The organism is Pseudomonas sp. CFBP 13602 (assembly GCF_014842725.1).
GTDB lineage: Bacteria > Pseudomonadota > Gammaproteobacteria > Pseudomonadales > Pseudomonadaceae > Aquipseudomonas > Aquipseudomonas baltica.
On the sequence record NZ_JACYVT010000002.1, the window covers coordinates 400,753 to 457,709 of the forward strand.

The 56,957-nt window shown below is 63.5% G+C and carries 51 protein-coding genes, 3 tRNA genes and 1 riboswitch (1 of these 55 running past the window's edge); of the genes, 22 read left to right on the top strand and 32 right to left on the bottom strand.

The genetic code is table 11. The annotated features are described in order from the left end of the window. From IFU31_RS04975 to IFU31_RS05015, 9 genes are all read right to left on the bottom strand, one after another. Positions 1–46, bottom strand: partial view of a transglutaminase family protein gene (locus IFU31_RS04975; RefSeq protein ID WP_122476294.1) — the beginning only. 788 nt of this gene lie to the left of the window's left edge; 46 of the gene's 834 nt are visible here — the first part of the coding sequence; the start codon lies at positions 44–46; its stop codon lies off the left edge, out of view. Continuing rightward, positions 43–993, bottom strand: coding sequence for an alpha-E domain-containing protein (locus tag IFU31_RS04980; RefSeq protein WP_122476296.1), 951 nt, complete (start codon positions 991–993; stop codon positions 43–45). Before IFU31_RS04980 ends, IFU31_RS04975 begins: the two co-directional genes overlap by 4 nt. A 12-nt stretch (positions 994–1,005) precedes the next feature. Then, positions 1,006–2,415 (bottom strand): circularly permuted type 2 ATP-grasp protein, encoded by a 1,410-nt coding sequence (locus IFU31_RS04985; RefSeq protein ID WP_122476298.1) that lies wholly within the window; start codon positions 2,413–2,415, stop codon positions 1,006–1,008. Positions 2,416–2,791: 376 nt separating this feature from the next. Beyond that, positions 2,792–3,133 carry a ribonuclease E inhibitor RraB gene (locus IFU31_RS04990; protein ID WP_122476300.1) on the bottom strand — a complete coding sequence of 114 codons (342 nt, stop codon included), beginning with the start codon at positions 3,131–3,133 and terminating at the stop codon, positions 2,792–2,794. Between the two features lie 220 nt (positions 3,134–3,353). After that, entirely contained in the window at positions 3,354–3,590 is a 237-nt protein-coding gene (locus IFU31_RS04995; RefSeq protein WP_122476302.1) for a hypothetical protein, read from the bottom strand. Positions 3,591–3,765: 175 nt separating this feature from the next. Further along, positions 3,766–5,853, bottom strand: coding sequence for an LTA synthase family protein (locus IFU31_RS05000; RefSeq protein WP_192102438.1), 2,088 nt, complete (start codon positions 5,851–5,853; stop codon positions 3,766–3,768). A gap of 200 nt (positions 5,854–6,053) precedes the next feature. After that, a complete protein-coding gene (locus IFU31_RS05005) occupies positions 6,054–6,245 on the bottom strand; it encodes a PLDc N-terminal domain-containing protein (RefSeq protein ID WP_043185491.1) in 192 nt (63 codons plus the stop codon). A 90-nt stretch (positions 6,246–6,335) separates the two neighbouring features. Then, positions 6,336–6,866, bottom strand: coding sequence for a hypothetical protein (locus IFU31_RS05010; protein WP_122476306.1), 531 nt, complete (start codon positions 6,864–6,866; stop codon positions 6,336–6,338). 63 nt (positions 6,867–6,929) lie between these two features. Beyond that, complete coding sequence (locus IFU31_RS05015) at positions 6,930–7,451, bottom strand: ankyrin repeat domain-containing protein (RefSeq protein WP_122476308.1); 522 nt, start codon at positions 7,449–7,451, stop codon at positions 6,930–6,932. 359 nt (positions 7,452–7,810) lie between these two features. Between IFU31_RS05015 and IFU31_RS05020 the strand changes: the two genes are divergently transcribed. Then, positions 7,811–8,089, top strand: coding sequence for a DUF3509 domain-containing protein (locus IFU31_RS05020; RefSeq protein ID WP_043185483.1), 279 nt, complete (start codon positions 7,811–7,813; stop codon positions 8,087–8,089). 184 nt (positions 8,090–8,273) lie between these two features. On the opposite strand, the gene IFU31_RS05025 is transcribed toward IFU31_RS05020, so the two are convergent. Genes IFU31_RS05025 through aroC form a run of 3 tightly spaced genes read right to left on the bottom strand, consistent with a single transcriptional unit; the run spans position 8,274 to position 11,114 of the window. After that, positions 8,274–8,819, bottom strand: coding sequence for an acireductone dioxygenase (locus IFU31_RS05025; protein ID WP_192102439.1), 546 nt, complete (start codon positions 8,817–8,819; stop codon positions 8,274–8,276). A 19-nt stretch (positions 8,820–8,838) separates the two neighbouring features. After that, positions 8,839–10,017 (bottom strand): MFS transporter, encoded by a 1,179-nt coding sequence (locus IFU31_RS05030; protein WP_192053417.1) that lies wholly within the window; start codon positions 10,015–10,017, stop codon positions 8,839–8,841. Positions 10,018–10,022: 5 nt separating this feature from the next. Further along, complete coding sequence (gene aroC / locus IFU31_RS05035) at positions 10,023–11,114, bottom strand: chorismate synthase (RefSeq protein ID WP_192052965.1); 1,092 nt, start codon at positions 11,112–11,114, stop codon at positions 10,023–10,025. A gap of 139 nt (positions 11,115–11,253) precedes the next feature. Here aroC and IFU31_RS05040 point away from each other — a divergent pair, with 139 nt between their 5' ends. After that, positions 11,254–12,207 (top strand): alpha/beta hydrolase, encoded by a 954-nt coding sequence (locus IFU31_RS05040; RefSeq protein ID WP_244647019.1) that lies wholly within the window; start codon positions 11,254–11,256, stop codon positions 12,205–12,207. A gap of 81 nt (positions 12,208–12,288) precedes the next feature. Further along, positions 12,289–13,071, top strand: a complete 783-nt coding sequence (locus tag IFU31_RS05045) for a hypothetical protein (RefSeq protein ID WP_192057910.1) — start codon at positions 12,289–12,291, stop codon at positions 13,069–13,071. A gap of 119 nt (positions 13,072–13,190) precedes the next feature. On the opposite strand, the gene prmB is transcribed toward IFU31_RS05045, so the two are convergent. Beyond that, positions 13,191–14,099, bottom strand: a complete 909-nt coding sequence (prmB, locus tag IFU31_RS05050; protein ID WP_192102440.1) for a 50S ribosomal protein L3 N(5)-glutamine methyltransferase — start codon at positions 14,097–14,099, stop codon at positions 13,191–13,193. 137 nt (positions 14,100–14,236) lie between these two features. Between prmB and IFU31_RS05055 the strand changes: the two genes are divergently transcribed. From IFU31_RS05055 to IFU31_RS05080, 6 genes are all read left to right on the top strand, one after another. Further along, positions 14,237–14,827: a cysteine hydrolase family protein gene (locus IFU31_RS05055; RefSeq protein WP_122476322.1), complete on the top strand. Its 591-nt coding sequence runs from the start codon at positions 14,237–14,239 to the stop codon at positions 14,825–14,827. A gap of 33 nt (positions 14,828–14,860) precedes the next feature. Continuing rightward, positions 14,861–15,181: a hypothetical protein gene (locus tag IFU31_RS05060; RefSeq protein WP_122476324.1), complete on the top strand. Its 321-nt coding sequence runs from the start codon at positions 14,861–14,863 to the stop codon at positions 15,179–15,181. 36 nt (positions 15,182–15,217) lie between these two features. Next, positions 15,218–15,775, top strand: coding sequence for a Smr/MutS family protein (locus IFU31_RS05065; RefSeq protein WP_122476326.1), 558 nt, complete (start codon positions 15,218–15,220; stop codon positions 15,773–15,775). 72 nt (positions 15,776–15,847) lie between these two features. Continuing rightward, positions 15,848–16,393, top strand: coding sequence for a GTP cyclohydrolase I FolE (gene folE / locus IFU31_RS05070; protein ID WP_122476328.1), 546 nt, complete (start codon positions 15,848–15,850; stop codon positions 16,391–16,393). Between the two features lie 28 nt (positions 16,394–16,421). Further along, entirely contained in the window at positions 16,422–16,793 is a 372-nt protein-coding gene (locus IFU31_RS05075; protein WP_192102441.1) for a glutaredoxin family protein, read from the top strand. A gap of 109 nt (positions 16,794–16,902) precedes the next feature. After that, positions 16,903–18,102, top strand: coding sequence for a benzoate/H(+) symporter BenE family transporter (locus IFU31_RS05080; protein ID WP_192102442.1), 1,200 nt, complete (start codon positions 16,903–16,905; stop codon positions 18,100–18,102). On the opposite strand, the gene pyrF is transcribed toward IFU31_RS05080, so the two are convergent. Further along, positions 18,077–18,793, bottom strand: coding sequence for an orotidine-5'-phosphate decarboxylase (pyrF, locus tag IFU31_RS05085; RefSeq protein ID WP_192102443.1), 717 nt, complete (start codon positions 18,791–18,793; stop codon positions 18,077–18,079). The two genes, IFU31_RS05080 and pyrF, sit on opposite strands and share 26 nt — an antisense overlap. Positions 18,794–18,998: 205 nt before the next feature. Here pyrF and IFU31_RS05090 point away from each other — a divergent pair, with 205 nt between their 5' ends. Continuing rightward, positions 18,999–19,166 carry a DUF2897 family protein gene (locus tag IFU31_RS05090; protein ID WP_084139696.1) on the top strand — a complete coding sequence of 56 codons (168 nt, stop codon included), beginning with the start codon at positions 18,999–19,001 and terminating at the stop codon, positions 19,164–19,166. Between the two features lie 269 nt (positions 19,167–19,435). On the opposite strand, the gene IFU31_RS05095 is transcribed toward IFU31_RS05090, so the two are convergent. Next, positions 19,436–20,347, bottom strand: coding sequence for a LysR substrate-binding domain-containing protein (locus IFU31_RS05095; RefSeq protein WP_122476336.1), 912 nt, complete (start codon positions 20,345–20,347; stop codon positions 19,436–19,438). Between the two features lie 137 nt (positions 20,348–20,484). Here IFU31_RS05095 and IFU31_RS05100 point away from each other — a divergent pair, with 137 nt between their 5' ends. The 8 genes from IFU31_RS05100 to IFU31_RS05135 all read left to right on the top strand — a co-directional run bounded on the left by IFU31_RS05100 (position 20,485) and on the right by IFU31_RS05135 (position 29,924). Further along, complete coding sequence (locus tag IFU31_RS05100) at positions 20,485–21,789, top strand: MFS transporter (RefSeq protein WP_122476774.1); 1,305 nt, start codon at positions 20,485–20,487, stop codon at positions 21,787–21,789. Between the two features lie 47 nt (positions 21,790–21,836). Continuing rightward, positions 21,837–23,111 (top strand): glucarate dehydratase, encoded by a 1,275-nt coding sequence (locus tag IFU31_RS05105; RefSeq protein ID WP_192102444.1) that lies wholly within the window; start codon positions 21,837–21,839, stop codon positions 23,109–23,111. 402 nt (positions 23,112–23,513) lie between these two features. Further along, a complete protein-coding gene (locus IFU31_RS05110; protein WP_122476338.1) occupies positions 23,514–24,428 on the top strand; it encodes a glutamate/aspartate ABC transporter substrate-binding protein in 915 nt (304 codons plus the stop codon). 84 nt (positions 24,429–24,512) lie between these two features. Then, on the top strand, positions 24,513–25,259 hold the full coding sequence (locus IFU31_RS05115; RefSeq protein WP_122476340.1) for an amino acid ABC transporter permease: 747 nt from the start codon (positions 24,513–24,515) through the stop codon (positions 25,257–25,259). After that, positions 25,256–25,924, top strand: coding sequence for an amino acid ABC transporter permease (locus IFU31_RS05120; RefSeq protein ID WP_163007425.1), 669 nt, complete (start codon positions 25,256–25,258; stop codon positions 25,922–25,924). The genes IFU31_RS05115 and IFU31_RS05120 overlap by 4 nt, the downstream gene beginning before the upstream one ends. Next, positions 25,921–26,655 carry an amino acid ABC transporter ATP-binding protein gene (locus tag IFU31_RS05125; RefSeq protein WP_122476344.1) on the top strand — a complete coding sequence of 245 codons (735 nt, stop codon included), beginning with the start codon at positions 25,921–25,923 and terminating at the stop codon, positions 26,653–26,655. The genes IFU31_RS05120 and IFU31_RS05125 overlap by 4 nt, the downstream gene beginning before the upstream one ends. Before the next feature lie 63 nt (positions 26,656–26,718). Continuing rightward, on the top strand, positions 26,719–28,608 hold the full coding sequence (locus tag IFU31_RS05130; RefSeq protein WP_185794338.1) for a sensor histidine kinase: 1,890 nt from the start codon (positions 26,719–26,721) through the stop codon (positions 28,606–28,608). Beyond that, positions 28,605–29,924 carry a sigma-54-dependent transcriptional regulator gene (locus IFU31_RS05135; RefSeq protein ID WP_122476348.1) on the top strand — a complete coding sequence of 440 codons (1,320 nt, stop codon included), beginning with the start codon at positions 28,605–28,607 and terminating at the stop codon, positions 29,922–29,924. The genes IFU31_RS05130 and IFU31_RS05135 overlap by 4 nt, the downstream gene beginning before the upstream one ends. A gap of 124 nt (positions 29,925–30,048) precedes the next feature. On the opposite strand, the gene IFU31_RS05140 is transcribed toward IFU31_RS05135, so the two are convergent. Then, positions 30,049–31,041, bottom strand: a complete 993-nt coding sequence (locus IFU31_RS05140) for an alpha/beta fold hydrolase (RefSeq protein ID WP_122476350.1) — start codon at positions 31,039–31,041, stop codon at positions 30,049–30,051. Between the two features lie 118 nt (positions 31,042–31,159). Continuing rightward, on the bottom strand, positions 31,160–33,469 hold the full coding sequence (gene metE, locus IFU31_RS05145) for a 5-methyltetrahydropteroyltriglutamate--homocysteine S-methyltransferase (protein WP_192102445.1): 2,310 nt from the start codon (positions 33,467–33,469) through the stop codon (positions 31,160–31,162). A gap of 106 nt (positions 33,470–33,575) precedes the next feature. Between metE and metR the strand changes: the two genes are divergently transcribed. Next, on the top strand, positions 33,576–34,493 hold the full coding sequence (gene metR / locus IFU31_RS05150; RefSeq protein WP_043193202.1) for a transcriptional regulator MetR: 918 nt from the start codon (positions 33,576–33,578) through the stop codon (positions 34,491–34,493). A gap of 157 nt (positions 34,494–34,650) precedes the next feature. Then, the gene (locus IFU31_RS05155) at positions 34,651–39,963 is read left to right on the top strand and encodes a dermonecrotic toxin domain-containing protein (protein WP_192102446.1); all 5,313 of its coding nucleotides are present in this window, start codon (positions 34,651–34,653) and stop codon (positions 39,961–39,963) included. A gap of 78 nt (positions 39,964–40,041) precedes the next feature. Here the strand turns inward: IFU31_RS05155 and mgtE are convergent, their stop codons facing one another. Then, positions 40,042–41,490 (bottom strand): magnesium transporter, encoded by a 1,449-nt coding sequence (mgtE, locus tag IFU31_RS05160; protein ID WP_122476355.1) that lies wholly within the window; start codon positions 41,488–41,490, stop codon positions 40,042–40,044. A gap of 296 nt (positions 41,491–41,786) precedes the next feature. On the opposite strand from mgtE, the gene IFU31_RS05165 reads away from it, so the two are divergent. Then, the gene (locus IFU31_RS05165; RefSeq protein ID WP_192102447.1) at positions 41,787–42,206 is read left to right on the top strand and encodes a hypothetical protein; all 420 of its coding nucleotides are present in this window, start codon (positions 41,787–41,789) and stop codon (positions 42,204–42,206) included. Between the two features lie 20 nt (positions 42,207–42,226). Here the strand turns inward: IFU31_RS05165 and IFU31_RS05170 are convergent. The 7 genes from IFU31_RS05170 to ltaE all read right to left on the bottom strand — a co-directional run bounded on the left by IFU31_RS05170 (position 42,227) and on the right by ltaE (position 48,133). Beyond that, positions 42,227–42,303, bottom strand: a tRNA-Arg gene (locus tag IFU31_RS05170). Between the two features lie 76 nt (positions 42,304–42,379). Continuing rightward, positions 42,380–42,456 (bottom strand) — tRNA-Arg (locus IFU31_RS05175). 106 nt (positions 42,457–42,562) lie between these two features. After that, positions 42,563–42,653, bottom strand: a tRNA-Ser gene (locus IFU31_RS05180). Between the two features lie 62 nt (positions 42,654–42,715). Further along, entirely contained in the window at positions 42,716–42,904 is a 189-nt protein-coding gene (gene csrA, locus IFU31_RS05185; RefSeq protein WP_122476357.1) for a carbon storage regulator CsrA, read from the bottom strand. 135 nt (positions 42,905–43,039) lie between these two features. Beyond that, positions 43,040–44,272, bottom strand: coding sequence for an aspartate kinase (locus IFU31_RS05190; RefSeq protein ID WP_122476359.1), 1,233 nt, complete (start codon positions 44,270–44,272; stop codon positions 43,040–43,042). An 86-nt stretch (positions 44,273–44,358) separates the two neighbouring features. After that, a complete protein-coding gene (alaS, locus tag IFU31_RS05195; RefSeq protein ID WP_192102448.1) occupies positions 44,359–46,983 on the bottom strand; it encodes an alanine--tRNA ligase in 2,625 nt (874 codons plus the stop codon). A gap of 145 nt (positions 46,984–47,128) precedes the next feature. Next, positions 47,129–48,133 (bottom strand): low-specificity L-threonine aldolase, encoded by a 1,005-nt coding sequence (ltaE, locus tag IFU31_RS05200; RefSeq protein ID WP_192052941.1) that lies wholly within the window; start codon positions 48,131–48,133, stop codon positions 47,129–47,131. A 138-nt stretch (positions 48,134–48,271) separates the two neighbouring features. Beyond that, a riboswitch (FMN riboswitch) is annotated at positions 48,272–48,429 on the top strand. A gap of 105 nt (positions 48,430–48,534) precedes the next feature. Between ltaE and IFU31_RS05205 the strand changes: the two genes are divergently transcribed. After that, entirely contained in the window at positions 48,535–49,038 is a 504-nt protein-coding gene (locus IFU31_RS05205) for a 6,7-dimethyl-8-ribityllumazine synthase (protein WP_122476365.1), read from the top strand. A gap of 3 nt (positions 49,039–49,041) precedes the next feature. Here the strand turns inward: IFU31_RS05205 and astE are convergent, their stop codons facing one another. From astE to IFU31_RS05240, 7 genes are all read right to left on the bottom strand, one after another. Next, positions 49,042–50,040, bottom strand: coding sequence for a succinylglutamate desuccinylase (astE, locus tag IFU31_RS05210; RefSeq protein WP_192052939.1), 999 nt, complete (start codon positions 50,038–50,040; stop codon positions 49,042–49,044). Between the two features lie 27 nt (positions 50,041–50,067). After that, complete coding sequence (locus tag IFU31_RS05215) at positions 50,068–50,358, bottom strand: topoisomerase II (RefSeq protein ID WP_122476369.1); 291 nt, start codon at positions 50,356–50,358, stop codon at positions 50,068–50,070. Between the two features lie 50 nt (positions 50,359–50,408). Continuing rightward, positions 50,409–51,752 (bottom strand): N-succinylarginine dihydrolase, encoded by a 1,344-nt coding sequence (gene astB, locus IFU31_RS05220; protein ID WP_122476371.1) that lies wholly within the window; start codon positions 51,750–51,752, stop codon positions 50,409–50,411. A 49-nt stretch (positions 51,753–51,801) separates the two neighbouring features. Further along, positions 51,802–53,268, bottom strand: coding sequence for a succinylglutamate-semialdehyde dehydrogenase (astD, locus tag IFU31_RS05225; protein ID WP_192052938.1), 1,467 nt, complete (start codon positions 53,266–53,268; stop codon positions 51,802–51,804). Beyond that, complete coding sequence (gene astA / locus IFU31_RS05230) at positions 53,265–54,293, bottom strand: arginine N-succinyltransferase (protein WP_122476375.1); 1,029 nt, start codon at positions 54,291–54,293, stop codon at positions 53,265–53,267. The genes astD and astA overlap by 4 nt, the downstream gene beginning before the upstream one ends. 60 nt (positions 54,294–54,353) lie before the next feature. Continuing rightward, on the bottom strand, positions 54,354–55,382 hold the full coding sequence (gene aruF / locus IFU31_RS05235; protein WP_122476377.1) for an arginine/ornithine succinyltransferase subunit alpha: 1,029 nt from the start codon (positions 55,380–55,382) through the stop codon (positions 54,354–54,356). A 78-nt stretch (positions 55,383–55,460) separates the two neighbouring features. Continuing rightward, positions 55,461–56,681 (bottom strand): aspartate aminotransferase family protein, encoded by a 1,221-nt coding sequence (locus IFU31_RS05240; protein ID WP_122476379.1) that lies wholly within the window; start codon positions 56,679–56,681, stop codon positions 55,461–55,463. Positions 56,682–56,957: the final 276 nt, after the last annotated feature.

A 56,957-nucleotide genomic window follows, 5' to 3' on the forward strand; every position in this document is an offset into this window, starting at 1 on the left:
CGTCATCGTAGTGATAGGCGGTTTCGTGACTGATGTTAAGCCTCATACAGCCTCCAGATAGGCACTGTGGATCGCATTGCCCAACTGGCGCACCAGCGGGATCTGTTCGTTCAACCACTCGTGCAGGCCTTCGTCGAGGATCTCATCGATACCGGTGTAGCGCAGGCGTGCATCCAGTTCGGCGGCCAGGCGCTGCGCCGGGCGACCATTGGCGCCGGGCAGGTCGGCGAGAATCTGGTTGATCTCCTCGGTACACGCGCGCAGCGAACGGGGCACGTCGGCGCGCAGCAGCAACAGTTCGGCCACCGGCTTGGCGGCCGGTGCATCGCGATAGATTTCGGTGTAGGCCTCGAAGCTCGACAGCGCGCGCAGCAGCGCACTCCACTGGTAGTAACCACGGGCCGAGCTGTCGTCGACCGAATAGGCATCGTCGCCGAGCATCTCGTAACGCGCATCGAGCAAGCGCAGGGTGTTGTCGGCGCGCTCGATGAAGGTGCCCAGGCGAATGAAGCGGAACGCATCGTTGCGCATCAGCGTGCCATAGGTCGCTCCACGAAACAGGTGGGCGCGCTCCTTGACCCAGTCACAGAACCGACTCATGCCATAGCGACCCACGCCCTGCTCGGCAATCCCGCGGATCTCCAGCCAGGTGGAGTTGATGTTCTCCCACATGTCGGCGGTGATCCGCCCGCGCACCGCATGGGCGCTGGCCCGTGCCGCACCCAGGCAGCTGTAGATGCTGGCCGGATTGGCCGGATCCAGGGCGAAGAAATGCAGTAGGCGCTCGGCATGCAGCTGGCCGTGGCGTTCCAGGTAGTCTTCCAGGGTGCCAGTGATCAACAGCGGCATGGCAATTTCGTCGAGGCCGTCACCGCGGCCATCCTGCGGCATCAACGACAGTGAATAGCTGACATCGAGCATGCGCGCCAGGTTTTCGACGCGCTCCAGATAGCGCGACATCCAATACAGATCAGAGGCAGTTCTACTTAGCATTGGCAGGCATCCTTAATCCTCGACCACCCAGGTGTCTTTGGTCCCGCCGCCCTGCGACGAATTCACCACCAGCGAGCCTTCACGCAACGCCACGCGGGTCAGGCCGCCTGGCACCACGCGGGTTTCACGGCCGGCCAGAACGAAGGGGCGAAGGTCGATGTGGCGCGGTGCGATGCCGTTCTCGACGAACGTCGGGCAGGTTGACAGCGACAACGTGGGTTGGGCGATGTAGGCATGGGGTCGGGCCTTGAGGCGCGCCCGGAAGTTTTCGATTTCGGCGGCACTCGCGCAAGGGCCTACCAGCATGCCGTAGCCACCCGAACCCTGGGTTTCCTTGACCACCAGATCGGGCAGGTTGGCCAGCACATGGGACAGCTCCGAAGGCTTGCGGCACTGCCAGGTCGGCACGTTCTTGAGGATGGGTTCTTCATCCAGGTAAAAGCGGATCATGTCGGTGACGAAGGGGTAGACCGACTTGTCGTCGGCCACGCCGGTGCCGATGGCATTGGCCAATACCACATTTCCGGAGCGATACGCGGCCAGCAGGCCGGGAACGCCAAGCATGGAGTCGGGGTTGAAGGCCAATGGGTCGAGGAAGGCGTCGTCCAGGCGTCGATAGATCACGTCCACCGGCTTGGGTCCGTCGGTGGTGCGCATGAACACCTTGTCGTCACGCACGAACAGGTCAGCACCTTCCACCAGCTCTACGCCCATTTCGCGCGCCAGGAAGGCGTGCTCGAAGAACGCACTGTTGAACCGGCCCGGGGTCAGCACCACCACGCTGGGATTGTCGATCGCGCTGGAGCTTTTCAGGGTATCGAGCAGCAGATTGGGGTAGTGATCCACCGGAGCGATGCGCTGCGCGGCGAACAGCTCGGGAAACAGCCGCATCATCATCTTGCGGTCTTCGAGCATGTAGCTCACGCCACTGGGCGTGCGCAGGTTGTCTTCCAGGACGTAGTAGGAACCGTCACCGTCGCGCACCAGGTCGACCCCGGAAATGTGCGAATAGATATCGCGGTGCAAGTCCAGTCCTTGCATCGCCAGCTGATACTGCTCGTTGGCCAGCACCTGCTCGGCAGGGATGATCCCGGCCTTGATGATGCGCTGGTCGTGATACAGGTCGGCGAGGAACATGTTCAGCGCCTTGACGCGCTGGATACAGCCACGCTCCACGATGCGCCATTCGCTGGCAGGAATACTGCGTGGAATGGTGTCGAAGGGAATCAGCCGTTCGGTACCCTGCTCGTCCCCATACAAGGTAAAGGTGATGCCGGCTCGATGAAACAACAAATCGGCCTCGCGTCGACGCTGGGCAAGCAGTTCCTGCGGCGTATCGGCCAACCAACGGGCGAACTCCCGGTAATGCGGGCGAACTTGGCCATCGGCATCGTACATCTCATCATAATAGGTGCGGCTCATGCCGTACTCCTTGTCACCCGGACCCAAGAGCCTTCGCAAGGCCCGTGCCATCGGCATATGTGCCATTAAATCAAGCGCTTGGAATTCCCAGTCGGGAACCGTGCACCGTTATTGTGCGGCAACGTCCGAACGCCGCTGACATACGCTTCATTGCGAAGCGGATATTTCAAGCGGCTTGAGGCTATGACCAGCATAGATAGAGTTGAATTCAATAGCTTGCAGCGTTAGTGCATATTTAATTCATCGGCACCGGCAAAAGCTTGGCGCCCCATTGCGAGTCACCGAATTCCCTTTCGCCGCCACCTTGTGAGCGGCTTTTTTTTGCCTGCAATTCGCTGAGCAGGTGAACCACGGCGCTGCCGTGGTCCACCTGGTTTCAGGCCTGCGGGCGTTGGACCTCGTGCTTCACGCCCCACCCCTCGATTTCGCCTCCCAGAGGCTCGACCACGGCTTCGAAATCCTGCTCGAATTCACCGATGCCGCCGTAGGTCGCGTACATCAGCTTGCTCAACTCCAGGTGCCAGGCACCGTCGTCGCGCTCGCTTATCTGGGCATTGAGCGACTCGCCGCGAAACTTGCCGGCAGCCGTCCGCGCCCGGTCTTCATCGGGAAAGACCGCATAGAACTCGATAGGATGAATGCGTGCGAAATCGAAACCGCCCTCTTTCATGCGGCGCAATACATTGCTGCTGATGTCTTCTTGATAGGTTGTGCTCATGAATCGTCTCCCTCAGCAATAACGACGGATAGACTTTCAGTACTTCCAGAACCTCCTCGGAACAAGGAATGGGTGCGGTGCAGCGTCGAGGACGCGGCGCCTGGAATCGAGCCTGTTGCAAGAAGCATGGTACGAAAACGAGCAGCAGAATCCGTGGGGACCCTGCCCGCAGAGTAGCGCGAAGGCCGGGCCCGTGCCAATGGCCCGGATCAGATGAAATTCAAGCGACTTCGGTGATGGCCGTGATTTCCACGCTGTGCTGCGACTTGAGGGTCTTGGCGACCGGCGAGGCAACGTTGTCGGGAAGATTGACTTCATCCAGTCCGGCTGCGACGGGGTACAGCTTGGAGCGAACGAGCGTTGCCGCCTCTTCGATCGACGGGCAGGTGTCAGCACGGATGGCCATGCTGTCCAGCACGCCATCCTTGTTGACGAAGCTGATTTTCCACTCTTTCATCGGTGTACATCTCCTCGACGGAATTCAGGCAGGAATCTGCTTGATACGCTCACACAACGTTGACTCGCAGCGGCGGGGATTCGTTCCGGCCAGCGGATTGCCGGAGGCGTGCCACGCAGCGCCGACACGGCCATGAAAAAAGGCCCCGAAGGGCCTTTTACAGTACACCAGGTACTTACTCCTGCTTGCTCTCCACCGCACCTGCGGTGTTGTCCAGCAGGCTCTTGGTCGCGGTCTGGATGAACGAGTCCAGCTTGGCCCGCAATTGCGGCACATCGTCGGCATCGGGGATCAGCTGGGCGTCGAATTCACGGCCCAGCTGATAGCGATACAGCCGCGTGTCCATGTCACGGGGCTCGACCAGAATGCGGTCGCCCTTGATGATCGCCACGGTCTGCTCGCTGCCCGAAGGCTTGATCACGGCGAAGCCGGGGTCGCCGGCAGGCAGGTTGAGCAGGTCGCGTCCCCAGCACTGGTGCTGGCCGGCGCCGCCCAGGCGGCCCATGATGGTCGGTACCACATCGGGCTGCGAGCCGACGGTGTGGTTGACCTTGCCGAATTTCTCCTGGATGCCCGGCCCGACCAGCAGCAGCGGTACGTTGAAGCGGCCCAGATCCATCTCGGTGATCTGCTTCTGGTTACCGAAGCCATGGTCGCCCAGTACGATGAACAGGGTTTCCTTGAAGTACGGCTCCTTGCGCGCCTTCTCGAAGAACTGGCCCAGGGCCCAGTCCGAGTAGCGCATGGCGGTCAGGTGCAGGTCCAGGCTGCCGCGCCCGGTGACCTTGTCTACTGGCAGATTCGCCGGCAGAGCGTAGGGCACGTGGTTGGACAGGGTCTGCAGCAGTGCGTAGAACGGCTTGCCGGCGGCGCCGCGCTTGGCCAGTTCTTCGTTGCCGCGGTCGAACATGTCCTGGTCGGACACGCCCCAGGTCGGATCGGAGAACACTGGATTGACGAAGTCGTTGCGGCCGATGAACGTGGTCATGCCCTGGTTGCTGAAGAACCCGGACTGGTTGTCCCAGGCGAAGTCGCCGTTATAGACATACACGTCGTCGTAACCTCGCGCGGCGCTGAGCATCTCCGGCAGGCCGGAGAGCTTGTGGCTGCCCTCGGGAGTCTGCATCAGGTATTCGAAGCCCGGCAGGTTGGGGAAACAGCCCATGGTAGCGAACATGCCCTGATGGGTATGGGTACCGCTGGAGAAGAAGCGATCGAACAGCAGGCCTTCCTGGGCCAGCTTGTCGAAGTACGGCGTGATGCCGCCCTCGGCGCCCAACGCGCCCACCGAATGGCCGGCAAAGCTCTCCATCAGGATCACCACCACGTTCTTGATCGGCAGGGTGTTGGCCTGAGGCGGCTGGAAGTTGCGGCGCACGGCGGCGGTGTCGCTGTCCACCAGGGTGTCGTGGGGCGTCAGCAGCATTTCACGGACGGCGTTCTGCGCTTCGTCCTGCGGCAGGGTCGCCTTCCAGATATTGTCGCGGTCTTCGGACATGCGGCTTTTCGCGGCGGCGATCAATGTCAGCGAGCCGTTGAGGCCCAGCTGGTTGGCGAAGTTCGAATCGGTGGTGTAGGCGTCGCCCCAGCGCAACGGCGGACCTTGGCGCAAGGTGCCGCGCGCGGCCACCACGGCAATCAGCAGGATGACCACGAACACACCGACGCGTGCATACCACGGCGCCACCGGCTTGCCGACGCTGGCCGCCGTGGCGAAGCGCGGACGGGTCAGGCGGTCGAAGCCCTTGAACACCAGGCTCAGCAGCCAGGTCACGAAGACCCAGGCCAGCAGATAGCGCACCACGGGATAGCCATACCAGATCATGCTCAGCACGGTCTTGGGGTCTTCCTTCACGTACTGGAACACCAGGCCGTTGAGGCGCTGGTGAAACTCGCGGTAGAAGTCCATCTCCATCAGGCCGCACAGCAGCACCACGCTGGACACTACCGTCAGCCAGGCGCGGAACAGCCCGCGCCAGCGCATGGCGCGAGCGCTGAGTACCGCCAGCAGCAGTGGAATCAGCAGGTACACCACCAGGCGCAGGTCGAAGCGCAAGCCATTGAGGAAAGCTTCGACGAAGGTGCTGGCAGGCGTATCACCGATCATCTCGCGGTTGTACATCAGCAAGGCCAGGCGCAATCCGCTGAGCATCAGCATGATTGCCAGGCCGCTGAGCAGGGTATAAGCCAGGTGCGATTTGACGGTCGGTTGCAGGGTGCCGCGCGCGGCCTGCTTTTGACTCAAGGCGTCCGGAGTAGCCATGTGTGGGAAAGGTCCGTTGAGGTCTGTCGGTTAGGGTCTATGCGTGACGCGAAGGTGAAATCTGGGCGCGGATTGTCCGTGAAGACAGGTGAAAATTCCGTTCAGATTCTTTGCTGCGGCCGCGAAACGGCGGTCCGGCCGAGGATGATACGTCGGTAGGGCTGGCAGGTCGAACCCGTTGCAGGTTCGACCTGTTGTATTCAGACCCGCACGTTGCCGCGTGGACCGGCGATTGCCCAGATGATCAGGCCCAATACCGGCAGCAGGATGATCAGCAGTACCCACAGGACCTTGGCCCCGGTCGAGGCACCACTCTTGATGACGTTGATGACCGCCCAGATGTCCAGCGCGAGGATGATCAGGCCGATCAGGCTATTGAAAGTGGAACCCATGTGATACTCCTTGTGGATGGCATGCATCAACTAGGATAGCGGCGTGTCGCAGGGGTTCCGTGGCAACCGAGCGAAAGCTGGAACTAGCGTTCAGACGTGCAGTGCGACGCGCAATGCCTCCAGGGCAGGTACTGCCACGATGTGCAATTCGGCACCCAGCGCCATCACCCGATCCACATCCTTGCCGTACACCAGCACCATCTGCAGTTCATCGTCCAGCGGCTGGCTGAAGTTGAACAGCACGTAGCCGCCCTCCTCCTTGCTCATGGCTCCCAGTTGCACCTGGATACGATTGAGTGCGGTCAGCGCCTCGACCTTGCTCAGCTGCTTGGGTTTGATGTTGAAGGTCACATCGGGCCCGAACGAGTCGATGATCTGCTGCAGCAGCTCGGGGTAGGTGTCGGCCTGGAAAATGACCGTGTCGGGCAGGCTGCCCACCACCACCCATTCGCCCAGCGGGATGGCAAAGCTGTCGTCGTAGTTGATGTCGGGGTTGGCGGCCAGGAAGGCCTGGGGATCGGCGTAGGCCTGGGCGGCCTCATCGGCAATGCGTTCGATGTCTTCATCGCGCATGCAGCCCGAACCGATTTTACCGATGAGTTCGACAAGTGACTGTTTCATGAGGCAACCCCTGCGGCGCTGGAAAAAGGCCGCAAGGATAGCCGCAATTCAGCCAGGCGGGTATCAGGCCGCCAGCTTCTGCAGCTGTTCGATGGTCAGCGTGGCCCCCATGGCACGCGCGGCGCCCAGCGCATCGATGCCTTGGGCGTCCACCGCGTTCGGGTTGGCGCCTTGCGCCAGCAGGTATTCGACCATTTCCGTGCGATTGAACATCGCGGCCATCATCAGCGCGGTCCGGCCATCGGCCGATGCACCATCGACCGGGGCGCCCTGCTCGATCAGCAACTGCACCATCGGCAGGTTGCCCTTGAAGGCGGCGCCAGCCATGGGCAGCTGGTTCTTGTCGTTGGCAATCAGCGGGTCGGCCTTGTATTGCAGCAGCGCGCGTGCCGCATCGAGGTGGCCGTGATAGGTCGCCAGCATCAACAAGGTATCGCCATTGTGGTTGCGCAGATTGGGCGGCAGGCCCTTCTCCAGCAGGCGCTCGAGCATCTGTGCATCACCGTTGCGAGCGACGTCGAACACTTGTTCAGCGAACTCGGCCGCTTCTTCGTCGTTCATCTGGCGAGCGTCGGGTTGGGTCATGGCAAAACCTCCTGGCAAATGGTTCACGGTAGGCAGTGTTCCCGCTGGGCTTCAAGCCTGCAACAGAGCCTGGCTATCGCCCCTGGAAGCGGGAATTTATTGGCGATTTGTGGTCATAGACAGTAGTGACGCGGGAAAAAATCCGTGCTGTGCCTGTCATTCCCTTCGGGCGACTTACCGTCAGACCCACCACGCCGCGCAAAATGCAGCATGCCCGACGACCATTCATGCAAATTGCACGGAGCCCGAATTTTGCGATATTCACAAGCTGTTGATTTACAAGGATTTTATATTTAACGAAACTTGGCACACTCGCTGCAACTACCTAGACATGCCTGCCAACTTGCTAGGAGCTGCACATGAACTTCCTCCACGAAAAATTCGTTTCCGTTTTCTCCGAGTACGAAGTGACCACCCAGCCGCGTCCGGATGGTGCTGTCCTGCTGACCCTGCGTGATACCGATGGCAAACAGATCAAACGCTCGATTTCCTACGCTCAGCTGCACACCCCTGAGCAACTGACCTGGGTCATCAGCGCGATTCGTCGCGACCTGGCCGGCGAAGCCAGCCAGCTGCCAGCGATCAATATGCTGCAAAGCCAGAACCGCTTCGCCCTGCCGACCTACCACTCGGCCTGATCAACGCGAGATCAGCGCGAGCTGATCTGCCTGGCAAGCGTTGCTTGGCACGTATTCGCTGAACCGCTGTTCGTTTGACCCCTGCTGTTTGATTGAATGCTGTTGCTTGACCTCTGTTTCTTCTAAAGCCCGATACCTGGCGCATCCTGGTATCGGGTTTTTTTTCGCCTCGATAAAAGCCGGATCAGTCGTCCAACCCTGGAAACAGATCGTTCGCTGGCTGCACCACGTACTCCGGGCACCAGCCGTATGAATCGGTGAACACACGCAACGCAATCAACCGCCCCCGCTCGCCCATGTCCAGCCAGTGGGCCATGCCCGCTGGAACCACGACGCGATCATCGCGCTCGCACAGCAGCGCGTACACGTAACCCCCAACGTGCAGGTTCAACAGCGCGCGGCCCGCCAGCACGCACAGCACCCATTCACCGACAAGACGATGCTCGCGCAGCAGTTCGGCCTGCGTTGAGGTGTGCTGCACGTTGCTATCGTCAAGGCTGAGCACGTCCACGCTCATGTAGCCACCCTGGGCCATCCAGGTGTCGACCTCGGCGCGGCAGGTCGCGACGATCTCTTCGGGGCTTGCCTCGAACGACACGGGCAGCGTCGATCCGGCGCGCTCGAAGCGCACACCGAGCTCGGCCAAAGTGGCCGCAATGTCTTCGGCATGGCTCAGCACCTTGTTGGGGATGTCCGCAGTGCTGTGGTGATAGACGCTCAGGCGGCTCATGCAAATTCCTCGAATGGTTTCAGTGACTGGCCACAGGTGGCAGATCATGGGGTGTGCGTCTGAGCATGATCAACGCGGCAGCGAACGCGGCGAGGCTGGCCAGGGCAAAGGTGCCGGTGGCGCCCAGGGATTGCCACAGGTAGCCGGAGTAGAGCGCCCCCAGGGCGCCGCCGACACCGGCCAGTGCGGCATACAGGGCCTGCCCCTGACCCTGCTGATGGGCGCCGAAACTGCGCTGCACGAAATGGATCGCCGCCGCGTGGAAGCTGCCGAAGGTGGCGGCGTGCATCAGCTGCGCCAGCACCAGCAGCCACAGGTGTTCGGCGAAACTGCCCAGCAGCAGCCAGCGCACGGCCGCCAGAAGGAAGCTGGCGATGAGCACATGACGCAGGGAAAAGCGCGCCAGAATCCGGCTCATGGCCAGGAACATCAAGACCTCAGCCACGACTCCGACGGCCCACAGCATGCCGATCACTGCACGGCTGTAGCCCAACTGCTCCAGGTGCAAGGTAAGAAACGTGTAGTACGGGCCGTGGCTGAGCTGCATCAGGCCCACACACCCATAGAACGCCAATACACCGGGGCGCACCAGCTGTTTCATGAAGCCCTCCCCGGTCGTGCGGCGAGGGCCCTCGCCGGCGGGCACATCCGGCACCCACGCGCTGGCCGCGACGATACCGGCCATGATCAACAGCAACGCGTAGGGATAGGTGTCCAGGCTCAGGCTCTCGAATACCCGGCCCAGGCCCACCACCGCCAGAATGAAGCCGATCGAGCCCCACAGGCGGACCTGGCTGTAACGTGCGGTTTGCCCCTGCAGGTGTGCCAGCGTCAGGGTTTCGAATTGTGGCAGTACCGCGTGCCAGAAGAAGGCATGCAGGGCCATGACCATTGCCAGCCAGGCGTAGCCGGTGTCCACCAGGATCAGGGAAAAACTGGCCAGGGTGCAGACCGCGCCGATGCGCACGATGGCCAGGCGTCGACCGGTGCGGTCGCCCAGCCAGCCCCACAGGTTGGGCGCCACGCAGCGCATGAGCATGGGAATCGCCACCAGCTCGCCGATGCGCGCGCTGTCGAAGCCCAGATGGTGGAAGTACAGCGCCAGGAACGGCGCCGTCGACCCGAGCAGGGCGAAGTAGAACAGGTAGAAAGTGGACAGCCGCCAATACGGGACCGAATGCCCCGCCGGCGGCGGCACCGCGCTCAAAGCTGGCCCAGTACCGGAGTGTCGACCTTGACCTCGGCATTCTGCCCGCGATGGCGCAGCAGGTGGTCCATCAACACGATGGCCATCATGGCTTCGGCGATGGGCGTGGCGCGGATGCCCACGCACGGGTCATGGCGGCCCTTGGTGATGACGTCCGCCGGCTGGCCGTGGACGTCGATCGAGCGACCCGGCGTGGTGATGCTGGACGTTGGCTTGAGGGCCAGGTGGGCAACGATCGGCTGGCCCGAGGAGATACCACCCAGCACACCCCCCGCATGGTTGCTGAGGAACCCTTCGGGCGTCATCTCGTCGCGGTGCTCGGTGCCGCGCTGGGCGACGCAGGCAAAACCGGCGCCGATTTCCACGCCCTTGACGGCGTTGATGCTCATCAAGGCATGGGCCAGCTCGGCGTCCAGGCGATCGAAGATCGGCTCGCCCAGCCCCGGCATGACGCCTTCGGCCACTACGGTGATCTTGGCGCCGACCGAATCCTGGTCGCGGCGCAGCTGGTCCATGTAAGCCTCCAGCTCCGGGACCTTGTCCGGATCGGGGCTGAAGAAGGCGTTGTCTTCCACGCCGTCCCAGCTTTTGAAAGCAATCGGGATCGGGCCCAGCTGGCTCATGTAGCCGCGGACCTGGATACCCTGGGTGGCCAGGTACTTCTTGGCGATCGCGCCTGCGGCCACGCGCATGGCCGTTTCGCGCGCCGAGCTGCGGCCACCGCCACGGTAGTCGCGCTCGCCGTACTTGTGATGGTAGGTGTAGTCCGCGTGGGCCGGGCGAAACAGATCCTTGATCGCCGAGTAGTCCTTGGATTTCTGATCGGTATTGCGAATCAGCAGGCCGATGGAGGTACCGGTGGTACGCCCTTCGAACACCCCGGAAAGAATCTCGACTTCATCGGGCTCCTGACGCTGGGTCGTGTGCCGGCTGGTGCCCGGCTTGCGTCGATCGAGGTCGCGCTGCAGGTCGTCCACGGAAATTGCGAGCCCTGGCGGACAGCCGTCTACGATGGCGACCAGCGCCGGGCCATGGCTTTCGCCAGCGGTGGTGACAGTGAACAGCTTGCCGAAGGTATTGCCGGACATGCAGGGCGCTCCGCGAAATCAACCGAATCAGACAGAGCGCCAGTATACGCAGGGTCGACGGCCAGTTCATCCCTGAACCTTAGCCGGACGCCCCAGTCCAAAGCGCACTTCCCTCGATAGTGGCTCGATGATGTTGCAGATGACGTTCCGATTGGTGGCCTTGATACTGTTCGTCAGCAGCACCGCTGCACTGGCCGCCACCCCTGATATTGCCAGGCGCCCGATCGAGCTGCAGACCGCTCAGGGCAAGCTGTACGGCTCGCAGCTGGTGCCCCGCGCGGATCGGCCGGTGCCGGTGGTGCTGATGATTTCCGGCTCCGGTCCGACCGACCGGGACGGCAACAATCCCGAGGCGGGTCGCAACGACAGCCTGAAGAAGCTCGCCTTGCTACTGGCGCAGAACAACATTGCCAGCGTGCGCTATGACAAACGCGGCGTGGCCACCGGGCGCAAGGCCACCCCCGACGAGCGTGATCTGAGCGTGGCAGGCTACGTCGACGATGCCGTGGCCTGGAGCGCGCAGCTCAAGCGCGACCCGCGTTTCGGCCCGCTGATCATCCTGGGCCACAGCGAAGGTGCGCTGATCGCCACCCTGGCAGCGCCGCGCGCCAATGCCGATGCGGTGATTTCGCTGTCGGGCAGCGGTCGTCCCCTGGGCGAAGTGTTGCGCGAGCAGATCGGCGAACGCCTGCCAGCCGAACTGCAACCGCGCAGCTACCAACTGATCGAGCGGCTGGAAGCCGGGCAGTATGACCCGGACGTGCCCAAGCCCCTGCAGGTATTGTTTCGCCCCAGCGTGCAGCCTTACCTGATTTCGCTGTTGCGCCAGGACCCTGCGCAGGCCTTCGCCGCCTTGAAGATCCCCGCCCTCATCGTGCAGGGCAGCAACGACATCCAGGTCGGGATTGGCGATGCGCAGGCACTGCAACGCGCCAAGCCCGATGCGCAGCTGGCGCTGATTCCCGGCATGAACCACGTGCTGCGTATCGTGCCGATGGACCTGCCTTCGCAACTCAAGTCGTATCGTGACCACAAGCGTCCGCTGGCGGCGGAACTGGGTCAGGCAGTAGTGAAATTCATCGACGGGCTTTGACGCAACGCGCCAGGGGACCCATGGCAGCGTTCAAGAGTGGGCAGGCATGGCCGATACAAGGTCCGTGAAGAGGATCGCGCCATGACCGAACAAGCCCCGCCAGAAGCCGTCGTCGAAGAACCTGCAGCGCCGCCGCGGCCGTGGGCCGAGGTGACCCCCGAGCAGTTCAGGATGCTGCGCCTGGCGCCCCTGCCCGCCGACCGTGCCAGCGGCCCGCGCCCCTTGCGTTTCGTGCAGTTCGGCATGGCCGAGCGCCACGACCCTGCCCTGAGCCTGTTGCGCCTCGACATCCAGCTGCCTGCCCAGCGCGTGCGCAGCGAGCAGAACCGGCTGGATGTCTGGGTCGATCATCAGCTGCGGCAGGTCAGCCTGGGCAGTGACGCAGGCCTGCAACTGGAACCGGTCAACCGTGGCCTGGGGCGCTTCGTCATGGCCCAAGCCGCCGCCTGGCTGCAGCGTCATTGGCCGCACTACACGCTGCAAGGCGCGGCGCTGTCGAGCAAGGAGGCGCTGCAACCGGCGGGCCTGGATCGTCGTGATCACGCACTGCGCACCCAAGGCTTGAACGTCGAATACGCAGACGTGCAACGCCTCAAGGGCCAGTATCACCCGATTGCCGTCAGCCAGTTGCTGAGCACCTGGAACGCGGAGAAAGTGCAGGTGGTCGAGGTGTTGGCGGCCAGCGAGATGCTGCAGATGGCCGAGCAGCAGTTGCAGGAGATGGAACTCAAGCTGCATGGGCAGCAGGAACGTATCGGGAAATTCGCGCGCGAGGAAAGCGGCCTGCGCTTCACCATCGCCTGCCTGATTGCCTTCGCCGTGTTCCAGGCCGCGCTGCTGATCTGGATCGCCACCCACCGTTGACAGCGGCACTGGCAAAAACTGTGTGGGAGCGGACTCTGCCCGCGAAGGCGTCACTGCGGTATCGAGCCAAACCGCTGCAGACGTTCGCGAGCGCAACCCGCTCTACAGTTCATGCGTTCTCAGATACGCGAAGCGAGCAACGCCTGATGCTCACGGCACTGTGCCGCGCTGAGCATGAACACGCCATGCCCGCCGCGCTGGAACTCCAGCCAGTTGAAGTCCACTTCCGGGTAGAGCGCCTCGACGTGCACCTGGCTGTTGCCGACCTCGATGATCAACAGGCCTCTGTCGTTGAGGTGATCAGCCGCCTCGGCCAGCATGCGCCGCACCAGGTTCAGGCCGTCGTCGCCACAGGCCAGGCCCAGTTCGGGTTCGTGCTGGTACTCGGCGGGCATGTCGGCGAAGTCCTCGGCATCGACATAGGGCGGGTTGCACACGATCAAGTCGAAACGCTGCCCCGGCAGGCCTTCGAAACCATCGCCCTGCACCGTATAGACACGCTCTTCCTGGCCATGCCGCTCGATGTTTTGATTGGCCACCTCGAGCGCCTCGAACGACAGGTCGGCCAGCACTACTTCGGCGTCCTGAAAAACGTCGGCGCAGGCGATGCCGATGCAGCCCGAACCGGTACACAGGTCGAGGATGCGCGCCGGCGGCTGGCTCAACCAGGGCTCGAAGCTGTTCTCGATCAGCTCGCCGATCGGTGAACGTGGCACCAGCACCCGCGCATCGACAATGAAAGACATGCCGCAGAACCAGGCCTCGCCGATCAGGTAGGCGGCCGGCACGCGCTCTTCCATGCGCCGCTTGAGCAGGTGCTGCACACGCACGATCTCGTCGTCTTCCAGGCGGCAATCCAGGTAGCTGTCGGCGATTTCATAGGGCAGGTTCAACGCCCCCAGCACCAACAGACGGGCTTCGTCCCAGGCGTTGTCGGTACCGTGGCCGAAGAACAGCTCTTCGCCATGAAAACGGCTGACGGCCCAACGGATGTGGTCGCGCACGGTGCGCAAGCGGGAAGTGATCACAAAAGCTCCTCGGTCGAATCAAGCCGGAATATTAACAGAGGCCCGTGGGTGATTTTCGCGATGTTCGCTCAATCCGATTCACAGAACGGCTCGAGCAGAGGACAATGCGGCAAAAGCCCTAGCCAAAGGAGCCCCAGATGTCCGTTCCAAAGACGATGTTCCAACTCAGTGGCCGCGGTTTCCCGCCCACCCGGATCGCCAACGCCAGCCTGATCATCATCGATGCGCAGAAGGAATACCTCAGTGGCGACCTGGCCCTGTCGGGCATGGACGATGCGCTGGCCAACATCGCCAGCCTGGTAGCTGCGGCGCGTGCGGCCAAGCGGCCGGTGGTGCATATCCGCCATCTGGGCACCGTTGGCGGGCTGTTTGACCCCCAGGGCCGGCGCGGCGAGTTCATCGAAGGTTTCGAACCGCAGGGCGACGAAGCCGTGGTCGAGAAGCGCATGCCCAATGCCTTCAACAACACCGGGCTGCACGAGCTCCTGCAGAGCTATGGCCACTTGGACCTGATCGTCTGCGGATTCATGAGCCACTCCAGCGTCAGCACCACCGTGCGTGCATCCAAGGACTACGGTTATCGCTGCACCCTGGTGGCCGACGCCTGCGCGACCCGCGATCTGCCCCAGGGCGATGGCGTGCTTGCCGCGGCCAAGGTGCAGGAAGCTGAAATGGCCATCATGCGTGACAACTTCGCCGCGGTTGCCATGACCGGCGACTTGCTCTGACCCCCAGCCGGCCCGATCGCCACCGAGGAATCAATGAAGTCATCCCATGGTTTCAATGCGCGCAGACTCAGGAAACGTGCTCCCGGTGGCTGGCGCTATCGCCTGGGCGCGGGGCTGGGCGCCGTGCTGCTGACCCTTGGCTTGTTGTTGGCGATGGCTGGCGTCGCCACCCTGCTGGGGCATCCGCCGCAGATAATCGGGCTGGACACCACCACCAGCGGCGCGGCCATACTCGCTGGCATGGGGCTGCTGGTGCTTTATCTTGGCCTGTGGCTCTGGCGCCGCAGCCGCCGTGGAATGCGCCGCAGCCGTGAACTCGGCCTGGCCCCGCACCTGATGAAAAAGCACGATTGAGTCGCGTAGACTAGCGCTCCCGTGGTGGAGACCTTCATGCAAGACGACGAATTTTCCCTGTTCAAGGACCAGATGCGCGGCGTACGGCGCATCCAGCACGATCGCGCCGACACCGGCAGGCCGAAAGCCGACAAGCTCAAGCTGCAGGCACTGCGCCAGGCAGCCACGGTGGGTACCCAGGGCACGACGGTCGACGGGCTGTCCGATCAGTTCGTCATCGACGTCGGCCCCGAGGACGACCTGCACTGGGCGCGCGACGGCGTCCAGGAAAGCCAGATGCGCAAGCTCAAGGTCGGCCAGATTCCCTTCGAAGGCAGCCTCGACCTGCACGGCATGACGGTGGAGAAAGCTCGCGAAACGCTCTGGGCATTCCTCGCCGAAGCCACTCGCTTCGAGATCCGCTGCGTGCGCGTGACCCACGGCAAGGCGGTGCGCCTGGACGGCAAGCGGCCGATGATCAAGAGCCACGTCAATACCTGGCTGCGCCAGCACACGCAGGTGCTGGGTTTCACCTCCTGTCAGCCACGCCACGGCGGTGCCGGCGCGGTGTACGTGATGCTCAAGCGCACCATGCTCGAAGGCCGCGACGAATAACGCTTCGCTTGCACCCGTGCGAGCGGAGCCGTACCCTTCGCGTCTGCGAAATATTTCCCCACAGGTTTGATCATGTCCCTGGAACAGAACTACACCGAGATCCTTGGCCAGCTCGGCGAGGACGTTAACCGCGAAGGCCTGCTCGATACGCCCAAACGCGCCGCCAAAGCCATGAAGTACTTGTGCCGCGGCTACGAGCAGACTCTCGATGAAGTCACCAACGGTGCGCTGTTCAGCTCCGATGCGAGCGAAATGGTCTTGGTCAGGGATATCGAACTCTATTCGTTGTGCGAGCATCATCTGCTGCCGTTCATTGGGCGTGCTCACGTCGCCTACATTCCCAGCGGCAAGGTGCTCGGGCTGTCCAAGGTGGCGCGTATCGTCGACATGTACGCTCGCCGCCTGCAGATCCAGGAAAACCTGGGTCGGCAGATCGCCGACGCGGTGCAGCAGGTCACTGGTGCACTGGGTGTCGCCGTGGTCATCGAAGCCAAGCACATGTGCATGATGATGCGTGGCGTCGAGAAGCAGAACTCTTCGATGATCACGTCGGTGATGCTGGGCGAGTTCCGCGACAACGCGGCGACCCGCAGCGAATTTCTCAGCCTGATCAAGTAAGCCGTACCCCAACCTCGAGGGCTGCCACATGTTGATGAAAGCGTTGCGTATCGGACTGGGCCAGGTGATCGTGGCGGGCGACCTGCTCACCCGCCCACCGCGTCGCAAGCGCAGCACCGAAGCGCAGGCCAAGGTCGACCGCGCCGCCAGCGGGCTGACTCTCTATCAGTTCCACGCCTGCCCGTTCTGCGTGAAGACCCGCCGCACCCTGCACAAGCTCAATGTGCCGGTACCCCTGCGCGACGCGAAAAACGACCCGGTGGCGCGCGATACCCTGCTGGCCGAGGGTGGCAAGATCAAGGTGCCCTGCCTGCGTATCGAGGAGGCCGGCAAGGTCACCTGGATGTACGATTCCAAAGTGATCATCGATTACCTGAACACCCGCTTCGCGGCAGCCTGAGTGCTGTCGCCCAGCTGTATCGCCGATTGATCGCGCCGCTGTACCGCATGCGCCTGTACACCTTGGCTTACCCTTGACCGACGCTGCTCAGGACAAGGATCGGACCGCCATGCCCAACCCCACCACCGTCGCCCCGCTGCGTCCGCTGGCCGATACGGCGCCATCTGCCGTGGTGGCCGGTTTCATCGCCATGATGACCGGCTACACCAGCTCGCTGGTCCTGATGTTCCAGGCCGGCCAGGCCGCCGGCCTGACCACCGCGCAGATATCCTCGTGGATCTGGGCACTGTCGATCGGCATGGCGGTGTGCAGCATCGGTCTGTCGCTGCGCTACCGCACCCCCATCACGGTCGCCTGGTCGACACCGGGCGCTGCCCTGCTGATCACCAGCCTGGGCGGCGTGAGTTACCCCGAAGCCATCGGCGCGTTCATCACCTGCGCGGTGCTGGTCACGATCTGCGGCCTGACCGGCAGTTTCGAACGCCTGCTCAAGCGCCTGCCTGCTTCGCTGGCCGCAGCGTTGCTGGCCGGTATCCTGTTCAAGATCGGCAGCGAGATATTCGTCGCCGCGCAGCATCGCACAGCCCTGGTGCTGTGCATGTTCTTCACCTACCTGATGGTGAAACGGCTGTCGCCGCGCTATGCGGTGCTGGCGGCGCTGGTCATCGGCACGCTGGTTTCCGGCGCGCTCGGCCTGCTCGATTTCAGCCATTTCAGCCTGCAGGTCGCCGTGCCGCAGTGGACCACGCCGTCCTTTTCCCTGGCTGCGACCATCAGCATCGGCATTCCCCTGTTCGTGGTGGCCATGACCTCGCAGAACATGCCGGGTATTGCCGTACTGCGCGCCGATGGCTATCAGGTAGCGGCCTCGCCATTGATCTCGGTGACGGGTATCGCCTCGTTGCTGATGGCGCCGTTCGGCTCCCATGGGGTCAACCTTGCGGCCATCAGCGCGGCCATCTGCACGGGCCCGCATGCCCACGAAGACCCTGCCAAACGCTATACCGCGGCGGTCTGGTGCGGCGTGTTCTATGCGATTGCGGGCACCTTCGGCGCCACACTGGCAGCGCTGTTCGCCGCCTTGCCCAAAGAGCTGGTGCTGTCGATCGCCGCACTGGCGTTGTTCGGCTCCATCATCAATGGCCTGACTCAGGCCATGAGCGAGCCGAAGGAGCGCGAGGCCGCTTTGGTGACGTTCATGGTCACCGCCTCGGGCCTGACGCTGTTTTCGGTAGGCTCGGCGTTCTGGGGGATCATTGCCGGCGTACTGACGTTGCTGATTCTCAACGCGGGCAAGCCCAGCCGTTGATCTGCGCAACCACATCGGCCAACGCCTGGGCTGGATCGACAGCCTGGCTGATCGGACGCCCGATCACCAGGTAATCGGAACCCGCATCCAGCGCCTGGCGAGGTGTGAGGATGCGCCGCTGGTCATCCTGGGCGCTGCCGGCCGGGCGAATGCCTGGGGTTACCAGCTGCAGGGTCGGGTGGGCTGCCTTCAAGGCCTGGGCTTCGAGCGCCGAACAGACCAGACCATCCATGCCGGCTTTTTGCGCCAGCGCCGCCAGGCGCAACACCTGCTCCTGCGGCTCGATGTCCAGGCCGATGGCGGCAAGGTCTTCGCGCTCCATGCTGGTCAACACGGTGACGCCGATCAGCAATGGCTTGGCGCCAGAGCGCTGTTCCAGCACCTCGCGGCAAGCCGTCATCATGCGCAGGCCACCGGAACAGTGGACGTTGACCATCCACACGCCCATTTCGGCAGCAGCCTTGACGGCCATGGCGGTGGTGTTCGGGATATCGTGGAATTTCAAGTCCAGGAACACCTCGAAGCCCTTGGCGTTCAAGGTTTCGACGATGCCCGAGGCGCTGCTGGTGAACAGCTCCTTGCCCACCTTGACCCTGCACAGCTTGGGATCCAGTTGATCGGCCAGCTTCAGGGCCGCTTCGCGGGTCGGGTAATCCAGGGCGACGATGATGGGAGTCTGGCAGACGGACATGGCGGGTTCTCGGAGGCAGGTCGAAATCGGCGCGCATTGTAGCGGATTTTGCCCGGCCGCGGGCGCCCTGCACAGCCACCACCACCGGCTCGAAGCAACGCCCCGGCGCGATCGCCAAGGGCTATGATGGAACCACTGCGACCCACTGTCGCTCCAACCTTCACAAGCGCCGCGCATTCTCGGCGCACCGCGCAAGGAGTGTCCCATGCCCTGGTATGCCTGGTTGATATTGTTGGTGGCCATCGGCTCGATCGTCGGTGGCTTGATGGTGCTCAAGCAAAGTGCCCAGAAGCTGCCATTGACCGATGAGCAGCTCAAGAAAGTGCACGAACGCAACGCCGAAATGGATGCGAAGGACGCACGCAACCGCTGACAGACGCGTGAAGTCCCGAGTGCGCCGGCACTTGGGACGCTCTGTCGGCAGGCCGAAGCTTATCCCCTGAAAACATGCATGAGCCTGTGCATAACCTGGGTGCAATGCCCTGCAGGCCACGGCCCGCAAGCGTTTTCACGGCCTGCTCAAAAAACGAGCTGTTTCAAGGGTTTATGCACATTCGGCGTGTACCTGCCTGTGGATAAGCTTGGGAGAACAGGCCGCAGGCCACGTACCGCAAGGCTTTGCCGACCTTGATCAATTTATGATCAGTGAATATCGCCGCCCCATCCATTACGCGCCGCACTCCTGATGGCCTCGAGCAGCATGGCGAACGCCGGATTGTCGTTGTTCTCGCGCCAGATGAGATGCAGTTCGCTCTGCACCCCCTCACCCAGATCGATATCGCGAAACACCACGTTCTTGAACACCACGCTGGTGGCGCAACGTGGCACCAGCGCAACGCCCATGCCGGCATTGACCAGCGCCAGAATGGTCAGCGATGAACCCAGCCACTGCACGTATTGCGGGGTCACCTGAGCCGAACGCAGCATTCCGGTGAGCAGCTCGTTGAATGGTGGATAGGCCGAGTGCGAGTACATCAGGAACGGCTGGCCATCCAGATCCTGCACGCGCACCACGCCGGCGTCGGCCAGCGGATGCCCGGCCGGGGTTGCCAGGACGAACGGCTCGCGCACCAGGCATTCGGTCAGGTAGCCGCTGTCGAGCAACGGTGCGCGCGCGATGCCCAGATCGATACGCCGGGCACGCAAGGCTTCGTGTTGCTGGTAGGTGTTCATTTCCGACAGGTCGATCTTCACTTGCGGCTGCTTGAGCCGCGCCTCGGCGATGACCTTGGGCAGGAATTCGTACACTGCGCTGCCGACGAAGGCGATATTCACCGAGCCGATATCGCCCTCGGCAAAACGCCTGGCCGACACCGCCGCTTGCTGCGCTCGCTCCAGCAGGTTTTGCGCCTCGACGAAAAAAGCCCGGCCGGCCGCGGTGAGTGCCACGCTGCGCGTGCTGCGCGTAAACAGTTCCACGCCCAGGTGGTGCTCCAGCAGTTGGATCTGCCGACTCAAGGGCGGCTGGGTCATGTTGAGGCGTTCGGCGGCGCGGCGGAAATTGAGTTCCGTGGCCACGGTAGTGAAGCAACGGAGCTGGCTGAGTTCGAACATTGATTCAACCTCGGTATCAATCAAGTGCCAACTTGAATTGGACTGAAACAATACCCCAAGTTCATGATCGAGCCCTCCAAAAAAAATAACCATCGGAGTCGCCCTTGAACGTTCAATCCGGTGCCATCGACCCCAGCGTGCTCGCCAGCGCGGTGGCCAAGGTCAAGCGGCATGTGCTGCCACTGTTCGTCGTAATGTTCATCGTCAATTACATTGACCGGGTGAACATCGGTTTCGTCCGCACCCACATGGAAACCGATCTGGGTATCGGTGCCGCCGCCTATGGCCTGGGTGCAGGTCTGTTCTTCGTTGGCTACGCACTGTTCGAAGTGCCCTCCAACATGCTCCTGCAACGCTTCGGTGCCCGCGCCTGGCTTACGCGGATCATGTTCACCTGGGGCCTGGTGGCCATGGGCATGGCCTTCGTCCAGGGCGAAACCAGCTTCTACGTCATGCGCTTTCTGCTCGGCGTCACCGAAGCGGGCTTCTATCCCGGCGTGCTCTACTACTTCACTCAATGGCTGCCGGCCAGCGAGCGCGGCAAGGCCATGGCGATCTTCCTCAGTGGTTCGGCCATCGCTTCGATCATCTCCGGACCCATCACCGGCGCCCTGTTGAGCGTGACCGGGCTGGGCCTGCATGGCTGGCAGTGGATGTTTCTGATCGAGGGCGGCGCTTCGGTGGCGCTGTGCGGGTTCGTCTACTACTGGTTGCAGTCGCACATCCACGAAGCCAAGTGGCTCACCGCCACCGAGCAGACGACCCTGAGCCGCGTCATCGCCGACGAGCAACGTGCCCGTGAAGCCGAGCACGTGGTCAAGCCGTCGATCTTCAAGTTGCTCGCCGACACACAGATCCTGGTGTTCTGCTTCATCTTCTTTTCGGTGGCCCTGACCATCTACGGCGCCACGTTCTGGCTGCCCAGCATGATCAAGAAGATGGGCAACGTGTCCGACTTCGAAGTGGGCCTGTTCAACTCCATTCCCTGGATCATTTCGATTGCCGCCATGTACGGCTTCGCCGCCCTGGCTGCACGTTTCAAGCATCAGCAGGCGTGGGTGGCGACGACCTTGCTGATCGCGGCCGCAGGCATGTTCATGTCGACCTACGGCGGCCCGGTGTTCGCCTTCGTTGCCATCTGTTTTGCAGCGGTAGGTTTCAAGGCCGCCTCGGCGTTGTTCTGGCCGATCCCGCAAGCCTATCTGGACGCACGCATCGCTGCCGCCGTGCTGGCCCTGATCAACTCGGTGGGCAACCTGGGCGGCTTCGTCGCCCCCACCGTGTTCGGTTTTCTGGAAGAGAAGACCGGGTCGATCCAGGGCGGCCTGTATGGCCTGGCCGCCACCTCCGTGCTGGCCGCGATCGTGGTGTTTTTCGCCCGCACCCGACCCCGCGGGCAGAAGCCCGATGACAAGCCGCTGCAACCTGCCGCCGCGCACTGACAAGGAACGCCCCGCCAGGCGGGGCCTGCATCCCGAGGAGAATGCCTGTGAAAATCAAACGCGTAACCGTTACCCCGATCGCTTTCCGCGACCCGCCACTGCTCAACGCCAGCGGCATCCACGAACCCTATGCCTTGCGCTCGATCATCGAGGTGGAGAGCGACAACGGCTATGTGGGGCTGGGCGAAAGCTACGGCGACGCACCGGCGCTGGCCATTCAGATGGCCATCAAGGACCAACTGCCGGGCCTGGACCCGTTCAACCTCAACGGTCTGCGCCAGATCGTCGCCAGCACGGTGGCCCGGCACAAGCCGGCCAGCGTGAGCGGCGCCGAGTTGGCACCGGGCTCCCATGCCAGCAAGGCGGTCACCAATGCCTATTCGGCATTCGAGGTGGCGTTGCTCGACCTGCAGGCGCGTTCGCTGAACCGCCCGCTGGTGGATCTGCTCGGTGGCGCGGTGCGTGACGAAGTGCCATTCAGTGCCTACCTGTTTTTCAAGTACGCCGAGCACGTCGACTCGCCCTACCCTGCGGACAATTGGGGCGAGGCCTTGAACGAGGAGCAGATCGTCGCCCAGGCCAGGCGCATGATCGAGCAGTATGGTTTCAAGAGCATCAAGCTCAAGGCCGGCACCCTTGAACCCGAGCGTGAAGTGGCGTGCATTCTGGCCCTGAAGAAAGCCTTCCCCGACCACCCGCTGCGCATCGACCCCAACGGCAACTGGTCACTGGAGACCTCGATCCGCATGGCCGAGCTGCTTGGCGACAGCCTGCAATACTATGAGGACCCCTGCCCCGGGCTGGACGGCATGGCCGAGTTGCACAAGCGCACCGGGCTGCCCCTGGCGACCAACATGGTGGTGACCGACTTCGCCGAGTTTCGCCGCAGCGTCGAGCGCAACAGTGTGCAGATCGTGCTCGCCGACCATCACTACTGGGGTGGCCTGCGAGATACCCAAGTGCTGGCGAGCATGTGTCACACCTGGGGCCTGGGCGTGTCCATGCACTCGAACTCTCACCTGGGCATCAGCTTGATGGCCATGGCCCATGTGGCGGCGTCGGTGCCGAACCTGGATTACGCCTGTGACACGCACTATCCGTGGCAGGAGCCGGATGAAGAAGTGATCAAGGGCGGCAAGCTGCCCATCGTCGACGGGTGCGTGAAGATCAACAAGACGCCAGGGCTGGGGCTGGAACTGGATCGCGACCAGCTGGGCATGCTGCATGAGCAGTTTCTGCGCTGCGGGATTCGTTCTCGCGACGATGTGCGGCAGATGGCCAAGTACAAGCCGGACTGGAAAGCGGTAAAGCCACGGTTTTGATGGGTCCCGGTTTGATCCAGAGGCCTCTTCGCGGGCGGCGAGCCATCTGCCCGCGAATGGTTATGTCTCGCCTNGGCGGCGAGCCATCTGCCCGCGAATGGTTATGTCTCGCCTGTGGGAACGGGACAAGCGGCGAGCCCACTGCCCGCGAATGTTTCAGCCACTCGGAAACCCGTCTTTTGCACCTGCCGATATTCGGATTTCCGAACGAAGCTTTCGCTCCTCATCCCCTGCTACATGCCCAACCTCCCCAGCCGGCTTGGCTGCGAGCCACATCCCTGCCTTTGGCACGACTCATGCTCTACACTCTTCAACGAAGCCGGTAACTACCCAGCCGCCGGATTTCGCCGTACCCCGAGGGCCTGCGGGCTCGATAAAAAAAACAAAGTCGAGGATTCATTGATGCGTATCGTTCCAAAACTCCTGAGCGCCGCCATTGCCGCCGCGCTGATCAGTACTCCAGCATTGGCTGCCGAACTCACCGGCACTCTGAAGAAAATCAAGGATTCGGGCACCATCACCCTCGGTCACCGCGACGCATCCATCCCCTTCTCGTACATCGCCGATGCGTCCGGCAAGCCGGTCGGCTACTCGCACGACATCCAGCTCAAGGTAGTCGAGGCCCTGAAAAAGGACCTCGACATGCCCGACCTGAAGGTCAAGTACAACCTGGTGACGTCGCAGACCCGTATCCCGCTGGTCCAGAACGGCACCATCGACCTGGAATGCGGTTCCACCACCAACAACGCCGAACGCGCCCAGCAGGTCGATTTCTCCGTAGGCATTTTCGAGATCGGCACCCGTCTGCTGAGCAAGAAAGATTCCTCCTACAAGGATTTCGACGATCTGAAAGGCAAGAACGTCGTCACCACCGCCGGCACCACCTCCGAGCGTATCCTCAAGTCCATGAACGCCGACAAGCAGATGGGCATGAACATCGTCTCGGCAAAAGACCATGGCGAGTCCTTCCAGATGCTCGAATCGGGCCGCGCCGTCGCCTTCATGATGGACGACGCCCTGCTCGCCGGCGAAATGGCCAAGGCCAAGAAGCCCACCGACTGGGAAGTCACCGGCACGCCGCAGTCCTATGAAATCTACGGCTGCATGGTGCGCAAGGGTGACGAGCCGTTCAAGAAAGCGGTCGACGACGCGATCAAGGCCACCTTCGCTTCCGGCGACATCAACGGCATCTACGACAAGTGGTTCAGCCAGCCGATCCCGCCAAAGGGCCTGAACCTGGGCTTCCCCATGAGCGACGAGCTCAAGGCGCTGATCGCCAACCCCAACGACAAGCCGGCTCCCGACAAGAAGTCGTAAGCACCACCCTGCCTTCACTCGAGCGCCGCCCGGCGTTCGAGTGAAAGCCTGTGCCCGTGAATCAATTTCCGAGGGGTATTCCCCATGAATTACAACTGGGACTGGAGCGTCTTCTTCAAGTCCACTGGCGTCGGCAGCGAGATCTACCTGGATTGGTACATCTCCGGCCTGGGCTGGACCATCGCCATTGCCGTGGTCGCCTGGATCATCGCCCTGCTGCTGGGCTCCGTGCTGGGTGTCATGCGCACCGTACCGAGCCGCTGGGTCTCGGGCATCGCGACCTGCTACGTCGAACTGTTCCGCAACGTGCCGTTGCTGGTGCAGCTGTTCATCTGGTATTTCCTGGTCCCCGACCTGCTGCCCGAAGGCATGCAAGAGTGGTACAAGCAGGACCTCAACCCGACTACCTCGGCATTCCTCAGTGTAGTGGTGTGCCTGGGCCTGTTCACCGCGGCGCGTGTCTGCGAGCAGGTGCGTACCGGTATTCAGGCGCTGCCCCACGGTCAGGAATCCGCCGCCAGGGCAATGGGCTTCCGCCTGCCGCAGATCTACTGGAACGTGCTGCTGCCACAGGCCTACCGCATCATCATTCCACCGCTTACCTCCGAATTCCTCAACGTGTTCAAGAACTCGTCGGTGGCATCGTTGATCGGCCTGATGGAATTGCTGGCGCAAACCAAGCAGACCGCGGAGTTCTCGGCCAACCTGTTCGAGGCCTTCACCCTGGCCACGCTGATCTACTTCACCCTGAACATGAGCCTGATGCTGTTGATGCGCGTGTTCGAGCGCAGACTCGCCGTGCCTGGGTTGATTTCCCTGGGAGGTAAATGATGGACTTCAGTGGAATCATTCCGGCGCTGCCGGGCATGTGGAACGGCATGGTCATGACCTTGCAGCTGATGGTGCTGGGCGTCATCGGCGGCATTGCCCTGGGCACGGTGCTGGCCTTGATGCGCCTGTCTTCGAACAAGCTGCTGTCGCGCTTCGCCGGTGCCTACGTCAACTACTTCCGCTCCATTCCGTTGCTGCTGGTCATCACCTGGTTCTACCTGGCGGTGCCTTTCGTGCTGCGCTGGATCACCGGCGAAGACACCCCGGTCGGTGCCTTCACCTCGTGCCTCGTGGCGTTCATGATGTTCGAGGCCGCGTACTTCTGTGAAATCGTGCGGGCCGGCGTGCAGTCCATCTCCAAGGGCCAGATGGGTGCCGCGCAAGCGCTGGGCATGAACTACGGTCAGACCATGCGCCTGATCATCCTGCCCCAGGCGTTCCGCAAGATGACCCCGCTGCTGCTGCAGCAGAGCATCATCCTGTTCCAGGACACTTCGCTGGTCTACACCGTGGGCCTGGTGGACTTTCTCAACTCGGCGCGCGCCAGCGGCGACATCATTGGCCGGGCCAATGAATTCCTGATCTTCGCCGGCGTGGTGTATTTCCTCATCAGCTTCAGCGCCTCCCTTCTGGTCAAGCGTCTGCAAAAAAGGTTAGCCGTATGATCTCCATCAAGAATATCAACAAGTGGTATGGCGACTTCCAGGTGCTCACCGATTGCAGCACCGACGTCAAGAAAGGTGAAGTGGTCGTGGTGTGCGGGCCTTCGGGTTCGGGCAAGTCGACCCTGATCAAGTGCGTGAATGCGCTGGAGCCTTTCCAGAAAGGCGACATCGTGGTCGACGGCACGTCCATCGCCGATCCCAAGACCAACCTGCCCAAGCTGCGTTCGCGCGTGGGCATGGTGTTCCAGCACTTCGAGCTGTTTCCGCACCTGACCATCACCGAAAACCTGACCATCGCGCAGATTAAGGTGCTGGGCCGCAGCAAGGAAGAAGCCACCAAAAAGGGCCTGCAGCTGCTCGAACGCGTCGGCCTCTCCGCCCACGCCCACAAGCACCCCGGCCAGCTGTCCGGCGGCCAGCAGCAGCGCGTGGCGATTGCCCGCGCCCTGGCCATGGACCCGGTAGTCATGCTGTTCGACGAACCGACTTCGGCGCTCGACCCGGAAATGGTCAACGAAGTGCTCGACGTGATGGTGCAACTGGCCCACGAAGGCATGACCATGATGTGCGTGACCCATGAAATGGGCTTTGCCCGCAAGGTGGCCAACCGGGTGATCTTCATGGACCAGGGACAGATCGTCGAAGACTGCCCCAAGGAAGAATTCTTCGGCGATGTCAGCGCGCGGTCCGATCGCGCCCAGCAGTTCCTCGCCAAGATCTTGCAGCACTGATGACCGGCCGTCCTGCGCCCGCACTGCCGGGCGCAGGACGCTGGCTGCATGAAGGCGACTGTGATGAAATGCCTGCCCGCCACAAAGCCTGACCTGATCGTGAAGCCCCGCCTGATTCGCCAATTGTTCCTGCCGCCGCTGATCCTGCTGTTGACGCTGGGCCTGGGCTACGTGGGTTTTCTGGTCAGCGAGCACAACAGCATTCGCGCCCTGAGCGAAAACGGCGAACGGCAGCTTGAACTGCACGCGCGCGCCGTCGAAAGCGAAATCACCAAGTACACCTACCTGCCCAGCCTGCTGGAACTCGAGGACAGTGTCTCGACCCTGCTCAACGAGCCCGACGGCGAGCACCGCCAGGCGGTCAACGATTACCTGGAAGGCCTCAATCGGCGCAGCCGCAGCCGCGCCATCTACGTGCTCGACACCACCGGCCGTGTACAGGCCACCAGCAACTGGCGCGATGCCGACAGTTTTCTCGGTGAGGACCTGTCATTCCGCGGTTATTTCCAGGCCGCCATTCGCGGCCAGCCCGGGCGTTTCTACGGCATCGGCAGCACCACCGGCGAGCCCGGCTACTTCCTCGCCCACGGCCTGGAGGAGCACGGCAAGCTGATCGGCGTGGCCGTGATCAAGGTGCGCCTGGAAGCACTGGAAGAGCGCTGGCAGAAGGCTCGCCTGGAGGCCTTCGTCAGCGACGAGAACGGCATCATCATTCTTTCCAGCGATCCGGCGCGGCGCCTGAAGTCGGTGCGTCCGTTGACTCCGGAAATCAAGGAACGCCTGGCGCGCAGCCTGCAGTACTACTGGTGGCCGCTCAACGAGCTCGAACCGCTCGCTCGCCAGCGTCTGGCCGATGGGGTGGAGTTGCTCACCTTCACGACCCACACCGACAAGCCGGGCAAGGACATCGACGTCACCTACCTGTCGCAGTCGCGGCGCCTGGCCGACACGCCTTGGCGCTTCACGCTGCTGACCTCCATGCAGGATCTGCGGCACGAAGCCATCGTGCAGGGCGTGCTCGTGGCCGTGGCCTTTGCCCTGCTAGCTTTCTTGCTGATTGCCTGGAACGAGCGACGCAAGGTGCTGGCCACCCGCCTTGCCGCCCGTGAAGCGCTGGAACAGGCCAACAGCCATCTGGAGCGGCGCATCGCCGAGCGTACCCAGGACCTGCGCGCCAGCAACGAACGCCTCAAGGGCCAGATTCGCGAACGCCGCCAGGCCGAGGAAACCCTGCGCAAGGCCCAGGACGAGCTGGTGCAGGCAGGCAAGCTGGCCGCCATCGGCCAGATGTCCACCAGTATCGCCCACGAGCTCAATCAACCGCTGGCAGCCTTGCGCACCCTGTCGGGCAATACCGTGCGCTTTCTGGAACGCGGTGCGCTGGACACGGCCAGCACCAACCTGAGCACCATGAATGAACTGATCGACCGCATGGGGCGCATCACCGCCAGCCTGCGCTCTTTCGCCCGCCGCGGCGACGACAAGGGCCAGGCCAGCCTGGGCAAGGCGCTGGACGGTGCGCTGCAGGTGCTCGCCAGTCGCATCGAGGCCAGTGGCCTGAACGTGCAGCGCAACTGCAGCGAAATGCAGCTGGCGATCGACCAGACCCGTCTGGAACAGATTCTGGTCAACCTGATCGGCAACGCCCTGGATGCCACTGCCGGCCAGCCGCAGCCCACGCTCTGGCTGGACGGCCGCATGGAGGGTGAGCGCTACGCCGTGCAGGTGCGCGACAACGGGCACGGCATCGACGTCGAGACACGCAAGCATCTGTTCGAGCCCTTTTTCACCACCAAGCCCGGCGAGCACGGGCTGGGGCTGGGGCTGACCCTGTCGGCCAGCCTGGCGGCGGCCGCCGGTGGCAACCTGGCCGTCGAGCACCCCGCCGACGGTGGCACCACTTTCATTCTCAGCCTGCCGCTTGCGGCAGCGTCGCCCAGCGAGTCGCCATGAACGCCTTGACCGTCCTGATCGTCGAAGACGACCCCCACGTACTGCTCGGCTGCCAGCAGGCCCTGGCGCTGGAAGACATTCCCAGCCAGGGCGTGGCCAGCGCCGAGGCCGCGCTGGCCTGCATCGGCGACGATTTCGCCGGCATCGTGGTCAGCGATATCCGCCTGCCCGGCATGGACGGCCTGGAACTGCTGAGCCAGCTGAAGGCGCGTGACCCCAGCCTGCCCGTGGTGCTGATCACCGGCCACGGCGACATTTCCATGGCCGTGGGGGCCATGCGCAGCGGCGCCTATGACTTCATGGAGAAGCCCTTCTCGCCCGAGCGCCTGGTGGACGTGGTGCGCCGCGCGCTGGAGCGACGCGGGCTGGCGCGCGAGGTCAGTTCGCTGCGTCGTCAGTTGGCCGAACGCAGTTCGCTGGAAGGCCGCATCATTGGCCGCTCGCCCGCCATGCACAATCTGCGCGAGCTGATCGCCAACGTCGCCGACACCTCGGCCAACGTGTTGATCGAGGGTGAAACCGGGACCGGCAAGGAACTGGTCGCCCGCTGCCTGCACGATTTCAGCCGGCGCCAGCCGCAGCCATTCGTGGCGCTCAATTGCGGCGGCCTGCCGGAACAGCTGTTCGAAAGCGAGATCTTCGGCCATGAAGCCAATGCCTTCACCGGCGCCGGCAAGCGCCGCATCGGCAAGATCGAGCATGCCGACCAGGGCACGCTGTTTCTCGACGAAGTGGAAAGCATGCCGATACCGCTGCAGATCAAGCTGCTGCGGGTACTGCAGGAGCGCACACTGGAACGCCTGGGGTCGAACCAGAGCATTGCCGTCGACTGTCGCCTGATCGCCGCCACCAAGGCCGACCTGGACGCGTTGAGCCGACAGAACCAGTTCCGCAGCGACCTGTATTACCGCCTCAACGTGGTGACCCTGGAACTGCCGCCGCTGCGCGAGCGCCGTGAAGACATTCTCGAGCTGTTCGAGCATTTCCTGCAGATGGCCGCGCTGCGCTTCGACCGTGAGCCGCCCGAGCTCGATGCACCAACCTTGTCGCGCCTGATGAGCCATGACTGGCCCGGCAACGTCCGCGAGCTACGCAACGTGGCCGAGCGCTACGCACTGGGTTTGCCGGCCTTCAAGAAGAACGGTGCAGCCACCGTGGTCAGCCTGGGCTTTTCCGAAGCGGTGGAAGCGTTCGAGCGCAACCTGCTGACCGAGGCCCTGCAGCGTACGGCGGGCAATCTCAGCCAGGCCAGCCTCGAGCTGGGCATGGCCAAGACCACCCTGTTCGACAAGGTCAAGAAATACGGGCTGAACTGAGATAGGTGATTGGCTTGCGGGCCTCTTCGCGGGCGCTGCACTCTCCCACAAGGGTTTGGACTAAACGGAGCCGCTGTGGGAGCGGGCTCTGCCCGCGAAGAGGCCCTCCCCGACACCCAGTCAGCTACAACCCCGCCAACACCCCCTCGCGCTGGCGCTGCTGCGCCAGGTAAGGCAGCACCGCACCCAGCAGCGGCGCCTTGAAGGCTTCCTGGAAACGATGCGCCAACCCCGGTATGAGCCGTAACTGACTGCCTTGGATATGCGCCGCCAGATGCACCCCGTGCATCACCGGCAACAACGGATCGGCCGTGCCGTGCACCACCAGTGTCGGCACCCGCAGGCGATTGAGCAGCGCCACGCGGCTGGGCTCGGCAAGAATCGCCAGGATCTGCCGCTGCACCCCTTGCGGATTGAACGCCCGATCGTATGACAGCTGTGCCTGATGCAGCAATTCGGCGCGGTCGTCGGCGACCTGCGGGCTGCCCAGCGCCGCCAGCAAATCGGCCTGCTGCTCCAGTGCCAGTTCACGGTTCGGCGCGCTGCGCTTGGCCAGCAGTTGCAGCAACGCCGGGCGCGGCTCGGGCAGGCCCGGCGCACCCGAGCTGGACATGATCAAGGTCAGGCTCTGCACCCGCTGCGGCGCACGATCGGCCAGGCGCTGAGCGATCATTCCACCCATGCTGGCGCCCAGCACGTGGAAACGCTGCACCTGCAGGGCGTCCATCAGCCCCAGTGCGTCGTCGGCCATGTCGGTCAGGCTGTACGGGGCCGACACCGCCAAGCCCAGCTTGTAGCGCAGCACCTCGAATGTGAGGTTGGCCGACGGCGGCGCCTGTGACCAGGTGGACAGGCCGACATCGCGATTATCGAAGCGAATCACTCGAAAGCCCTGCTCACAGAGGGCGCTGACCACCTCGTCGGGCCAATCGATCAACTGTCCACCCAGCCCCATCACCAGCAACAGCGCAGGGTCCTGCGCACGTCCGATACTTTGATAGGCCAGGCTGACCTGAGCCAGCGGAGCGTGTTGAAGCGGAACATCGACATCGCAGCGCGCAGCTGCAAAAACCCACTGCCCGCACAGCAGCGCGGCCAGGAACACCAATAGACGCATGACTTACACCAGAACGCAGAACCCCATTGAGGCGCAAGTCTGATGACTTTTCATGCAGCGCGCTGCCACAGTTCTGTGACCGTTTGATGAACTCCGCCATACGGTCTTCCGTCCGATCTCAGGCCAGCCGCTGACGGGCCTGGCGCGCCGCCGCCACCATGTTGATCAGCGCCGCTTCGGTTTCGGGCCAGGCACGGGTCTTCAACCCGCAATCAGGGTTGACCCACAGCCGTTCGGCCGGGATCCGCGCCGCGGCCAAGGTCAACAGGCGCAGCATCTGCTCAGTGTCAGGCACGTGCGGTGAATGGATGTCGTATACCCCCGGACCCATGTCGTTGGGGTAGTCGAAGGCCTCGAACGCCTCCAGCAGCTCCATGTCCGAGCGCGACGTCTCGATGGTAATCACATCGGCATCCATGGCTGCGATGGCCTGGATCACGTCGTTGAACTCGCTGTAGCACATGTGCGTATGAATCTGCGTGGCATCGGCCACGCCACTGGAGCACAGGCGGAACGCCTGCACGGCCCACTCCAGATAGGCAGGCCACTGCGCTCGGCGCAGCGGCAGGCCCTCGCGAAATGCCGCTTCGTCGATCTGGATGATGCGTACCCCCGCGCGCTCCAGGTCCTGCACTTCGTCGCGAACCGCGAGGGCCAACTGCCGCGCCTGGACTTCCCGGGGCAGGTCTTCGCGGGCGAACGACCATGCCAGCAAGGTCACCGGGCCGGTCAGCATGCCCTTGACCCACTTGGCCGTCTGCCGCTGGGCGTAAGTGATCCAGTCCACGGTCATGGCGTGGTCGCGGCTGATGTCGCCGTAGATGACCGCAGGCTTGACGCAGCGCGAGCCATAGCTTTGCACCCAGCCGAACCGCGTCAGCAGATAGCCGTCCAGTTGCTCGGCGAAGTATTCCACCATGTCGTTGCGCTCGGCCTCGCCGTGTACCAGCACATCCAGGCCCAGGCGCTCCTGGACCTGGATCGCATGACGAATCTCGCAATGCATGGCATCGGTGTAGTCGTTGGCCGAGAGCTTGCCGGCCTTGTAGGCCTGACGGGCCAGACGAATCGACGCGGTTTGCGGGAAGGAACCGATGGTGGTGGTGGGAAACGCCGGCAGGCGCAATTGCGCGCGCTGGACTTCGATGCGCGCGGCGAAGGCCGACGGCCGCCGACAGTCGGCGGCCGTGACCGCAGCCAGACGCGCTTGCACGGCAGGCTTGTGAATGCGCGGCGACTGCAGCCGGCTGGCCTGAACCGCCTGGCTCTGTGCCAGGGCCTGGCGTACCTGCGCAGCATCGGGCGTGTTCAGCGCCTGGCCAAGTACGGCGATCTCCTCGCACTTCTGCACGGCGAAGGCCAGCCAGCCCTTGAGTTCGGCATCGAGCCGGTCCTCGCGGCGCACATCGACCGGGCTGTGCAGCAGCGAGCACGAGCTTGCGACCCACAGGTTGGCACCAAAGCGCTCGCGGGCCTGGTGCAGCGACACCAGTGCCTGCGCCAGATCGCAGCGCCAGACGTTGCGACCGTTGACCACTCCGAGCGACAGCACCTTGTAGGTCGGCAGACGGTCGAGCACGGCAGGCAGCTGTTCGGGTGCACGCACCAAGTCGACGTGCAGGCCGTCCACCGGCAGGCCCACCGCCAGGCCAAGGTTATCGTCGAGGCCGCCAAAGTAGGTCGCCAGCAGCTTCTTGAGCGGCGAATACTGAAGGATGTGATAAGCGCGCTCGAACGCGTTCTTCCATTCCTGGGGCAGATCCAGACACAAGATCGGTTCGTCGATCTGCACCCACTCGACGCCCTGCCTGGCCAGGCGCGAGAGGATTTCACCGTACACCGGCAGCAGTCGTTCGAGCAGATCGAGCTTGTCGAAGGGCTGGCCCTTGGTCTTGCCCAGCCACAGGTAGGTGAGCGGCCCGATCAGCACCGGCTTGACCTTGTGCCCCAGGGCGATGGCCTCGTCGACTTCCTCGAACAATTGCTCCCAGCTGAGCAGGAAGCGCTGGTCGGCGCTGAACTCGGGCACCAGGTAGTGATAATTGGTATCGAACCACTTGGTCAGCTCCAGTGCGTGCTGCGCCTGGCCTGCTTCGCCGTTGCAGCAGGTGTTGGCACCGCGGGCCATGGCGAACAGGGTATCGAGCGTGGGCCGGCCGTCGCTGCCCAGGGCCTTGGCGAATCGACTGGGCACCGCGCCGAAAGCCAGCGAATGGGCGAGCATCTGGTCATACCAGGCAAAGTCGCCCACCGGCAGCAACTCGACACCGGCCTGCGCCTGCAGCTGCCAGTGACGGGCACGCAGCTCGCGCCCTGCAAGGCGCAGCCCTGCCTGGTCGATGTCGCCTTTCCAATACGCTTCGAGCGCCTTCTTCAGTTCGCGGTCGGCGCCGATGCGAGGAAAGCCGAGGGTGTGGGCCAGTGCCATGGGTGCAGCTCCTTGTAAATGATGGCGCCATTGTCGACAACCTGGGCAACATGAGACAAACTCAATCTTTTCGTGTTGATCACAAGTTCTGCTCATGGAGACCCCGGTGCTCGAAATCCGTCACCTGAAAACCCTGCACGCCCTGCGCGAGGCCGATAGCCTGGTGGAAGCCGCCGAGCGTCTGCACCTGACCCAATCGGCACTCTCCCATCAATTCAAGGAGCTGGAAGAGCGCCTGGGCCTGCAGCTGTTCGTGCGCAAGACCAAGCCGATCCGCTTCACCAGCGCCGGGCTGCGCCTTCTGCAATTGGCCGATGCCACGCTGCCACTGCTACGGGGTGCCGAGCGCGACATCGCCCGGCTGGCCGGTGGCACGGCGGGTCGGCTGCACATGGCCATCGAATGCCACAGCTGCTTCCAATGGCTGATGCCGACCATCGACCAGTTCCGCGATGCCTGGCCGGAAGTGGAACTGGACCTGGCCTCCGGCTTCGCCTTCGCGCCACTGCCAGCCCTGGCCCGCGGCGACCTAGACCTGGTGGTCACTTCGGACCCGCTGGAACTGCCCGGCATTACCTATGTGCCGCTGTTCACCTACGAAGCCATGCTGGCGGTGGCCAACCAGCACGCGCTGGCGGGCAAGCCCTTCATCGTGCCGGAAGACCTGGCCAGTGAAACACTCATCACCTACCCGGTGGAGCGCGATCGACTGGACATCTTCACCCGCTTCCTGGAGCCGGCCGATATCGAGCCGGCGCAAGTGCGCACCTCGGAACTGACGGTGATGATGATGCAGTTGGTGGCCAGCGGCAGAGGCGTGTGTGGCATGCCGCACTGGGCGTTGCACGAGTACAGTTCACGGGGCTATGTGAAGGCCAAGCGCCTGGGCGACAAAGGCCTGTTCGCCACGCTGTACGCGGCCGTGCGTACCGATATGCTCGACGCTCCGTACATGCGCGACTTTCTCCTCACGGCCAAGGACACCTCGTTTTCGACCCTGGACGGCGTCAGCGCGGTACGTTGATCGCCTGCTGCTGGAAACGCCCTCAGCGGGCCATCCCCTCAGTGGACTATCCCCTCAATGGACTATCTAAGTAGCGCCCTGGCCTGGCGCGCAAGGTTCGTAATGTCGAGCGCGATGACCGCACCGGTCATCACCTCGACCTCAGGAACCGGGTTACATGCGCGATGCCAATCACACCTTCACTACTCGCCCGCTCGCATACCGCATCTATCCGATGCGCCACGACCATCTGTTGCAGGAGGGCTCCCTGCTTTGGGAACGCGCGCGCGCACGCTTGCAAGCACTCTTGCGCAGCGCCCCGCGCGCCCGCGATGCCCGCTCGATGCCCAACGCGGCGCCTGCGCGGGAGCAGGCACTGCAGCAGCGCTGGCTCGACTACTGGAACGGTCGCGCTGCGCATACTGCCATCTCGCGCCGCGCTGCAGCCGAGCAGGCCTTCCTCGACCATCTGCAGGCAGCCGCACGCCTGGCCTACTACCACGGACAGCTGAGCCACGCGCAACTGCTGCCACTGCTGACCTTGCTGGAAGGCGCAAACACCGCCGCAACAGCGTCGATCCATGTGCACACCCTTGCACTGCACAGGGCCGAGGGCGCAAGACTGCAAGCGCCTGGTGCACTGCTGCTGACCCAGGTCGGCGACGGGCCTGCGGCGCAGCTGCTCTATCTGCCCTGCGGCGATCCGGCGCTGATCGCATTCGCTGATCGGCCCGCGTTGCACACCTATCTGCTGAAACACCGCTCGCAGATATGGACTCGGGCAACGGAGCAGACCGATGCCGCGATCGAGCTGAGCTATCCGCCAGCACAATTGGCCAGCGCCTGCGAGCAATGGCTGGACGACTGCGGCAGGCGCTATGTGGAAGAGGCACGCACCTTCCTCGCCGCCCGTGAACGGAACTCGAGCGCAAGCCCCGGCGAAGCCGCGATGCTGTCGGCCAGCGAACCGCCATTCGCCCGCCTGGCCTCGTTCGACGCACCCGAACCGGCGCAGCCGAGCGATGATTTTGCAGCCTTCGGCAGTCTGAGTCCGGACATTCCCCAGAGCCAGCGATGGGCCGAGGTCAAGCGCCAGCACCAGGCAATGCTGGACCTGCTCGGCGATGAGCTTCGCGCGGGCGCAGACAGTCCCGGGTGGGTGCGCTTGAAAGCATTGCTGACGACCCTGACCGGCACCCAGCAGCGCGCAGCCCAGGCCGCGGCAGGGTTGCTCGAGTCTGCAAGGCTGGAGGACCTCTATCGTCTGCGCTACTTGCCCAACGTGCACTATTCGGCGCTTTACCAGGCCCGTCTGGACGGTCTGCGCGCCGAAGTGGCCGTGCAACAGGCGCTGGGCCTGTTGACCACGGCTCAGGTACAACTGATGCGCGCCGTGGTGTCGCATCCGCAAGCCAGCAAACGCGGTGCCGAGGCCGGTATTGCCTGCGCCCTGACCCTGTCCATGTCGAACGTGACGGGCAGCGGCACCACCACCCATGTCCATGAACTGCACGGCGTGGCGGCATTCATGCACCCGCAGGCCCTGGAAGGCACAGGCTTTGTAATGCTGTACTGGCCGGGGCTGGGCGGCGGGCTGCAGGCCTTCCAATCGCTGGCCCAGCTCAAGCGTTCGTTGTTGCGCCTGGACAGCAGCGCAGACGCCATCACCTTGAAGCTGTCCCCGGTCGCGGGCGATATCTTCGACTACGGCCTGCAAGGTCAATTGCACGCCTGCGAGGCGCAGGCCAGCGAGCTCATCGAAAAGCTGCCCGCCGCGACTCACTCGGCGCAGCGCCTGGAAGCCTTGCAACGACTCACCACACACACCTGCGAGCAACTGCTGGTACCCACTCACGCCGCGCGGGACCGGGCCTATGTTCAACTGACCCAGGAGGGTTTCAGTGACCGCCTGGAAAGCGGCCTGCCCACTTGGCTGAAAACCCTGGAGGCCGATGATCGCCTGCGCCTCAAGTCGCTGATCAGCGATTACATCGGCGCCGCACGCGCGTCGAATCGTCAATTGGAACGTGATCTGCCGGATCTGGACCAGTACGCCGACGCGTTGCTGCAGCAGCGACTGCGCAGCGATTTCAACCTGACCGAGGACGTCGCGGTGGTGATCGATATCCCTGACCGGGTAGTCCATCGCAGGCACCCGGTGGCCGGCTCCGGGGCGCCCGGCACACCCCAGCACAGCGTGCCCACACCCGATGCCAAGCGCACACCGTGGCCGCTCGGCCGTCTGGCGCAGCACAATATCGATGCCGACATGTTGCAGCGCCTGGGCTTCATGCGCGTGCAGGTGACCGGTGCCGATAACGAACAATGCGTGCGAGTGGCGGCAGGTATCGACCTGAACTACCTGCGACGAACGATCACCGACCTGAATGTGGCGCAAGCGTGCGAAGACAAGATCCGCCAAGCGTTTCTCGGCCGCACGGACCAGGCCCCGTACGCCTTGGCCCATCAACGTGAGTGCCTGCTCGAACCGGTGCGGCTGATGCTGCACATGCAAAGCGAGTACGCGCGCCATCAAGGCAGTATCAGCCGCAGCGGCATCGCCCTGGCATTGCTTGCCACCGATGCCGGCAGCGCTCTGGCCTATCAGGCAGGTGGCCGTGACGTGCAACTGCTGCCGGCTCGGCTGATGGCCGGCGGCAGCGATACCGACGATTCCCCCACCACGTTGTCCGGGGTCATCTTCATTCATGATCGCAAGGGTGGCCAGACCCTGCTGTACTTGCCCGACGCCCCCGACCAGCGCTGCCTGCGCGAGTTCGCAAGCCTGGAAGAAGCGCGTCTGCGCCTGTTCGCCCTGACGTTCGACGGCAAGATGGCCGACTATCTGGCCGATCGGGCCATCGTCGGCAACACCGCCAGCCACAAGGCGCGGATCGAACAGGCAGGCCTGCGCGGCTTCGACCGCTTGATCGGCATAGGTCGCCCCTGGCCGGCAACGACTTCGCTCGCCAGCCATCTGCTCGACGCGCACATGGGCCGGCTGGTCGAAGCCCAGCGCCGACGCGGGCGCAGCAACGACGTCTTGTATCTGCAGCAAGCGGCGCTGGCCCATGGCAATGTCTTCAACTACCTGAAAATGGCCATCGGCGTGCTGCCGTTCGTAGGCACGGCAGTGGCCTTGTTCGACGTCTGGACGGCCGCCAATGCAGCGGTCGGTGCGCTGCGTGGCGGCCAGTTCGGCGAAGCGCTCAACCAGCTCGAGGCCTTGCTCTGCGCCCTGATCGACGCGGCCATGGACGTCCTGCCGGGCGCCGTTTCGGTACCTGGTGGCGGCCGCATGCTCGCGCGCAATCGCCAATGGTCGATGCTGGCGCGGCGTGCAGGCGCACCCGGCCCGACCCAGCACGCTCCGACCGGCCTGCCCAGCCCATTCACCGGCTACCAATACACCCTCCCGCTGGACCTCAGTGGCTTGCAGCCCGCCAGCCATGGCCTGTACCGGGGCATCTATCGCCACGCCAAAGGCGATTTCATCCTGCGCGACGGCCTGCCCTACCAGGTCACGCTGCACGCCAGCCCCCAGACCTGGCGGCTGCACGGCACCACGGGCAAGACCTACCGACAGCCCATCGCACTGGACCCGACCGGGCGCTGGCAAACCCACGGAGCGCTGTACGGCACACTGGTGGAGAACGGTCTGGCCGGCGGCGGTGGCGTGCTCGGCTACCTGGGCCACCGCGCGGCGGATGGCCTGCAACCGCTCTGGCCCGTCGCCATCCGCGAACGCCTGCCACGCTGGCTGGTGGATCGCCAGTACCGTCGCCACTTCGAACTGTCCAGCAGCATCGACCACCACAACAAGCTGCTGCGCGAGCAGCTGAACCGCAATGAAGCGCTGATCATGGAACACGCCGCCGACCCGCGCCAACGGGCCAGTGCCGAAGCCGCCTGCGCCAGTGACATCGCCCGGGGCGAGGCGCTGTACCGACTGCTGCAGGAGCATGAGGGCTATGTGTCGCGCGACTTTCTCAAGCGCAACCGGCAGTTCCAGAGCGAGGTGGCCTATATCGTTGCCGGGCGCAGGATCAACCATGCGAACCTGGCCAGGCGCTGGATCACCGAACTGACCGACACCCTCAATCAAACCCGTCCTGCCGGCGAACTGTTCGATCTGCCACAACGGCAGATGCTCGAACAGCGCCGCAGCCGCCTGGCCCTGGACGAGCAATTCGGCCTCATGGAACAGCGCCTGCAGCAGGCGCGCAGCTGGGCCGAACGCGTGACCCAGCGCAGCCAACGCGCGCCCCTGCGTGAGGTGCTCGAGGGCACGGCCGAAGTCGACCTGGAGATTGCCCGGGCCTCCAACCTGACCCAACTGGCGCACAAGACCGCCAACGCCAGTGATATTGCGCAGATGTTCCACCTGCTCGACACCCACGCCATGAGAAACCGCTTCCACCATGGCTTGGAAAGCCATTTCCAGCTGCTGGAAACCGCCGCCGGGCTGCGCGAAAGGCAGAATGTGCTGCGCAGTTCACGGCAGATCTACGTGGAGTACCGCAACCAGCTGAACACGTGGGTACGCAACCGTCCGGATCGCTTCGAGCTTGCTCCGTTCGAAGGCATGATCCAGTCCCTGAATCGCTTGATCGAACATGCCGACCGGACGATGCCGCAACTGAGCAATGGGGCGCAGCGGGCGAAACCCGCGAGTCGCGCCACGCGACGAGTGTTCGAAACCCACGAGCATGATTTCTTCATCGGTGACGCTGGCCAGGCGGCAGACGGCGAGCAGATTTTCACCCTGACCGGTGCGGGCGGCAGGCTCGAAACCTATCGGCGCGTGGCGGGCCAGTGGCGCCTGCAAGATGCCCCGTCAGACGGTTCGGCGCACACTCCATCGCGCCCCCTGCCCGCGCTGATTGCCGAGGGCCAGACCTGGCTCGACGCCACCCCCGCCCATGAACGGCGGGTGCAGCGTTATGCGCTGCCGGGGGAAGCGCCCGCGAATCTGGAAGACCTCATGGTCAATCAGGGCCGGCAGCTGGAACTGCGTGCCCACGCGATCGAACAGCAGGCGCCGGCGCACGAACTTGCTCAACGCCTGCGCGCCCGCGCCAGAGAGCTCCGAGCCAAGGGCCGGGCATTGCGGATTCGTCAGGCCATGAACAGCCAAACGCCGACCGAGGGTTATCTGGACTATCTGGTCGAACAGCGCCAGGTCGATATCGTGCAGGTGGGGACGCGCCGCGACATCGCGAGCGCGAGGGATGAGGCTGATTTCCTGCAGGAGTACGTCATCCGCGACATCGGCGTCCAGCCGCCCGTGCCCCTGTGGTACGCGCACTTTCACTATCGTCGGGAGCGGGCTGCCTTCGAGCAGTTCGACAAGGCGCACATCAAGCGCGCCGAGCAACGCACGCTCGGCTTGCGCTGGCAAGAGGCCCACGGCAGCGATGCACAGCGCATCTGGCGCGGGCCCATCGGCAAGCCGCTGGCGGTGAAACTCTTCGGGGGATTGCAGGCGTGAACCGCCTGCCATGAACCGCTGCGCGACGCCCTCGGCGGCGAATGAAAACCGGCTTTCGAGGCACGTCGCTGCAGCTCGCTACATCAGGAACACAGTGGCCAGGCCGAGGAAGATGAAGAACCCGCCGCTGTCGGTGACAGCGGTGATCATCACGCTGGCGCCCATCGCCGGATCGCGCCCGAACCTGGCCAGGGCCATCGGAATAGACACCCCCATGAACGCGGCGAGCAGCAGGTTCAGGGTCATCGCCGCGGTCATCACCACGCCCAGCGACCAGCTGCCATACAGCAGATACGCCACCACCCCGATCACACCGCCCCAGACCACGCCGTTGACCAGCGCCACGCCCAGCTCCTTGCGCATCAGCCGCTTGGTGTTGCCGTTGCCATGACTGACCTGGTCGAGGGCCATGGCCCGCACGATCATGGTAATGGTCTGGTTGCCAGAGTTGCCGCCGATACCGGCCACGATCGGCATCAGCGCCGCCAGGGCCACCAGCTTCTCGATCGAGCCCTCGAACAGGCCGATCACCCGCGACGCCATGAACGCCGTGATCAGGTTGATCGCCAGCCATGACCAGCGGTTGCGCAGCGAACGCCATACCGAGGCAAAGATATCCTCTTCCTCGCGCAGACCGGCGGTGCGCAACGCTTCGCTTTCGCTTTCTTCACGAATCAGGTCGACCATCACGTCGATGGTCAAGCGACCGATGAGCTTGCCGTGCTTGTCCACCACCGGCGCAGAGATCAGGTCGTAACGCTCGAACGCCTGCGCCGCTTCGTAGCCGTCTTCATCGGGATGGAAACTCACGGTGTCGCTGGCCATGATATCGGCCACTTGCTTGTCCGGGTCGTTGACCAGCAGGCGCTTGATCGGCAGTACGCCCTTGAGAATGCCGTCGGAGTCGACCACGAACAGTTTGTCGGTGTGGCCCGGCAGCTCCTTGAGACGGCGCAGGTAGCGCAGCACCACTTCCAGGCTGACGTCTTCGCGGATGGTGACCATCTCGAAGTCCATCAGCGCGCCGACCTGTTCGTCCTCGTAGCTGAGGGCCGAACGCACGCGCTCGCGCTGCTGTGCGTCGAGGGTTTCCATGAGCTCGTGAACCACGTCGCGCGGCAGTTCGGAGGCCAGGTCGGCGAGCTCGTCGGCGTCCATTTCCTTGGCCGCAGCGAGAATCTCATGGTCATCCATGTCCGCGAGCAGCGTCTCGCGCACCGAGTCGGACACTTCCAGAAGAATATCGCCATCACGCTCGGCCTTGACCAACTGCCAGACCGTCAGACGTTCTTCCAGGGGCAAGGCTTCGAGTATGTAGGCGACGTCGGCGGAGTGAAGATCATCGAGCTTGCGCTGCAACTCGACCAGGTTCTGCCGGTGAACCAGATTCTCGACCAGCTCGTTGTGCTGGCCTTCCTGGCGGTGAGCCAGACTTTCGACGATACGCTGGCGCTGCAACAGGTCGACGACCTGGGCCAGGCGATCCTGCAGGCTTTCTTGCGTTTTCTTTGCTTCTACTTCAGACATAGGCGAACTCCACTCCCAGCAGTGGGCACGCCGGGAGAATCAATCAGTCGATTCTTGATTGGTATACAGCTTCAGCGAGTAACTACTGGGTAAGTCCATGGAAATTTTCCAAAGCCCCGGCGGGGCTGACGGGCGCAATCATACACAACTTGTACGGATTCATAGTGAAAAAAACTGGGTGAAACAACTGCTTGCGTGCGGCGCTCGATGTTCGCGCAGTACGGGGGTGGGACGACGCATTCGGTAAACAAAGCACAATGCGTGCAACGACAGTCGTGGCTAGGCTGCAGGACGACATGAACCGCAACCAAGGACGAACACCGGTGCGCATACCCTCCTCCATTCTTCTGCTGCTGGCCTTGGCGGCCCATCACTCGGCCAACGCTGCCGTGGTGCAACGCTGCGAAGGCCCTCAGGGCCACATCACGTTCACCCACTCGAACTGCCCCGAAACCCAGCCCTGGGCCTATCAGCGCGCGCTGAATCCCTCGTCCGGAAGAAAACCCATGGCGCGCAAGGCTGCGCCCCGCCCTCTGCCGGTGACCATCGTCGAAGATGGAACGCGCACGCCCCTGGCTGCGCCAGCCGCGGCGCCGCAGTCGGCAACGAAAAAAGCCAGCCGTTCGAAGAAAAAGCGAAAACCCAGGTATCTGGCCGGGGAGCAGACGCCACCGTCCAAAAAACGCAAAACGCGGAAAGCAAAAAGCCCGCAATAAATGCGGGCTTTTCACTTGTATGGTGCACTCGACAGGATTCGAACCTGTGACCGCTCGGTTCGTAGCCGAGTACTCTATCCAGCTGAGCTACGAGTGCAGGTGGTATTTTGTTGGACCAGGCTACCACTGGTTGAAACAGAAGCTGCAGACATTGCTGAAAACAACTTCTTGATTGGTGCACTCGACAGGATTCGAACCTGTGACCGCTCGGTTCGTAGCCGAGTACTCTATCCAGCTGAGCTACGAGTGCATTTGTTGCCGCGCATTATAGGCCGTCGAATTCTTTTGTAAAGCACTTTTTTCAGTAATTTCAACAGCTTACGAAAAAAGCCAGGTTCAACGTACTACGCAAATAATGGCGGAGAACGGGGGATTCGAACCCCCGACACCCTTTTGAGGTGTACTCCCTTAGCAGGGGAGCGCCTTCGGCCACTCGGCCAGCTCTCCGCAACACGGGGCGTATATTAACCACCTTCTTCCCCGTTTGCAAACATAAAAAACGATAAAAATTAATGGCTTGGTTCGTCGTCCTTCTCTTTCTTGATCCGCAGGTAGATTTCTTCGCGGTGGACGGCCACTTCCTTGGGTGCATTCACCCCGATTCGTACCTGGCCACCTTTCACTCCAAGCACCGTGATGGTGATTTCGCCGTCGCCAATGATCAGGCTTTCCGCGCACCGGCGAGTCAGAATCAGCATACCTTTCTCCTTACGCTTTCATTTCAGGGACAACACAGTCTGCAAACAAGGGCACGAACCCATGGTGGGAAAGCCATGGACATAGCCCGAAAACAAAGAAGGGCGCGGTTAGCCGCGCCCTTCTCTCACTGCCTGTTACTCACCCTGTCGGGCGGCATCGAGTTCGAAGGCCGTGTGCAGCGCGCGCACGGCCAGCTCCAGGTACTTTTCCTCGATGACCACAGAGACCTTGATCTCGGAAGTGGAGATCATCTGGATGTTGATGCTTTCCTTGGCCAGGGCTTCGAACATGCGGCTGGCGACGCCGGCGTGCGAGCGCATGCCGACACCGACGATCGACACCTTGGCGATCTTGGCATCGCCGACCACCTGCCGCGCACCGATCTCGCTGGCGGTCTGTTCCAGCACGGCCAGGGCCGCCTGATAGTCGTTGCGGTGCACGGTGAAGGTGAAGTCGGTGGTGTTATCGTGAGAAACATTCTGCACGATCATGTCGACTTCGATGTTGGCCGCGCTGATCGGGCCGAGGATCTTGAAGGCCACGCCGGGGGTGTCTGGCACGCCACGGATGGTCAGCTTGGCCTCATCGCGGTTGAAGGCGATGCCGGAAATGATCGGCTGTTCCATGGATTCCTCTTCATCAATGGTAATGAGGGTACCCGGACCCTCCTGGAAGCTGTGCAGGACGCGCAGCGGGACGTTGTACTTGCCGGCGAATTCCACCGCGCGGATCTGCAGCACCTTGGAACCGAGACTGGCCATTTCGAGCATTTCCTCGAAGGTGATCTTGTCCAGGCGCCGGGCCTGGGCAACCACGCGAGGGTCGGTGGTGTAGACACCATCGACGTCGGTGTAGATCTGGCACTCGTCGGCCTTCAGCGCGGCCGCCAGGGCGACGCCGGTGGTGTCCGAACCACCACGACCCAGGGTGGTGATGTTGCCGCTTTCGTCGACCCCCTGAAACCCTGCCACCACCACCACCCGGCCGGCCTTGAGGTCGGCGCGGATCTTCTGGTCGTCGATCTGCAGGATGCGCGCCTTGTTGTGCGCGCTGTCGGTCAGAATGCGCACCTGGTTGCCGGTGTACGACACCGCATCCACGCCGCGCTTGATCAGCGCCATGGCCAACAGCGCGATGGTCACCTGCTCGCCGGTCGAGACAATCACGTCCAGTTCGCGAGGTACCGGCTGGTCGCTGATCTGCTTGGCCAGCGAAATCAGGCGATTGGTCTCGCCACTCATGGCCGAAAGCACGACCACCAGGTCATCGCCGGCATCGTGGAATTTCTTCACCTTGTCGGCAACCTGTTCGATACGTTCGACAGTGCCAACCGAGGTGCCGCCAAATTTCTGTACGATCAAAGCCATTTCAAAGCCGCCTCAGCCCGTGAAGGGCGCCCATTAAATACAACACCGGGCTCGCCGTGCACAGCACGAGCCCTGCGAGGGTTGAATCAGATCGCGTGTTCGACGAAAGGCACGGCCAGGGCCAGCGCAGCGTCCAGGGCGCTGGCATCGATGCCGCCACCCTGGGCCATGTCCGGGCGACCACCGCCCTTGCCACCGACGGCCGTCGCGGCCTGTTTCATCAGGTCGCCGGCCTTGAGCCGGGCCGTCAGCTCCTTGGTCACCCCGGACACCAGCACGACCTTGTCGTCGTGCACGCCGCCGAGCAGGATGACGGCCTGGCCCAGCTTGTTCTTCAACTGGTCGACCAGCGCCAGCAGCGCCTTGCCGTCCTGACCGTCGATGCGCGCGGCCAGCACCTTCACGCCCTTGACCTCGACCGCCGAGGAAGAAAGGTCGTCGCCAGCGGCGCTGGCGGCCTTGGCCTGCAACTGTTCCAGCTGCTTTTCCAGGGCGCGGTTGCGTTCGATCACGGCCGCCAGCTTGTCGATGAGGTTGTCGCGGCTGCCCTTGACCAGTTGCGCGGCTTCCTTGAGCTGCTCTTCGGCCTGGTTCAGGTAGTTCAAGGCGGTCGCGCCGGTCACCGCTTCGATGCGGCGCACGCCCGAGGCGACGCCACCTTCGCTGGTGATTTTCAGCAGGCCGATGTCACCGGTGCGCTTGGCATGGATGCCCCCGCACAGCTCCACCGAGAAGTCGCCACCCATGGTCAGCACGCGCACGGTGTCGCCGTACTTCTCGCCGAACAGGGCCATGGCGCCCTTCTTGCGCGCCTCGTCGATCGGCATCTCTTCGGTCTGCACCGGGGTGTTCTTGCGAATCTCGGCGTTGACGATGTCTTCCAGGGCCTTGATCTGTTCGGGCTTGATCGACTCGAAGTGGCTGAAGTCGAAGCGCAGGCGTTGACTGTCGACCAGCGAGCCTTTCTGCTGCACGTGATCGCCCAGCACCTGGCGCAGGGCGGCGTGCAGCAAGTGGGTGGCGGAGTGGTTCAGGCCGGTGGCCTGTTGCAGGGTCTGGTCGACCACGGCACTGACCTCGGCACCGACCGCCAGATCGCTCAATACGGCCACGCCATGGTGCAGGAAGGCGCCGCTGGTCTTGGTGGTGTCGCGCACATCGAAGCGCGAACCGCCGGCCAGCAGGTAGCCACGGTCACCGACCTGGCCACCGGACTCGCCGTAGAACGGAGTCTGGTCGAGGATCACCACGCCCTCCTCGCCTTCCTTGAGCACGTCGACGGCGACACCGTCCTTGTACAGCGCAACCACCTTGCCGTTGCCGTGGGTGGCGTCGTAACCCAGGAACACGGTCGGAACGTCGACCTTGATCAGGCTGTTGTAGTCCATGCCGAACGAGCTGGCGGAACGGGCGCGTTCGCGCTGGGCGTTCATCTCGCGCTCGAAGCCGGCTTCGTCCAGGGTGAGCTCGCGCTCGCGGGCGATATCGCCGGTCAGGTCCATCGGGAAGCCGTAGGTGTCGTACAGCTTGAACACCACATCACCTGGAACGACGCTGCCCTTGAGCTCGGCCAGATCCTGCTCGAGAATCTTCAGGCCCTGCTCCAACGTCTTGGCGAACTGCTCTTCCTCGGCCTTGAGCACGCGTTCGATGTGCGCCTGCTGGCCCTTGAGTTCGGGGAAGGCATCGCCCATCTCGGCGACCAGCGCAGCGACGATCTGGTAGAAGAAGCTGCCCTGGGCACCCAGCTTGTTGCCGTGACGGCAGGCGCGGCGAATGATGCGGCGCAGCACGTAGCCGCGGCCTTCGTTGGACGGCAGTACGCCGTCGGCGATCAGGAAGCCGCAGGAACGGATGTGGTCGGCCACGACCTTGAGTGACGCCTGGCCCTGGTTGGCACAACCGATGGCGCTGGCCGATGCGTCGAGCAGGCTCTGGAACAGGTCGATTTCATAGTTGGAATTGACATGCTGCAGCACCGCGCTGACCCGTTCCAGGCCCATGCCGGTGTCCACCGACGGCGCCGGCAAGGGATGCAACACCCCATCGGCGGTGCGGTTGAACTGCATGAACACGTTGTTCCAGATCTCGATGTAGCGGTCGCCGTCTTCCTCGGGCGAGCCGGGTGGGCCACCCCAGATATCGGCACCGTGATCGTAGAAGATCTCGGTGCAGGGGCCGCACGGGCCGGTGTCGCCCATGGTCCAGAAGTTGTCGGACGCATAGGGCGCGCCCTTGTTGTCGCCGATGCGGACCATGCGCTCGGCCGGCACGCCGATCTCTTTGGTCCAGATATCGTAGGCTTCGTCATCGCTGGCGTAGACCGTGACCCAGAGTTTTTCCTTGGGCAGGTTCAGCCACAGCTCGGAGGTCAGGAAGGTCCAGGCGTAGGTGATCGCGTCGCGCTTGAAATAGTCGCCGAAGCTGAAGTTGCCGAGCATCTCGAAAAAGGTGTGGTGGCGGGCGGTGTAGCCGACGTTTTCCAGGTCGTTGTGCTTGCCACCGGCACGCACGCACTTCTGGCTGCTTACGGCACGGGTGTAGGCCCGCTTTTCCTGGCCCAGGAAGCAGTCCTTGAACTGGTTCATCCCCGCGTTGGTGAACAGCAGGGTCGGGTCGTTGCCCGGGATCAGGGAGCTGGAGGCGACTCGGGTATGGCCTTGCTCCTCGAAGAAGCGAAGGAAGGCTTCACGGATTTCTGCGCTTTTCATAGGTTCTTCCACGACAGGCTGCGGCCAGAGGCCAGTGCGCACGCCCGGCAGGCGGTGCGACGGCAAAGGGCCGCATTATATAGGCCCTGCGGCCGGGGTACAGCGTGTTTATACGATTGGCCCACTCTATTGGACAGCAGGACGCTCAGGTGCGGGCGAAATCGGCGAATACGTCGATGACCTGCTCGATCTGCGCCGCATCCACGTCCAGATGGGTGACCATGCGCAGGCGTGGCGCGGCACTCACGGTGACACCGCGGGTGGCCGCGAAGTCCTTGAACGCGCCGGCGCGGCCATCCAGGTGTACATAGACCATGTTGGTCTGCACTGCCTCGACGGTGTAACCCAGCGCCAGCAGACCCTCGGCCAGACGCGCGGCGTGGGCGTGATCCTCGGCCAGGCGCTGCACCTGATGATCCAGCGCATACAGGCCGGCGGCGGCGAGGATTCCGGCCTGGCGCATGCCGCCGCCGACCATCTTGCGCAATCGTCGTGCCTTGGCGATGAAGTCCAGGCTGCCGCACAGCACCGAACCGACCGGCGCGCCGAGCCCCTTGGACAGGCAGACCGAAACCGAATCGAAATAGCGGGTGATCTGCTCGGCCTCGACTCCAAGCTTGACCGCCGCGTTGTACAGCCGGGCGCCATCGAGGTGCAGTTGCAGCCCATGCTCGCGAGTGAAGTCGCGGGCCTGGGCCAGGTAACTCAACGGCAGCACCTTGCCTTGCATGGTGTTTTCCAACGCCAGCAGTCGGGTGCGGGCAAAGTGGAAATCATCGGGCTTGATCGCCGCCCTGACCTGATCCAGGTCCAGCGTGCCGTCGGCCTGGAACTCCAGCGGTTGTGGCTGGATCGAACCCAGCACAGCGGCACCGCCGCCCTCGTACTTGTAGGTATGGGCCTGCTGGCCGACGATGTATTCCTCGCCACGCTCGCAGTGCGCCATCAGGCCGAGCAGGTTGCTCATGGTGCCACTGGGCACGAACAGCCCCGCAGCGAACCCCAGGCGTTTTGCCAGTTCGGCTTCGAGTCGGTTGACGGTCGGGTCTTCGCCATAGACATCATCGCCGGTGGGCGCCGCGTGCATGGCCGCCAGCATGGCGGGAGTAGGCTGGGTAACGGTATCGCTGCGCAGGTCGATAATGGACATGATGGCCTCGGGTTCGTGTCAGCTTCTATTACTGCGGATTGCAGGGCCATGAATCAAGCCTTGTCGAAACATTTGCTCACGCGCTGTTCAGCTCGCCCGCAAATATGTTACAAAAGTTGCGCCACCCACTGGGGTGGCAAACGTTCTCAGGGCGGGGTGCAACTCCCCACCGGCGGTAATGGCGCGCAATGCGCCGAGCCCGCGAGCGCTTGCAAGCCGGCAACGGCCTGTAAGGTCAGCAGACCCGGTGTGATCCCGGGGCCGACGGTCATAGTCCGGATGAAGAGAGAACGGGATTGCGACACCTTCAAAAGGCCAACGCAGGGCCGTGCCATGCGCATGTACCCATAGATCCCCTTCGATCCACATGCCCTGTTTTTTTCTTGAACAGGAGTGAACCGATGCAACCCACTGCAATTGACAGCAAAAGCCACACCCACGAACGGATCGCTTTCGTCCAGGCTTGCTGGCACAAGGATATTGTCGATCAGAGCCGCAAAGGCTTCGTCGAGGAAATGCGCGTGCTGGGCTATCAGGAAGCCGACATCGATTTCTACGAGGTCGGCGGCGCCTTCGAAATTCCGCTGCACGCCAAGCTGCTGGCCAAGAGCGGGCGCTATGCCGCCGTGGTCGGCGCTGCCCTGGTGGTAGACGGCGGTATCTACCGTCACGAATTCGTCGCCCAGACGGTGGTCAGCGCGCTGATGCAAGTTCAGCTGGAAACCGAAGTGCCGGTATTCTCGGTGGTACTGACCCCGCATCACTTCCATGACGGCGAACAGCACCACACCTACTTCTTCAATCACTTCCTGCACAAAGGCGCGGAAGCTGCACGCACCGTGGCCGATACCGTGCAGAAAGTACGCGCCCTGCGTCGCCTGCAGCAGCAACAGAAAAGCGCCTGAGCCTCAGGCCTGCGGAGTCGGCACGATGAGAATGCCGGCGCGCAGGCCAGTGGCAACCTTGGGGTTGGGGAAAATAATCCGCGCGCCCTGCTCTTCTACCACCCAGCGCTGCCCGGCGCCGTCTTCGGCCAGCAGATAGCCTGGCGCCAGCTCGGTGAAATTCTCGATGTCGTCATCCAGGTGCAGGCGGAAGGCGTCCGTGTGCTTGATGACCTCGCGCGACACTGAAAACAGCTCCAGCTGCACCAGCGGTTGATCGAGGTCCGCCTCGCGGCCTTCGATCAGCTCGCGCAGGCTGGCGTCCAGACGCGTCAGATCGACCTCGGCGTTCTGCCCGAACGGCCTCGCTTTGCCCAGTTCCAGGGTGAACGCCTCGGCGTCCAGCTGCTCGTAGGTGAATGCGCTGAACGTAATGGAGGACTTGTTCTGCAGCAACACCGCGCGCATGCCTGCCGCCTGCAGGCGTACCAGCTCTTTGCGGGAGTGCTCGCGCCCCTGCTTCCAGGGGTACAGCGCGAACTGCTCGATCCGTGAGCCACGAATGGCCGTGTGCAGGTCGTAATGCAGGCGCGTGCGTTGCGGCAGGCTGAAGAAGGTCGTGGCCAGGCGTTCCAGTTCGCAGGCGCGCAAGGCTTCATTGCCACTGGCAGCGGCATGCCGGCCGTTGAACAGCCGGTTGACGTCGCGCTCGATGTAGCGCGCACCCCGGCGCATGGCTTCGGGGTTGCCGAACAGGAACAGAATGCGCGCGCGAGGAATCAGCTGGCCCCGGGCGATGGCCTGCAGCAGGCTGTCGAGCAGCTCGATGGGCGCGGTTTCATTGCCGTGCACACCGGCCGACAGCAGCAGGTCCAGGCCGCTGTCGGTGGCGGCAGGTGGCCGCACCTCCAGGGCGCCTTCTCCCAGCCAGCGCAGGCAGACGCCGCCGGTGGTCAGCTGGATCTTCTGCGTCGGCTCGTGGCCGGCCAAGGTCAGTTCGAGCAGTTTGCCAAGAGCGAGCATGGGGCGGCGTCCCTGAAGGATGAGATTTTAGTGGTTGCAGTCGGGACCGTGAACGTGGCCGTCTTCGTCCTCGGCACCGGCGTCGGCCGGCTCCATTTCCAGCTGCAGGCTGACCAGGTTGGTCGCCAGCGGGCGCAGCAACAGGTTGGCGTATTCGGCGTCGCCTTCCTCGACGTCCACACCGATCAGCAACTGGCCGCGGCCGTCATGCTGGATCCAGACTTCCTTGCCCTGCCAGACCACGCAGAAGCGCGTGCAGGAGGTTTCCAGCTGGGTGCCGTCGGTGTCTTCGAGAATCAAGCGCAGGGCGTCGGACATAGGTGTACCTCGATGCTGTTTAGAGTTGGAAAAAATCAAAGCTCGTTGAATCAGAGCTGGAAAGGATAGACCGAACCCAACCGAAGGATCCGGGTCAGCTCGTCCAATGCCTCGCGGCATTCGATCAGCAGTTGCGGGTCGGCCATATCGGCTTCGACCAGACGGTCGCGATAGTGACGTTCGACCCAGTCGTTCAGGGTGTCGTGCAGCGCGGGTGTGAGGATCACGCCTGGGTTGACCGCCGCCAGCTCCTCGGGCTTGAGCGCCACGCGCAGGCGCAGACATGCCGGGCCGCCGCCGTTGCGCATGCTTTGCTTGAGGTCGAATACCTTGACCTCGGCAATGCCTGTGCCCTGCCCGGTCAGCTGCTCCAGGTAGCTCCAGACCCGCGGGTTGGCGCGGCACTCTTCCGGGACCACCAGCAGCATGCTGCCATCGGCGCGGGTGAGCAACTGGCTGTTGAACAGGTAGGTGCGCACGGCGTCGTCCACGCAAACGTCGGCGCGCGGCACGCTGATCGCCTGCAGCCGACCACCGCGCGCGGCGAGCTTGGTTTGCAGTTCGGCCAGCACGCGGTCGCTGTCGAGGAAGGCGTCCTGATGATGGAACAACAGCTCGCCGTTGCCGACCGCGATCACGTCGTTATGGAACACCCCCTGGTCGATGACCGCCGGATTCTGCTGGGCGAACACCACGCCCTGCTCGCTCAACCCATGCAGCCGAGCCACGGCCTGGGACGCTTCCAGGGTCTGACGCGCCGGATATTTCTGCGGCGCGGGCACTCGTGCGTCGAAGGCGCTGCGGCCGTAGACGAAAAACTCCACGCCAGCCTCGCCATAGTCCCGGCACAGCCGGGTATGGTTGGCGGCGCCCTCGTCGCCGAACTGGGCGACGGCAGGCAGCGCTTCATGGTGGGCGAAGTGCGAGGGGTCGGCAAACATCGCCTGCAGCACCCGGCTGGTGGTGGGGTGTTCGATGCTGCGGTGGAACTTGCAGTTGAGGTTCGCCGCGGTGAAATGCACCCGCCCATCGGCCGTGTCGGCGCTGGGGCTGACAGTGGCAGCGTTGGCCACCCACATGCTCGAGGCCGAACAGCTGGCCACCAGCAACGGCATGGCATCACGCGCGGCCTGGGCGATCACCTCGGCATCGCTGCCGGCGAAGCCCAGGCGGCGCAATGCTGCCACGTCCGGGCGCTCCTGCGGCGCCAGAACGCCCTGGGTGAAGCCCAGTTCCATCAGCGCTTTCATCTTGGCCAGGCCCTGACGCGCCGCTTCGCGCGGATTCGAGCCTTGCTGACTGTTGCTCTGCGACGCCACGTTGCCGTAGGACAACCCACCGTAGTTGTGGGTAGGCCCCACCAGGCCATCGAAATTCACTTCACAGGGTTTCATCGGTTCGGCTCCGTGGATCTGTTCTTGTACGCAAGGGTGCAACGACCGCCTACAGCGTGATGCCCGGACTCAGGGTCGAGGGCAAACCGAGTGTGGGGGTTTCCAGCGAGGCCACCGGGTAGGCGCAATAGTCGGCGGCGTAGTAGGCACTGGCGCGGTGGTTGCCGGACGCGCCGACGCCGCCGAACGGTGCACTGCTGGCAGCGCCGGTCAGTTGCTTGTTCCAGTTGACGATGCCGGCTCGGCTGCGCAACCAGAATTCGCGGTAACGCGCCTCCGAGTCCGACAGCAGTCCGGCAGCCAGGCCGTACTGAGTGGCATTGGCCTCGGCGATGGCCGCGTCGAAGTCGACGTAGCGCACCACTTGCAGCAATGGGCCGAACAGCTCCTCGTCGCGACGCCCGTGGGCGCCGGTGACGTCGAGAATGCCCGGCGTGAGCAAGGCAGCATCCGCCCTGGGCTGGGTCATGCTCAACAGGCTGACGGCACCGTTGTCCAGCAGCTGTTGCTGGGCCTGGAGCAGCGCCTGCGCCGCAGGCAGGGAGATCACCGAGCCCATGAAAGGCGCTGGGGTGCGGTCGTATTCGCCGACCTCGAGGGTGGCACATACCTGCACCAGACGCTCGAGCAGCCGGTCCCCCCACTCGCCGACGGGTACCAGCAGGCGCCGCGCGCAGGTGCAGCGTTGACCGGCAGAAATGAACGCTGACTGAATGATGGTATAGACCGCAGCATCCAGGTCCTGCACCTGCTCGACCACCAGGGGGTTGTTGCCGCCCATCTCCAGCGCCAGGATCTTGCCCGGCTGGCCGCCGTATTGCTGGTGCAGCAGGTTGCCAGTAGCGCTGGAACCGGTGAAGAACAACCCGTCGAGCCCGGCATTGGCGGCCAGCGCCATGCCAGTGTCGCGGCCGCCCTGCAGCAGGTTGAGCACGCCGGCCGGCAACCCGGCTTCGGCCCAGCAGCGCGTGGTCAGTTCAGCCACCTTGGGCGTCAGCTCGCTGGGCTTGAACAGCACGCAGTTGCCTGCCAGCAATGCTGGCACGATATGGCCGTTGGGTAGGTGCCCGGGAAAGTTGTAGGGACCGAACACCGCTACCACGCCATGGGGTTTGTGCCGCAGGGCCGCCGTGGCGTCGGCCAGCGGCGCGCTCTTCTCGCCGGTGCGTTCGGCATGGCTCTGGATCGAAATCGCCACCTTGTTGACCATGCTGGTCACTTCCGTGGCCGCTTCCCACAAGGGCTTTCCGGTTTCCTCGCCGATGCACTGCGCCAGCTCATCGGTACAGGCCTTCAGTCGCTCGGCGAACGCCTGCAATACGGCAATGCGCGCCGACAACGGCTGGCTCGCCCAGCCGACGAAGGCATGCCGCGCGGCCTGAACGGCCAGGGCCACCTGGTCGGCACTGGCACTGCGCCCCTGCCAGACCACAGCCTGGCCCACTGGATTGAGCGACGTCAGCAACTCGCCTTCACCAGGCAGCCATTGGCCGTCGATAAACAAAGTATTCATCAAAGCACCTCCCGAACGGGCGGAGTCATGGGTACCGCGCGCACCTGGTCACCCGCGCTCAGCTGCAGGCGGCGTGCGGTCAGGGGATCGACCACCAGCGTGCCGGAAGCGAAGCGCGCCGGCGCCGCCGTGATGCGGCACTCTTCGCGTTCGCGGTTGTAGATCAGAAACGGTGGGGCATCGTCGCCGGGGGTGCCGATGGCCAGAACCAGACTCTTGCTGTCGTGGACCGCGCGAATCTTGCTGGTCTCGCATTCCACCGCCGGCCCGGCGTCGAAGATGTCGACGTAGCCCTGGTAGCTGAAGCCTTCGGCCTTGAGCATGGCCAGGGCGGGCTCGGTGTCGGGGTGGACCTTGCCGATGACCTCGCGCGCAGCCGGGGACAGGAAGCAGCTGTAGAGCGGGAACTTGGGCATCAATTCAGCGATGAAGGCGCGGTTGCCGACGCCGGTCAGGTAATCGGCCTGGCTGAATTCCATCTTGAAGAAATGCCGGCCCAGACTTTCCCAGAATGGCGAGCGGCCGTCGGCATCGGAAATGCCGCGCATCTCGGCGATCACCTTGCGCCCGAACAGGTGCGGAAACTGAGCGATGAACAGCAGCCGCGCCTTGGCCAGCAAGCGCCCGTTCAGGCCCTTGCGGTGACCTTCGCGCAGGAACAGCGAGCACAGTTCCGAATTGCCGGTCAGGTCGTTGGCGAGGAACAGCGTGGGAATCTCGCGATAGATGTTCAGCTCCTGCGAGGCGCTCACGGTCAGGCCCACCCGGTAGTTGTACCAGGGCTCGCGCTGGCCCACGGCACCGGCAATGGCTGAAATGCCCACGACCGTGCCGTCATCGTCTTCGAGCACGAACAGGTAATCGGCATCGCCGCGCCCGGCTTCGCCGCGAAAGGTCTTCTCGGCCCAGCCGACCCGGTGCGCCAACCGTTCTTCGTTGGCTGGCAAGGTGGTCAGGCCGGGGCCGGTGCTGCGGGCCAACTCGATCAGCGCCGGCAGGTCACTGCTGCGTACGGGACGAACGATCATGCTTTCTCCTCGAGCAGGCACCGCGTGGTACCTGCAGAACTCGGCCTGTTCAACCAGGTATCAAACTGCAACCAGACGCACGCTGGCGCCCTCGCCCACACCCAGCGCCTCGGCGGTGGCCAGGTCCAGCCCGACCGGCTTGCCGGGCACCCAGTCGAGCTCCAGCAGCACCGCGCGGTAATCCTGCAGCAGACCGTTGGAAACCAGGTAGGGACGGCCAGGGCCGCCGCGCTCGTCCGACGCCGCGACAAGCTTGACCGGCACCACGCGGCTGTGGGCGATCGAGCGAATGCCCGATACCCGTGCATGCAGGGTGGGCCCTCCGTCGAAGATGTCGATGTAGTGATCGGTTTCGAAGCCTTCGCGCATCAGAATGTCGAACGTCACCTGCGCACGCGGGTGTACCTGGCCCATGGCCTCTTGCGCCTGGTCGGGCAGCAAGGGCACGTAGATCGGGTAGTGCGGCATCAGTTCGGCGAGAAACGTGCGGCTCTTGATGCCGCACAGGCGTTCGGCCTCGGCATAGTTGAGATCGAAGAAATTGCGTCCGATCGCGTCCCAGAAAGGTGAGTCGCCGTGTTCGTCGCTGTAGCCAACGATCTCGGTCACCACCGAATCGGCAAAGCGCTCCGGGTGGTTGGCCATGAACAGCAGGCGTGCCCGCGAGTTGAGCTCGGCCCAGATACTGCCGACCAGTTCGGGCACCACGTAGAAGCTGGTCAACAGGCTGTTGCCGGTCAGGTCATGACACTGCGAAAGCACGTGAATCTTGTTGTGGATCTTCAGCTCGCGCGAGGCGTGCACGAAGGTCTCGTTGCGAAAGCTGTAGAAGGGTTCGGAGTAGCCGGCGGAGGCGACGATCGCCGAACAGCCGACCAGGCGCTGGGTGCCCAGGTCTTCAAGAACGAAGAAATAGCTCTCCTCACCGTTGAAGCTGACTTCGGCGGCAAAGGACGCCTCGGACTTGGCGATCTTGTCACTTAACCGGCCTGCGTCGTCGGGCAGCGAAGTGACACCGATGGGGCTGTCGGCAGCCAGGCGCTGAACCTCGGCCAGGTCAGCCATTTGCGCAGGGCGCATTACCAGCATGGTGCCACTCCTTGTCGATTGCAGCGGGTCGATTGCAGAGGTGGCGCTGGCTTTGAGCCAACGCCACGAACGGGCCGATCAGGCCTGGGTCAGGTGCGCCACCGCGCGTTCGAAGCGGTCCAGGCCTTCGTCGATGTCGGCCTCGTCGATGACCAGGCTCGGGGCGAAACGCACCACGTCCGGACCGGCCTGCAGAATCATCAGGTCGTGCCGTTCGGCAGCATTGAAGAAGTCCTTGGCGCGGCCTTTCCAGGCGTCGCTCAAGGCGCAACCGATCAGCAGGCCCAGGCCACGGACTTCGCTGAACACGCCGTAGCGCTGGCCGATCTGCTCCAGGCGCGTCTTGAAGTGCTGGTGCCGTGCCTTGACCCCGGCTCGCACTTCGGGCGTGTTGACCACATCGAGCACCGCCTCGGCCACGGCGCAGGCCAGAGGGTTGCCGCCATAGGTGGTGCCGTGCACGCCGACCGCGAAGTGTTTGGCCAGGGCATCGGTGGTCAGCATCGCACCGATCGGAAAGCCGCCCCCCAGGCTCTTGGCGCTGGAGAGGATGTCCGGGGTGACGCCGTAGTTCATGTAGCTGAACAGCTCACCACTGCGCCCCATGCCGCTTTGCACCTCGTCGAACACCAGCAGGGCATTGAACTGGTCGCACAGCGCGCGAGCGCCTTGCAGGTAGGCCGGATCGGCCGGCACCACGCCGCCTTCGCCCTGGACCGGCTCCAGCACCACGGCGCAGGTCTTGTCGGACACCGCCGCTTTCAGCGCTTCGAGGTCGTTGTAGGGGACGTGACGAATGCCGGTGATCTTCGGGCCGAAACCGTCGGAGTACTTCGGCTGGCCACCCACGCTGACGGTGAATAGCGTGCGGCCGTGGAAGCTGTTGAGGGCCGAAACGATCTCGTATTTCTCGGGACCGAAGTTGTCGTGCGCCACACGCCGGGCCAGCTTGAAGGCGGCCTCGTTGGCTTCCGCGCCGGAGTTGCAGAAGAACACCCGGTCGGCAAAGGTGGCATCGACCAGCTTCCGGGCCAGGCGCAGGGTGGGCTCGTTGGTGAAGACGTTGGACACGTGCCACAGCTTGTTGGCCTGTTCGGTCAGCGCGCCTACCAATGCCGGGTGCGCATGCCCCAGCACGTTGACGGCGATGCCACCGGAGAAATCGATGAGCTCGCGACCAGCCTGATCCCACACCCGGGAACCTGCACCGCGCACGGGAATGAAAGCGGCCGGTGCATAGTTGGGCACCATTACCTGGTCGAAATCGGCACGTTGCACGGGGGCTTGCTCAACGGACATCGGAGTCTCCTGTCAAGGAACGCTCAGCGCAGAATGGGCGAGCGATAGGGGATTGTAAGGACTGGTGCACGCGCGGCATTGCCGCCATGCGACAACTTGTTACAGCGCCAAACCGCCATTCTACGGGGGTTGTCGCGAATGCGACATATAGGGATAGAAAGGCGCTGACTAGCGTGTTGTGTCAGATCGACCGCACCACCCATTCGCGGCCGATGACCGCTCCTACAAGGGTTCTGCGCGCACTCCCGTAGGAGCGGTCCGTGGCCGCGAAAGTCA

Bases quoted from the DNA above. Each gene is read 5' to 3' on its own strand.
- IFU31_RS05090 (WP_084139696.1), top strand. From the start codon at position 18,999: ATGCCCTGGTATGCCTGGTTGATATTGTTGGTGGCCATCGGCTCGATC.
- IFU31_RS05020 (WP_043185483.1), top strand. From the start codon at position 7,811: ATGAACTTCCTCCACGAAAAATTCGTTTCCGTTTTCTCCGAGTACGAA.
- IFU31_RS05120 (WP_163007425.1), top strand. From the start codon at position 25,256: ATGATGGACTTCAGTGGAATCATTCCGGCGCTGCCGGGCATGTGGAAC.
- aroC (WP_192052965.1), bottom strand. From the start codon at position 11,114: ATGTCCGGCAATACCTTCGGCAAGCTGTTCACTGTCACCACCGCTGGC.
- IFU31_RS05205 (WP_122476365.1), top strand. From the start codon at position 48,535: ATGCAACCCACTGCAATTGACAGCAAAAGCCACACCCACGAACGGATC.
- ltaE (WP_192052941.1), bottom strand. From the start codon at position 48,133: ATGTCCATTATCGACCTGCGCAGCGATACCGTTACCCAGCCTACTCCC.
- IFU31_RS05095 (WP_122476336.1), bottom strand. From the start codon at position 20,347: ATGTTCGAACTCAGCCAGCTCCGTTGCTTCACTACCGTGGCCACGGAA.
- IFU31_RS05015 (WP_122476308.1), bottom strand. From the start codon at position 7,451: ATGACCCAACCCGACGCTCGCCAGATGAACGACGAAGAAGCGGCCGAG.
- csrA (WP_122476357.1), bottom strand. From the start codon at position 42,904: ATGCTGATTCTGACTCGCCGGTGCGCGGAAAGCCTGATCATTGGCGAC.
- IFU31_RS05060 (WP_122476324.1), top strand. From the start codon at position 14,861: ATGAAGTCATCCCATGGTTTCAATGCGCGCAGACTCAGGAAACGTGCT.
- astA (WP_122476375.1), bottom strand. From the start codon at position 54,293: ATGATCGTTCGTCCCGTACGCAGCAGTGACCTGCCGGCGCTGATCGAG.
- IFU31_RS05055 (WP_122476322.1), top strand. From the start codon at position 14,237: ATGTCCGTTCCAAAGACGATGTTCCAACTCAGTGGCCGCGGTTTCCCG.
- pyrF (WP_192102443.1), bottom strand. From the start codon at position 18,793: ATGTCCGTCTGCCAGACTCCCATCATCGTCGCCCTGGATTACCCGACC.
- IFU31_RS05110 (WP_122476338.1), top strand. From the start codon at position 23,514: ATGCGTATCGTTCCAAAACTCCTGAGCGCCGCCATTGCCGCCGCGCTG.
- IFU31_RS05135 (WP_122476348.1), top strand. From the start codon at position 28,605: ATGAACGCCTTGACCGTCCTGATCGTCGAAGACGACCCCCACGTACTG.
- IFU31_RS04980 (WP_122476296.1), bottom strand. From the start codon at position 993: ATGCTAAGTAGAACTGCCTCTGATCTGTATTGGATGTCGCGCTATCTG.
- IFU31_RS04990 (WP_122476300.1), bottom strand. From the start codon at position 3,133: ATGAGCACAACCTATCAAGAAGACATCAGCAGCAATGTATTGCGCCGC.
- IFU31_RS05165 (WP_192102447.1), top strand. From the start codon at position 41,787: ATGAACCGCAACCAAGGACGAACACCGGTGCGCATACCCTCCTCCATT.
- IFU31_RS05190 (WP_122476359.1), bottom strand. From the start codon at position 44,272: ATGGCTTTGATCGTACAGAAATTTGGCGGCACCTCGGTTGGCACTGTC.
- IFU31_RS05125 (WP_122476344.1), top strand. From the start codon at position 25,921: ATGATCTCCATCAAGAATATCAACAAGTGGTATGGCGACTTCCAGGTG.
- IFU31_RS05215 (WP_122476369.1), bottom strand. From the start codon at position 50,358: ATGTCCGACGCCCTGCGCTTGATTCTCGAAGACACCGACGGCACCCAG.
- IFU31_RS05040 (WP_244647019.1), top strand. From the start codon at position 11,254: ATGACGTTCCGATTGGTGGCCTTGATACTGTTCGTCAGCAGCACCGCT.
- folE (WP_122476328.1), top strand. From the start codon at position 15,848: ATGTCCCTGGAACAGAACTACACCGAGATCCTTGGCCAGCTCGGCGAG.
- IFU31_RS05140 (WP_122476350.1), bottom strand. From the start codon at position 31,041: ATGCGTCTATTGGTGTTCCTGGCCGCGCTGCTGTGCGGGCAGTGGGTT.
- IFU31_RS05005 (WP_043185491.1), bottom strand. From the start codon at position 6,245: ATGGGTTCCACTTTCAATAGCCTGATCGGCCTGATCATCCTCGCGCTG.
- astE (WP_192052939.1), bottom strand. From the start codon at position 50,040: ATGCTCGCTCTTGGCAAACTGCTCGAACTGACCTTGGCCGGCCACGAG.
- alaS (WP_192102448.1), bottom strand. From the start codon at position 46,983: ATGAAAAGCGCAGAAATCCGTGAAGCCTTCCTTCGCTTCTTCGAGGAG.
- IFU31_RS05130 (WP_185794338.1), top strand. From the start codon at position 26,719: ATGAAATGCCTGCCCGCCACAAAGCCTGACCTGATCGTGAAGCCCCGC.
- astB (WP_122476371.1), bottom strand. From the start codon at position 51,752: ATGAAACCCTGTGAAGTGAATTTCGATGGCCTGGTGGGGCCTACCCAC.
- IFU31_RS05045 (WP_192057910.1), top strand. From the start codon at position 12,289: ATGACCGAACAAGCCCCGCCAGAAGCCGTCGTCGAAGAACCTGCAGCG.
- IFU31_RS05240 (WP_122476379.1), bottom strand. From the start codon at position 56,681: ATGTCCGTTGAGCAAGCCCCCGTGCAACGTGCCGATTTCGACCAGGTA.
- IFU31_RS05115 (WP_122476340.1), top strand. From the start codon at position 24,513: ATGAATTACAACTGGGACTGGAGCGTCTTCTTCAAGTCCACTGGCGTC.
- IFU31_RS04995 (WP_122476302.1), bottom strand. From the start codon at position 3,590: ATGAAAGAGTGGAAAATCAGCTTCGTCAACAAGGATGGCGTGCTGGAC.
- IFU31_RS04985 (WP_122476298.1), bottom strand. From the start codon at position 2,415: ATGAGCCGCACCTATTATGATGAGATGTACGATGCCGATGGCCAAGTT.
- mgtE (WP_122476355.1), bottom strand. From the start codon at position 41,490: ATGTCTGAAGTAGAAGCAAAGAAAACGCAAGAAAGCCTGCAGGATCGC.
- IFU31_RS05065 (WP_122476326.1), top strand. From the start codon at position 15,218: ATGCAAGACGACGAATTTTCCCTGTTCAAGGACCAGATGCGCGGCGTA.
- IFU31_RS05080 (WP_192102442.1), top strand. From the start codon at position 16,903: ATGCCCAACCCCACCACCGTCGCCCCGCTGCGTCCGCTGGCCGATACG.
- IFU31_RS05010 (WP_122476306.1), bottom strand. From the start codon at position 6,866: ATGAAACAGTCACTTGTCGAACTCATCGGTAAAATCGGTTCGGGCTGC.
- metE (WP_192102445.1), bottom strand. From the start codon at position 33,469: ATGGCACTGGCCCACACCCTCGGCTTTCCTCGCATCGGCGCCGACCGC.
- IFU31_RS05000 (WP_192102438.1), bottom strand. From the start codon at position 5,853: ATGGCTACTCCGGACGCCTTGAGTCAAAAGCAGGCCGCGCGCGGCACC.
- IFU31_RS05155 (WP_192102446.1), top strand. From the start codon at position 34,651: ATGCGCGATGCCAATCACACCTTCACTACTCGCCCGCTCGCATACCGC.
- IFU31_RS05075 (WP_192102441.1), top strand. From the start codon at position 16,422: ATGTTGATGAAAGCGTTGCGTATCGGACTGGGCCAGGTGATCGTGGCG.
- aruF (WP_122476377.1), bottom strand. From the start codon at position 55,382: ATGCTGGTAATGCGCCCTGCGCAAATGGCTGACCTGGCCGAGGTTCAG.
- IFU31_RS05025 (WP_192102439.1), bottom strand. From the start codon at position 8,819: ATGAGCCGCCTGAGCGTCTATCACCACAGCACTGCGGACATCCCCAAC.